The organism is Calothrix sp. FACHB-168 (genome assembly GCF_963889195.1).
Taxonomy (GTDB): domain Bacteria; phylum Cyanobacteriota; class Cyanobacteriia; order Cyanobacteriales; family Nostocaceae; genus Aulosira; species Aulosira anomala_A.
In genome coordinates, this window is sequence record NZ_CAWPNJ010000002.1 from 1 (window position 1) to 57,671 (window position 57,671).

A 57,671-nucleotide genomic window follows, 5' to 3' on the forward strand; every position below is an offset into this window, starting at 1 on the left:
ATATAAATGTTGTCATTACCATCAGCAGTATTTAGGTTAGTTTCACCGTTGTGGGTGCTTTCTACAGTGACGTTATCTGCACCATCACCTGTTTGCAGATTGAGTTTTTCAAAGCTACCGTAGTTAATTTTCCCACCCATTCCCAAGCCGCGAATTTCGTTGTCTGTGACAATGGCGATATTATCTTTGCTATCTCCAGAATCATCTAGATTCAAGATATCCCCGCCTATCCCACCACTGATGGTTAAAGTATTGGCGATATTATCCAATAATTGTTGAGAACTGCTGACGGTAATATTATCATCTCCTTGAGCAGACCTAACTGTGGTATTACCGTAAATACTTTCGATATAAATGTTGTCATTACCATCAGCAGTATTCAGGTTAGTTTCACCGTTGTGGGTGCTTTCTACAGTGACGTTATCTGCACCATCACCTGTTTGCAGATTGAGTTTTTCAAAGCTACCGTAGTTAATTTTGCCACCCATTCCCAAGCCGCGAATTTCGTTGTCTGTGACAATGGCGATATTATCTTTGCTATCTCCAGAATCATCTACATTTAAGATATCTTTACCTATCCCACCACTGATGGTTAGGGTAGCATCAATGTTATCTAGAAGTCCGCCAATAGTTGGATATTTACTACCAACATTAATGACATCATCGCCTGATTTTGAGCCGAGATAAGTTTTACTGTCTATTCTCCGCACATTAAAGATATCAGCATCTTTTTCGGTGTAAAGTTCTGTGCTTTGAGAATAAATCGCACCGAAAATATTAACTAAGCTACCGTTATTATCTTGATTGTTGTTATCTGCTTTAATTAATACCTTTTGACCTGACAGGATTGTAGCAGTAGTATTAATTTGGAAGTTATCACCAACTAAGAAAGAGATATTTTTGGCTGCACTAATGTTAGCGTTATCAATTAAGAGCAGGTTTTCATCCAAATTAGAACTTTCATTAACCGTTAGCTTAATATAATCCTTGTCGCTTACAAGTTGTTTGAGGTTGACACCACCAGCAACTTCTGTAAGTTCAATATAACCGCCTGTGACGACATCAAGAGTACCCTTAATATTGCCTGTATTACCATCAATATCGAGTAAACTTTGATAATCTAAGAAAGAAGTATTACCAACAAAATCAGTATTACCTTGAAGATTAGTGCTAGTTGTACCTGCATTAATTATGATGTTGTTTCCGGTAATAATCTTGGTAAATTCGTAAAGTGCAGCAACTGGTGTATTGGTGCTATCAGTAGTTTGATTAATTAGCAAATTAATATCACCTGTAGTCGCAGTCATCTTCGCCACATTAACAGTTACAGGATTGCTATCTAACTGTTTTGCCGTTAAATCGAGGAAAACGGAATTTTTTGCTTCTATTTGTAGATTAATCTTACTAGATGGTACATTATCAGTAATCGGATGATACTCTTGATTCAGTTGAGCAATAATTCTTTGGCTATCTGTACCAATACTACCGTTAAGAGCAGTAAGACTTAAATCACGGGTAATAATTTTATGTCCATCTCTACCAATAATACCACCTGTACTAATTAAATCAGTGCGATCGTGAGGACTATCTATTATACCTTGGAGAACCAAGTTAGAATTACCATTATTTTCAATGGTGACAACAGTGGGGTTAACGGGTAAAGGATCTGCTGGCGGAATATTGGTAGTAGCAATATTTTTATTTTTGACGTTGACTTGATCGTATTTAATCTCAGGTAATCCGACAATATTAATTACTGAGATATCATTGATAACTAAGTCTTTACTAGAATTATTGATAATTTGAACTGTATCGTAAGCAGGATTATTGACTGAATATTTACCGTTGTCAGTAAACTCACCGTTATCAAACATTTTATCTGTACGTTTAGGAATAATAAAGTTTATTCCCCCAACTTTGATGTTTTCCACATCATCAACAATCACTTCTGTAGCAGTGATATTAGCAGTTATATTGTTGCTTTGCTGAATAATATTACCGTTAGGATCAATAACGATTATAGGATTAACATCATGTCGGTTGATGATGACAGTAGAATTAAAATTAATCCAAGGTTTCGGTTTATATTTTTCGTCTTCTTCTTCATCACCAAAGTCCATTGTAATTGTAAATAAGCCTAAATCTAATTCCCAAGCTAAATCGCTATGGGCTTTAGTGGTTTTATTGAAGCTTTCAAAATCACTTTCAATGTTGAGAATAGTTGCTTCAATGGTGGAGTCAACCTCTGTTTGAATCTTAGCAACTAGAGGCATAATGTTAGTAGCATCAGAATCGGTATCACCACCTAAACCATCACAATCTGCTTCAGCGATCGCCCGACTCACTACATTTTTATACTCAGCATTGAGGTTGACTTCATCACCCTTGAGATAAGCGCCTGTAGCGATATTAACGACGGCATCAGATCCAGTAAGATTTACCTTAGCATGGGCATCAATATTACCAATTAAACCAGCACCTTCAGATTCAGCGCGAGATTCAACTTTAAAAGTATCAACAATAGCTGTAACGTTTAAATGACGACCTTCTAGACGAACATTAGCATTAACATTAGTAGTATTACTACCATCAAATTTGATACTACTATCTGCATCTGCATCCGCATAGATACCAGCACCATCGGCTGCTGCTTTAACATTAGTATCAGTATTGCTAGATGAACCTACTAACAGCGTATCGTTAGAAATAAGTTCAGCATTATCTTTAATGTTAGTTGTCGTATTGTGAGTAATATTAGCATGGGCTTCAGAATCAGCAAAGGTAATAGCCGATCCGGCACCACCGTAACTCTTAATAGTGAGATTTTGATCTGATTGGCTAGTTACCTGAATATTACCATCAGCTTTAATCTTGACAGAAGTACCAATATAGGTGTTATGAGTTTTGTCGATCGTGACATTAATTTCTGAAGCACCATCAGCGATCGCGCCACCGATACTTGCATCTGTACCACCTGTCAGTGATACACTAGCTAAACCTGTGACTGCAACATTACCCTTTGCTGTAATCGAAGTGCGATCGCCTACATAGGTATTCATCGTTGGGGTAATATTCAGGGTTGCTTTTGTACCTGTACCACCAAATAAAGCACTTGCGGAAGCTTGAGCATAAACGGAAAACTGATTATCCCCTTGACTGGGTACAGTAGCAACCGCACCAGTAGAGAAGGAATGTTTATCTCCGGTGGCAGTGCTATTATCTAAATCAAAATGGAGGTTATGTTGTCCACTAGAAGCACTGGTTAAGTCAATAGCGCTATCTTTACTAAAGAGGTGATTTGTACCAGTTCCCGTTAACCCAGTTGTAGCAAGGGTTAAAGCGACTCCTGCTTTAGTTGCACTTAGTTGGAAACTATTCGCAGTCGCACCAACTACATAATAGGGTTTTCCAGTTTCTAAACCGGTAACATTAAGTGCGGTAATACTGTGGAAACTACCTTTAGCCGCGCTGGTAAGATTGATAGCAGTACCATTCTTAGTAGCTGAGAGTTTAAAGTGATTGTCATCTACTTTAATGACAAAATATTTTTGTCCACTGGTTAAACCACCTATGGCTGTGCCTGTGGTACTGTAAACAATCTCTTCACCATTATCAAAACCGTGTTTAGCTGAATTAAAGGTATCACTACTCGTAAGATCAGCCTCTAGGTTGAAAATACTATCCTTACCTTGAGCATCCTTAGGAATAGTATTAACGATCGCCACCTGTGCCGATCGAGTTTGATAGGTGACTAGATCGCCATTACTAAAACCATGACTATTAATCGTAATTTGATTAGCAGCAATATTTGCCAGGGTTGCACCTTGAGTAACGGAAGGATCAGGCCAAGCAGGTACTAATTTAATCGTCTTGCTATCTAGGACTTTAACATAATAACTATTGCCTGATGTTAAACCACCAATAGCTGCACCACCTACTGCTTCGTAAACAACTTTTTGTCCATTGGTAAAAGCATGATTACCACTAAATGTGATTTTATTGGCTGAGATATCAATTTTAGATGCGTCAAACTCACTACCTAATTTGAGAGTTTGATTATCCACTTTAATCACTTGATAACTCGAACCACTGGTTAAACCATTGATATCAGTACCACCACCATTGAGATAAACTACTGTCTCACCTGTTTGGAAACCGTGATCCTTACCAAAATTAATTGTATCTGAGCCATTATTAACCGTATTAGCAGGATTAAAAGCATTATCCCCAGAACTTAAGGGTTTGCCTAGTAAACTTTTAACGGTGACATTATTAGCATTGAGGTTAACATCTGCACCAATGTATGTATCTATATTCGGTTTCGCATTAACTTTAGCCAGAGAAACACCTACAGCGAATGCACTAATGCTGACACCTTTAGCTTCTGCATCACCATCAACGGTAGCATCAGAAATCACTTGAACATCATTGTTAACTTGAATCTTGCTACTATCACCAATATAAGCTTTAACGGTTGGTGAAATATTTGCTTGTGGTACTGAACCATTACCAGAAACAATACCACCACTAGCTGCTTGCGCGATCGCCGATACAACTTCCTTAGCGGTAGCATTAACAGTTAAGTTATTCGTATTTTGAATCTTGACATTATTACCGAGATAAGCTTGAGTTGTACCAGTTTCTTCCGTATTAGCAATCACTACTCCCCCAGCAACAGCACCAGCAGAAGCACCCCAACCTTCTGTTTGCGAATTAGAAGATGAACCAGCCAGCACATTTAGATTATTAGCTTGGTTAATAGTTGTCCCTGCACCAATGTAAGCATTAGTATTATTGTGGGAAGTGAGATAAGCAACTGCTGCACCTAAACCAACTAAACCAGCAGTACCTGCGATCGCCTGGACTTTGTTTTGATCGATTAAACCATTTGCTTGAACACCAATATTACCACCTGCACTTAAAACCGCAATAGCGTCAACGTAAGCTGAGGTATTATGAGTGACATTAGCAATACCTACAGAACCACCTGCACCCAAGAAACCACCATAAGCTACAGCACCAGCAATCACACCCAGTTTAGTTGTTTCATCGCTATAAACATAAATATTGCCACCTGCATTAATTGTGCCACCGATGAAAGCAGTTGTTCCTTGAATACCAGTCGGGGTAGTAGACAGGACATTAGTAATATCTTTCTTGGTATTAATATTACTATTACCTGAACTATCTTTACCCATGCCGTCCATTTCCACTAAACGAGCATCTACTATAGATTTAGTATTATTTGCGGCTTTATTGGCATCACTTGACATTCCCGCGCTCACATTAACAATAGAAATTGCACCGGATATTCCTAGTCCAACACCACCAGCAGCAGCTACAACTATGGAGTTAACATTTTTCTTGGTTCTGGCTTCTACTTCTAGATCTTTGAGGGTGTTGACTGTGGCTTTATTAATATAGGCAAAAGTACCATTTTTTACAGTTGTGACATCAATGGTAGCACCAACTCCAGCACCGCCAAAAGCACCTGCACCTGCCTTAATATCAACATTACTATCATTAGCAGCCTTAACTAAAACGCTTTGTTGACTATTTGCACCCGTGTTATTTTTGTTAATGTTACCGTCATTAATATAAGCTTGGGTAGTATCACTAAAGGAATTAACGGCAATACTTCCGGCTAAACCGAGTACACCTGCGGATACAGTCCCAATTGTGGTATTTAGATTTTCTTTGCTGGTAGCAATTACAGCTAAACCGGACATTACCTGAGTATTACCACTACCATCAGCTAAAGGTACAGTCAAACTATTATTACCCAAGGACTTAACATTAGCAGCAATAAGATAAGCTTGGGTACTGTTGTTGAGGTTATTAACAACTACGGTTGCACCCACACCAGCGAAACCGCCACTGATCGCACCACCACCAGTTGTCATGCTATTAATGGAATTAGCCAAAACACCAACACTACCACTAGCTGTGACATTACCACCTTGAATATAGGCAGAAGTGGTATTAGTCATTTCATTGACAGCAACCGAACCAGCTAACCCAACATATAGTCCAAAAGAACCACCTACAGCAACTGTTTCAATTGTGCCTTGGTTATTTGCATTGATGAGAACATTACCAACAGTATTAATGGTTGCATCTTGGCTATAGGCTTTAACGGTATTACCAATATTGTTATAAGCTACGGCTGCTCCAACGCTACCACCTAAACTAGCACTGAGTTGTCCAGCTAGGGATTTAATTTTACTGTTATCTTGAGCAGAAATTTCTAGACTATTACCAGAAAGACTACCGTTGATGGCATAAGCCGTAATGGTATCAGTAATGTTATTAACTGAAACTGAACCAGTTAAAGCCACCTGTCCAGAAACAGAAGCACCAGCCGATAAACTTTCAATTGTGTTAGTTCCTGTGGCTGCAACTTTAATTGCTCCCCCTGTAGAAACATTACTGTTGGCAATATAAGCAGAGGTTAAACCACTAGAATTATTGATAGCTACAGCAGCGCCAATAGCTGCTGTTCCTGCGCCACTAATTTGACCGGCTAAAGACCGAATAGTGGCATTATTGGTAGCTAAAATATTGATATTTTGTTGAGTTTGAATGGTGGAATTATTACCGATATAAGCTAGAACTTTTGTACTAATATGATTAACTGTAACAGAACCACCAACAGCAAAAGTTCCTGCTCCTGCGCCTCCTGCGGTGATATTCTCAACTTTGGGGGAAATATCGGCTTGAATTGTCAAACCGTTATTCACGGAGGTTACTTGAGAACCAGTGATATAGGCGTTTACCGCATTACTGATATAATTAGTGGAAACCGAAGCACCTACGCCAGCAGTTCCCCCGACTGCGACTTGACCAGCAATAGATGAGATTTTTGAGTCATCATTGGCTTTAATACTAATTAATTGAGCAGCATTAACCTGGCTATTATTGGCAATATAGGCTTTAGTAGCGGTATCAATATTATTAATCGACACTGAACCACCAACAGCAAAAGTTCCTGCTCCGGCACCGCCTACGGACGCTGATGCAATATCACCTGTTGAGGTAGCACTTAAACTAATTTGATTATTAGTGGCAGTGACATTACTGTTATTAATGTAAGCAGAAATACCATTATCTAAATCGTTGACGGCTAAGGAAATGCCGACTGCGCCTGTACCTGCTCCAGCTACGTTACCAGCTAGAGATTGAATTTTTGAGTCATTATTGGCAGATAAACTTATACCTGTGCCTGTAACATTTGCACCATTGGCGATGTAAGCTTTAGTAGCACCACCAATAATGTTAATAGAAAAAGAGCCAGACACCGCCGCCGAGCCTGCTGTCACTGCACCACTAGCAGATAGAGATTTAATCGTAGCAGCAGCATCAGCAGTCAACCCAACGTTGCTTGTAGCTTTAACTGTACTGCGATCAATATATGCCTGAGCTTCATTACTAATATAATTGACCGCAACCGAAGCGGCGATCGCGGCTGAACCTGTAGATAAACCCACTGCACCAGCTAAAGATTCAATCGTCGAGTTATCTTTACCTGTAAGATTAACCTTGGCAGCCTGAATATTAGAGTTAGCTTCTATACTAGCTTTACTGATGTTTTTAATGGTGTTGACAGCAATAGAACCGCCGAGAGCAAAGGTTTTACCTCCGGCAGCACCTATGCTAATAGTGGAAATTTCGGAACTGGTTTGTGCTTTTAAAGACAGGTCATTTTGAGAGGTAATGGTAGAACCAGTAATATAAGCGCGATTGCCATTACTAATTTGATTAATACTAATACCTGCGCCAACTCCACCATTACCTAAAGATATGCCTACAGCACCTGCGAGAGCTTCTATATCATCACTAGCGATCGCCGTTACTTCTACTTTACCGTTGGCTGTCACGGTAGAATCAGCAATATAAGCTGCTAAAGAGCCATCAATGATATTAACGGATACCGAGCCAGCTAAACCTAAATCTTTACCACCTGCAAGTCCTAAAGATATAGTTTGAATGGTGCGATTAGAGTTAGTAGCAATTGTTAAGCTACTATTAGTCGCTAGGTTTGAACCTGTAATATAAGCGCTAGTACTGTCATTAATGCCGTTATAGGCAATAGCCGCACCAAAACCCATACCTTTAGATGCACCTACCGCACCAGATAAAGATTGAATTTTGGCATGATTATTAGCTTTGAGATTAATTACGCTGAGTGCTTGCTGACTATTAATATTACTGATAGATGCAGTAGTCTCACCATTAATGATATTGACAGAAACAGTGCCTGCGCCGCCTAAATTACCACTAGAAGCACCAATCGCCCCACTTAAAGCCTGAATTTCAGTGTTATTTTCAGCACTGATATCAAGTTTGCCAGTGTAATTGAGGCTAGAATTTTTTAGAGTCGCTTTGGTATCGTTGTTAATAATATTTACGCCAATTGCCGCACCGACTCCAGCCCTACCACCAAAAGCTACAGCACCTGCGATCGCAAAAATATCTGACTCATCCTTAGCTTTAATTAACAAATCGGTGAGTAAAACTAATACACCCCCATCAATGTAGCTTTCGGTGGTATTAGTAATATTGTTTACTGACACTGAACCCGCGATCGCAATTCCTTTTGAGCCTAAAGCACCTGAACCTCCCGCCGAAATTGAGAAAATATCACCAGTGCGAGTTGCTTCCAAACTCAGGGAATTAGCCGACAAGGAAAGTTGCTTACCTGTGGTCGTGTTTTTTCCGGCAATATAGGCTTTAGTATCGCCAGAAATCAGATTGACTGCTACAGAACCAGCAATTCCTGTAGAAGAAGCATTTGGTTTATTGACAAAGGAAGCCGAACCAGAAATTGTATATAAATCAGTATCATTATTGGCTGTAATCGAGATATTACCCAGAGTTTTTATTTGTCCACTATCATTAACGTAAGCTAAGACCTTATCGTTAACCAAATGAATTGATACATCTCCAGAAATACCAATCCCTGACTTACCTTGTTTTCCCTGATCATTAGCCACATTCTCACCGCCCCCAGTACCTTTTGGTGCAGCTTCTGGGGTTTCGGGGCGTTTTTCAATCCCGTCTGTGGGGCTACCTGTTTCCGTTGATTTTTTGATCAGGTTAATATCAATCGGGTCATCAACCTCTGCACTAGGATCTGAAGCAGACATTCCGGGGGTAGCATCGGGAGTCGGGCCCGGACTAGGCTTTTGTGGAGTGGGTTGTGTAATTACCGCAGCAGCTAAAGACAGGGTATAAATATTCCCTTCTGATAAAGCCTTGACATTAATATCACCATTAACATCAATATTGGTATTACTACCAGGAGCTAAATCGCTACTATTACCAATTAAAGCCTGTACTTCTCGACCAATATTATGCACACCAACAGACATACCAATGCCAGTGTTATTACCTCTAATTATGCCACCGACAAAATTCCAGTGATCTGTATCGTCTTGAGCAATAATATCTAGCCCACCACCAGTCACAATTGCCCCACTACCTAATTGAGCAATAGTACGGTTATATTGCAGATTTACTACTACTGTTCCCGCAATCCCAAATTCTTCGGCTGCACCACCGGAGATTGCCATTACTGTACTGAAAACATCCGTATTGGCTTTGAGGCTAAATTTTTGATTAGAGCCTGTGTGAATTTTTGCCCCATCTTTGACAATTGCTTCGGTGGTATTATCTGCTAATAAGAAAAAGACTGAACCGCCAACGCCTTTTCCGCCTATAGATTTGGTTAAACTGAGGGGATCGCCAGTGATATTGATTAAGGTAATATCTGTTTTGGCTTGAATATTTACAGCTTGATTTAGGTGACGATATGCCTGGTTTTGGTTAATTTCTACCCCAGAGCCAACTATCGTTTGATTAGTATTATTAAAACTTAAAACATTAATTGAACCAGAAAATCCTTTTTGTTCGGCTTGAGAAGCACTTTTTGTCCAGGAACTCCAGGGTTTAGCTTTATGGGGATATTGGACGCTGATTGTAGAATCAATACTGTCTAATACGTTTTCTTTGCGAGTAATGAAATTATCCCACCATTGTGATAATTCTGATGCACTGCTAGCAACACTAATATCTGTTAAATCTGCATTTTCCCAAGCGAAAGGATAAACTATTTCTGATTGAATGTTTAAATTTCTACTAGCATCCAGTTTAGCACCATCTGCTATTTCGGTTTTCACATCACTATCATAAAAACCTGCACTAACAGCAGCACTAATGGCAGTTTCTTTAGACGGGCCTTCTACTCCTGCAGAAGCTTTTTGTAAGTCAGTAATTGCTTCAATTTGAGTAATAGATTGATGGAAACTATTAACTTCTAAATCTTGTTGAGATGCTAATTTTGCCGTTGCACCAATTTTAGTAGTTACATCATGATTAGCAATAGTTACTGCTAAAGAACCTGCCAATCCCCATTTTGAACTTTCACCTGTGCTATTACTATCTGTTCCAGGAAAAGCTTTTTGACTGAGTTTTTGAGTTGTTGTTGGTTTTTGTACTTTATCGCCTGCTTTAACTTTGCCATCTAAATCTTTTTGATTTTGGGCAGCTTGAGCTTCACTGGTATTTTTTAATTTATCACCTATAGTGGTTCTTACTCCTGAAGAGATAGCAGAACTATCAAAGTTAATTATTTTATTAAGGGCTGTATTGTTAAAAATACCTGAATCAGCTTGGACAATATCTCTACTTTCTAAATAAGATTTTACCCCTATTCCTATAGTTCCCAAACCTTTTAAAGCATGGAGATGATGTCCTGTTCCTGTTTTATCATCTTTGTCAATAGCTATAGCCTGTTTAGCTAATGCTTTCGCTCTAGATTCTGCTAATCTAATTTGATTAGGACTATCAACAATTACATAGTAAACTTGTTTATGAATTAAGCCACCGATGGAATCATTGCCACCAATTTTACCATCGGCATCTCCATTTTTATAAACTACTGCATCTCCACTTTTAAAGTTGTGAGGTGCGATTAATTCAATTTTGCTAGTAACATTATTAATCAGATTATTATCATCTAAATTTACAATAATATCTTCTGTAGCACCGCCAGCGTTAATTGTGCCATTTACTTCGGTTCTAATATCAGATGCAGAAATTTCTAAGCCTAATGCTATACCTGCTGTTCCATCTTGATAAACATAAGCTTTTCCTGCTGATTTATTGTAATTTTCACCTATGGCTAAAACGTTGGCATTACCGCCAGCAGTAATTATTGCACCTTGAGCAACATTGGCGTAGGAGTTAGCTTCTGAGTAAGAAATACCAAATGCTAGTGCTTTATTATCTTTACTTGTAGGTTTAATTCCTAAGTTTTGGCTAGTGCGACTATCTACACTTGAATTAGTAAAAGCATCAGATAAAATGCTAACATTTTTATTAGCATTAATAATTACATTTCCACCGATAGTAGTTTCAGCTTTCGTAATACCAATACCTAACCCAAAACTAAATTTTTTCAAAAATGAATCATTAGAAAGGCCAAGATCCGATTCAGAATCTCCTCCTACTACGGCAATATCAATATCTGCATTAGCATAGGATTCTAAATTTATATTGCCGCTACCAATAATTTGGGAGTTATCACCAATATTGATAATGGATTCGGCTTTTTTGACTTTGAGCATTACAGGGATACCGACAATCAAATCTACTAAAGTTCTCAGCCCTGATGCTGTAAATTCCTGAACTAAATTTGCCTGTTCAGTTGTGCCACCTGTATCGGTAGTAAAATTAATATTTTTAGCTTTAAAAATTGTGGTTTTTCCCACAATAATCCGGGAATCATCAAAACTACCAAATAAACCTAAATCAGTTAAAAATGCCGACGGATCGCTGCTAGGAATCCAGAATTTAGTCGCTTCAATATTAATATCTCCGGCTTGATAACTACCACTAGAGACATCTGCTAATAATTGCGCATTATCTTTAATATAAATTTCTTTACCTTTTAGGGTAATATTCCCTGAATTACCGTTAGTTTGACGAGTCGAAAAGACTACACCTTCATTTAAATATATCTCTCTAATATCAATATCAATTTGACCACCAAAGGTAGAAGCATTACCCGTAAAGGTGACAGCATCATCATAGCGATCGCCTTTAATTTCTAAATCAAATTTATGGGGAGTAGTTAAACCACTCAAGTCAATGTTAATGCGATCGCCATCTAAGGGATCTTTATCTGTAGTAATTTTAAATTTGTTAATGGAGTTAATATCAACTGTGACGGTATTATTATCAACTTGTGTTATACCACTACCATTTATTTTAATTTGTTCTTCAGTATCTTTAATTACAAGTTGATTGCTACCGTTAACAGAAACATAAACATTTTCAACGTCATAAGTACCTTCCTGTAAAACTAACTCACCATTAGTCAAGGAAATATCACCTAAAACATGACGATAATTAATATCATGAAAACTCCTTGTTTCTATATTGCTAGTTTGATATTCTAACTGCCAATCACCCCCTAAATTATTGTTACCTGTTAAATTGGTAGAAGCAGCAATATCAGCACTTGTTAATTGACTTAACTGCTGGACAAAGTTTTGCCCTTGAATACCTTCAGCGACATGACAACCATATAATAAAAAATCACCTGTAGGAATTAAAGATTGTCCCCAAATACTAAAATCATTACTATAATTATTTAAGTTGCCTAAATTTAAAATAGTATTACCTAACTGTACTCCACCCGCAAAACCGTGACTAAATAAATGTACGGCATCAAGGTTTTGATAATTGCCTAAAACTTGACTTATTTGTTGAATTTCATTACGATTGCTATCTAATATAAATACCTGAGATTGCTCAGATAAACCCGTAATTAAACTTTGATAATTATCTAATTTGCTATCAACAAAAGCTATCTCTTTGACTCCAGGATTCAATAAACTATCTGGATAGCTAGTGGTTTCTAATCCAGTGATAATCTGCTTATTGCTGTCAGGATATAAAACCGAATTTTGAGCCAAGTTATAATCAAATAACGACGCTTTGATATCCCATTTTGGTGCTAATTCTATATTTAGGTAAGGAATGGATTGGCTAAGGGGCTGATTGAGGTCTAAACCATAAGAATTAAGATTATGATTCAAATCGCTAACGGGAACAAAAGGAGTTGATTCATTAGGAAAATTATCGTTAAACATCTTATTCTTATTTACCTTTATAGAATAGAAAATTGAGTATTATTAATGGTTGGTATTCGCATTCTTTTTGATTAATGGAAGTAGTCATACCAATTCAAAATTTAAAATTAAGATATCCATATTTTGCCAGGGTGTCAGAATTGGGATTGGTTTCATGATATTAGTAAATTTGTATAAGCAGATTAAGCAAGAAAATTGACCATAAACCGACCCTAACCTAGCAAAATTAAAAATTAATAATCAGTGAAAAGTAATCAGTAATTTTTACTTTTTACTTTTCACTAATCTGTTGGTATAACTCCTAAACGACTTGGACTTGGGTAATAGAGAGAATCATGTCGTTGTAGTCAAAATCGCCACCGCCAATTATGTCCTCAAAGCCAAACATCCCATTACCTAAACTGCGTACATGATCGACGCGATCGCTGTTTATACTCATATACGATGTCAAGACACGGCTAAAATCGTTACCAATGTCTGATAAAGTGCCATTAGCAACCATGAACGGCAAATAGTACGCACCGCCATTCAGGGTCACAGAAGCCTCAGTATTAGTGAAATTACCAGTTTGAAATTGAACACCTTGAACTAAGCGATCGCTAGTTGCTAATTGTAAATAACGCTTTTGCTGTTCAGCACTAAGTTGAGATGTTGGGTCAATTAACATACCAGTAAGTGTGTCTTTAATTGAGCCTTGAGTATCATCAACACGGTAGAAATAAACGGAGTTGTTATTTGTGGCTTCTCGCTGCAGGGAGAATTTTAAAGTAACTTGCTGATGATCAAATGCAGCAGAGGAATTGAGGTCGATTAATTCGCTAGCCCTATTCACTATAAACTGACTTGAATCGACTGCAAGTATTCCTAATTGGGCTTTTACTTGCTCTGGAGTGAGAATTTTAGCATTGATATCAAATAACCCAGCTAAGGAGAAGTTAGCAGTTTGTCCGCTTGCATCACCACTAGCTTGAAAAATTGTGGTTCCGCCATTCAGGCTGGAAAGAGAAAACTGCACGGGTTTAGAATTTAAACCATTGAACAGCAATTCATCCTTTGTACCGCCTTGAATGACAAAGAAAACTGCTTGTTCCCCTTGTTCAAAGGCGACAGTGCAATTTTGAGCGCTAAAGTTGGGATTGCGTTTATCTTTCAAAGAGCTAAACAGAGTCTCTCCCCGTTGAATAATCACTTGTTTAGCTTCATCAAGGGAATTGACAACTTTACCATTTACCTCAACAATTTGCCCATCATTCCCAAAACGGACACGCGCCATCCCAATTTCAGAAGCATTGTCCCCCCGGAAGCGGTTGAGGGTGAACTGAACGTGGCTGCGGTTTCCATAGAAGTTTAACCCATCTTGGCTCGAACGAACTTCTAAGCGACTTGTGCTTAAATTCCAGTTTACTGCTACTAAAGACTGAGAAATTGTCCCGTTAGCTGCATCGTCTAAATCCCCCCATTCTCCATCTTGTAAAGATATTACTGCCCAGTCTGCTTTACCGTTAAGGTTACGATCCTGAAGTATCACACCAGTAAGCAGTTCCTCATCGATTTTACCGAACAGTGGGTTCAACTTTCGTCGGAAGTCAACTAAAGTACCATCAGCTCGACGCAATAAAATTGTACTAACAGCAGTATCTGTTTCACTATCAGGTAACTTAACTTCTATACGGATTGGTTTTTGTTTCAGCTTGTCAGCAATTTGTTTTTGTAATGCGACATCTATGAATTCTGGTTCTGGTTTTACCTCAAAATTAAGCACATCGAGGATTGGTGCTATACCCTTTAATGCAGATTTTTTCAGATCCTTACTATCAAAAGCAGCAAGGGGATCGTTAATAGTTTCCTTGAGGTTTTCAGTTTCAACATGATGAATGACTAAACCCGGATTTTTGCTCTCACCGCTTAATTCTTTTTGATCTTCATCCTTAATCGCAATAATAATCGGTTGAGTTGTGTGATTAATACCGAATAAGGCAACAACATCAGCGTTATTACCTGCCCTGTCACTTAAACTTTGTATAAGAACATTAGTAGGAAATAATTGCTTGAGGTCTTTTGCTACTTTAATTTCAGTGGGATTATTAATACCATCAGCATCTGGATCGGGAATGACAGTGATGTTAATGGTATCCGTATCAATTTGAGTAACCTTGCCAAAGTTACTTAGGTCATCAGTAGTAAATGTCAGGGTTTCAGCACCGTGAAAATCTTTGTTACCAAGATAGAACATCCCTTGCAGAGCTTGGTTTACATTTGCTACTTTACCTGTGAAAGTCATCGTTGCATCTGCAACACCATCTCCAGTACCAAAGGTTAATCCATCCTGTTTACCTAAAGTTAAAGTACCGTTGTTAACTGCAAGGGTGACTTTGACTTCTCCTGTACCTTCATCAACATCAACATCACTCAAACTCAGGACATTAGCATTTTTGTTGTTGAAGAATAATTTTTCGTCTTCATCTACCTCTTGGGCTTGGGGTACGCTATTGATAGGCGCATCATTGACAGGTTTAACTTTAATAGCGATGCTATCTGTATCTTGTAGTGCTTTTCCTTTACCTGAATTACCTAAATCATTGGTGGTAATGGTAAGAGTATCATCACCGTTATAGTTGACATTAGCTAAATAATTTAATCCTTCTAACCCTTTGTTAATATCTGCGACTGTACCTTTGAAGCTAATTGTATTAGTACCATTACCTGTAAGCTCTAATAAATTAGCAGTTGAGCCTAGAGTCAGTTTACCTTTGGTAACAGTAAGAGTAACAAGTTGCCGATCGATAAAAGGTTGGATGTTTATGTCTGGAAGAACATCAACATCCTTAATACTAATTGCATTACCATTGATGCTATTAAAGATGAGATTTTCATCTTCGTTAACTTCTACTGTTGTGGGTAAGTTGTTGACAGGTATGTCATTAACTGCATTAACTGTAATTGGGACTTCAGCAGTTGCAAATTTTTCACCCAAAACAGAACCATTATTTAAGTCATTAATCTCTATCTTGAGAGTATCATCACCGTTGTAATTGTCATTACCTAAATAACGCAGACCATTCAAAGCGATGTTAATATCTGCTACCTTACCCTTAACAATTACAGTAGCAGTTTGATTTTTTTCAACTATTAAATTAGTGGTTGTACTTAGAGTTAGTTTACCCCGATTAACTGAAAGGGTTACTTGTACCTCATCAACAGGTTGAAAATTTAATTCATTATCAACATCAATATCAGAAATACTGATGAGATTATTGTTTGATACATTAAAGACTAATTCTGTATCTTCATCAATAGTTTGACGAGTAGGTACATTTGCATTAACAGGAGGATCGTTGATTGGGTTGACTTTAATAGCAACGGTATCAACCTTTTCTTTGATACCACCAGAACCAGAATGACCTAAATCATTAGTAGTAATGGTCAGGGTATCTAAGCCATTGTAATTGACAATACCTTGATAACTTAAATTATCTAAAGCATTGTTAATATCTGCAACTGCACCCGTGATAGTTACGGTGGCAGTTTCATTTTTTTCAACTGCTAAGTTATTGGGAATTGAACCTAATTTGAGAGTACCTTTACTAACCTGAAGAGTGACTTTTACTTGATTAATAAATGGTTGGTTGTTGATATTAGGCTCAAAGTCAACATCACTAATACTAATCCTATTATTGTTAGCAGCATTAAAGATTAATTTGGTATCTTCATCAACTGCTTGTTGAGCGTTAGGAAAAGTATTTACTGGTGTATCATTGACTGCATTAACAGTAATGGCGACTGTATCAACATCTTGCAATGGGGTGCTTTTACCAGTATTACCAAGGTCATTGGTAGTAATAGTTAGGATGTCATTACCGTTAAAATCTTGACTACCCTGATAAATTACACCTGCTGCTAAAACGGCATTAATTGCATCTAATGTACCTGTAAAGCTAATTGCTGCATTGCCATTATTATTACCATTAGCAAAGGTAATGCCAGCTGTACTCTGGAGCTTGAGTAAACCTTTAGTAACAGCCAGGGTAACTTGTAAATTACTGCTACCTTTTTCATTAACATCAACATCTTTAATACTCAGACCTGTGATGTTAATTTCTGTGTCTTCATTAACAACTTGAGAATTAGGAACAGTATTTACAGGTGCATCGTTGACTGGCGTAACACTTATTTGTATGGTATCGTTACCATCAATTAAATTACCACCAATACCTTGATTAATACCTGTGTCATCCGTTTGGATGTTCAGGGAAGCACTACCCAAATTATCATTAAAGTCAGGATTAGGTGTAAAGGTCAGACTATTTAAGGCGCTATTGATATCTGCAATACTACCTGTTAATTGCAGAGTGCCGTCTGTACCGTTATCATCAGAAAAGGTTAACCCCGTAGTATTGCCATTGAATTTGAGAGTGCCATTGTTAGCCGTTAGCTTCAGTTGTACAGAAACATTACCAGCATCAGGATCACTCAGGAAGATTTGATTGTTGCTAAAGGTGAAGGGAGTATCTTCGTCAATAGTTATCGGTTGGGGAATACTATTAACCGGTGAGTCATTTTCAGCCGTAACCTTAATTTCTGTAGTAACTGCGGTGCTGGTTTTGGGTGTGGGGTCGTTCGGGCTACCATTATCATTGACTGTAACAGTAATGGTGCGACTAGCCTTGGGTATATCAGAAGTAGTCTGATAGGTGAGGCTGGCAATGAGAGCTTTTACTGCTGCTAAAGTAGCATTAGTGTTAATAAAATTAACTACTAAATCCTTACCATTGCTACCATTCTTTGTGCCATCAATCGTACCAATATCTGTGCCGTTATACTTAACAGTATTACCACTAAGGCTGATATTAGCATTACTGCCAATAGCAAGTTTGTCTGTAACTTCTGAAGTACCATTATAAGCAACTGTCAGATTCCCACCATTAAACTGAGAAGAATCATCATCAGTAAGGGTAATGGTGCTGTTTTTATAGATAGTATCCGCAGCTTGGTTGAGAGTATTTTCTAATAAGGTAACTTGAGATGCTAACCCAGATAGTTGGGGAGTATCGTTAATATTACTAAAGCTAATACCAGAATTGATATTTACAGACTTAGAAGAAGTTGAATTGTAACCATCAGTAACTACAACATCAAAGGATGGAGGATTTTCACCACGGTTATGAATAAATGTAACTTTGCCGTTATTAATATCGTTCTGAGTAAATTCAGTTACAGAACTACCATTGAGCCGAAACTCTCCATACTGAAGATTAGCGATCTGAAATTTGATGTTAGCTGGCGTGCTAGTATTATCAACATCTTGAGCCAGAAAGTTATCTTGGGTGAGTGTGATGATTTTTTCCGTTTCAGGAAGTGTGGAGTCGTTTTCCTTCAACGTAATTTTGCTGTTAACTAACTTAGGTTCAGTTACAAATCGAATGGATGTCACACCAGCTAAAGTTCTGGGATTACCAGGACTTACTTCACCTTCAAATAAATACTTAAGGGCGACTTGATCGTTTTTGTTAATTCCAATGGTAGCTGATGCGCCATTGTTTAGTTCATCATTGCCGAAGTCTACATCTTTATAAACGAATTCGATGTTGTTGCTGTTTTTATAAAGTATAACTTGAAAAGTAGCATTTTCATCGTTATCGGAATGTTTAACGTTATTCCATTGGACTATGAAGCGGTTATTCTCTTGTTTATAAAAAACTTCTGTTGCCTCAAAATTATCCCAATATGGGAAAATACTATAAGTTTGTTTATTATTAGGAATATTTCCATTTTGACTATTGACAGTATTTGTGGAAACAAATGTTATGTACCCATTGTCTAAGACAGTAATTTTGTCAAAAATTTGGTCATAGAATGTGAATTGAAAGCCCAGAGAAATATCTTTTTCTTGCCAATCTGATTCGGCTTTGCCAATGTTAGTACTAGAACCAGTGATATCAGTGAAAGCAACTGTACCTTTATTACCTTCCTGGGAATCATAAAATGTGTAATTCCCATCAGTTCCAGTTGCCAAAACACCGCTATAAGTTTCTAACACCTGGGGTTGAAATGCTAAAGATAACGAGTCTTGGACTTTACCAGTAGAAGCATCTAAGTTCCAACTGCCACCTCTATGAGAATTACCTACAAGAGTTTTAGAAGCATAGACGGTAGCTTGAGTTAGTTGGTGCAACTTTTCTAGAAACTCACTTCCTGCATCTCCTGCGGCTACATTACAACCGTAGAGAACAAGTGCAGGGGTTATGCCATCAGATACGAAATTAAACCAGGTTTGCAGTTCCCCAGCATAATTTTTAAGGGTATTAATACTTAATTTATTATTGCCTAAATAAAGGGTTCCAGGGTCACCGTGAGAAACTATATGAATACTGTCTACATTGTTGTATCGAGATATAACTTCAGTAATTTGCTTTATTCCATCTTCTTGTTGATGTATAATAAAGGGTTTTACACCTGATTTAATACCACGAATCAAACTGTGGAAAGATGCAACTTTAGTATCAATAAATACTAAGGTATTATTGTTGAGATTAGCAGATTTTTGTTGAGATGAATAAATCATTGAAGTGTAGTTATTTAGAGATTTTTACTAGTTAATTAATGGCAAAATTATTGCTTTCCGAAAAATAGAAAACACTTGTAAATATATTTAACGAAATAATTAGCCCGCTTTTGTCAATTTGGGATCATTAAATCGCTCAAACAGTTACGGGGCTAAAATTTACACTTTTTGCCTATAAATTTTAGTTCTTGTGAGAAAATAAAGCCTCAAACCTTGATTTAATCAAAGTTTCAAAATTTGAGTTCGATGATTATCTTCTGACAGTGATAAAACAGGGTTAGGTAGAAACGCAACCCAAATAACTCTTTTGCGTTGCATATTTGCAGAATACATTTAGAGTTTTAGACAAAGCTGAAAGTAGATTTTTTGCGCCTTTGCATTTACCGCAAGCGGTTCTGCTTTAACGGTATGCGTGAAACAAAAATCATGTTATCAATCAGCAATACCAACTCTTTGTATTAACTAGGGATATTTATGCCAATTCTATACCAACACACAAGATTGATTGTATGGAGAAAAAATCAATTTTACTTCTGTATATTCACTGAATGATCAGTTACCTAACTGACTTTTAACGAAATTATGGAAAGGGTGATTGGTTCGCGAGAACATATAGCTAATCAATTCTGTGAACTGAAGATGGTTTGCGATAGACTGTCCTCAATGCATAAATTTTTGTATCTTTATGACCTATAAGTTTTGTATAGGAATCATATTTGATTTCTGAAAAAACTACGAGATAATACGAAGAAGTATATCTGTCTAATACCAATTCAATATGAAGATGCATATAATCTAGCCTGCGTAGGCAGGCTTTGTAACTATAGCCCCAGGCTTCCAGCCTGAGGGCGTTAATGTGCAGCCTCACATAGAATTGGTATAACAGCGATAGGATATTTTTTATTTGGAAGTTCCCAAGCTGATGTCCTCAACGCATATTTATTAGTTGGATAGTGAAAGCTTCTGAGAATAACAGTTAAACCAACGTTCCCAATAATCTTCTTTATTAGTTAACTTCGCTAAAACTCGGTTGTAGGTGGCAAACCAACCTTCCCAATAATCTGTAGGTTGTTTAACGCAACCATCACAAGTAGGGCAACCAGCTTGACATTGAGGTACTGTATGAATACTACCGACGCAGTTTGTGCAAAGTTCGGGGTCAATCCAGCGATTACCATCAACTATTTTGATTGCACCAGTGGGACATACAGACAGACATAAATCACAGGAAATACATTGGCCAGTAATTTTGTAAGCCATGACTAAGCTCCTTTTGGGCATGGGGCATTGGGCATGGGGCATTGGGTATAATTTTCCTAGTCTCTAGTTTCTAGCCCCTAGTCCCTAGCCCCTAGTCCCTATTTATCTAAGCCTTCGACATATTGCTCGTAATATTCCAAAGCAACTTTCTCAATTACGTCGTAAGCTTCAACAGTCTGTATGCCAGCTTTGTGCAGTTCTTCTTTGGGACAGTTCCCAATTTTGGAGACTAAAACCGCTTTGCAATCTGCGATCGCTTTAATAATATTGTCTAGAGTGGCTTCTTCTCCAAATCCACCTTGGCAATAGTGGTCTATTTTGCGGTGACTGATAAAGCGTACTTCATTACCATCCACTTCGTAAACCTGGAATTCTTTGGCATGACCGAAGTGTTGGTTAACTAATCCACTACCTTTGGTTGCAACAGCAACGAGGATTTTGGGGTTGTTAGCAAATTTCTTGCCAGCTTGCGCCTTTTCTTTGGCTGCTTTTATTTCTTGTTTAAATTTCTCAATACCTTCGTGAACTTCTTGACGTTGTTCTAGGTTATATTCCGGAGCCATTTCTAGGAATTTATCTTTGGTAAATTCTTGGCTGCGGTCTTCTCCTAATAATCCTACAGCATCGGCTCGGCATTGACGACAGTGGCGCATCATTTTCATGTTACCAGCACACTGATCTTGAACCTCTTTGAGTTCTTTAGTACTGGGGCCGCGCTGACCGGTTAAACCGAAGTGTGTGCCGTGTTCTGGTGCAGAAATCAACGGCATGATGTTATGCAGGAATGCGCCGTTTTCACGAATGAATTTATTTACTTCTACCAAGTGCTGGTCGTTAATTCCGGGAATCATTACCGAGTTGACTTTACACAAGATATCGGCTTCTTTGAGGGCTTGTAATCCTTCCATCTGCTTTTCTAGCAGAATTCTCGCTCCCTCAACACCTTTATAACGCTTGCGCTTGTAGTGAACCCAAGAATAAATTTGTGCGCCGATTTCCGGGTCAATTGTGTTAAGGGTAATAGTAACGTGATCTATATTGAGTTGTTTAATGCGATCGACATATTCGGTCAGCATCAAACCATTGGTTGATAAGCACAGTTTAATATCTGGCGCTTTATCTGCAATTAGCTCAAAGGTACGGAAAGTTTTTTCTGGATTCGCCAACGGATCGCCAGGGCCAGCAATTCCCAAGACTGTCATTTGGGGAATCTTACCTGCAATCACCAATACTTTGTGGGCTGCTTCTTCTGGGGTGAGTAATTCGCTAACCACACCAGGGCGGCTTTCGTTAGCACAGTCATATTTGCGGTTGCAATAGTTGCATTGAATGTTACAGGCGGGTGCGACTGCAACGTGCATTCTTGCGTAGTGGTGGTGTGCGTCTTCGCTATAACAGGGATGCTTGGCAATGCGTTCCTTGAGCTTTTCGTCCATTTCTACGGTGGCGTTGCTTTTGCTGTCGCATCCGCAACCACCTGATTTGGCTTGGGTAGTGGTGGGTTCCTGATTGGAGGAGGTGAGGAGTCCTGTAGACGGTAGTGTCATTGAATTTCGCAAGGGTCGGTGGACTGGCTGCCACTGTGAGAGATGCCGTTGCTACTCTTTATGCCTAGGAATTGAAGTCGCGGCTTCTACTCGTTACTCGCAGGAACTTACTCTGTTGCGGGGTGATGCTGATGATAACATCAAATATTAGAGTAGGGCAGGCTTACAATCCTTGATTTTCGGCTGGTGTGTGTCAACGTTTGGGTCGTGGGTAGAATTTGTGCGTACTGAAAGCCGCGACTTCTATTCACAGAGGCATGGTGCTATCTCATCCCTCCACTCACTTTTCGCTTTTGTTTAGAAGCGTTAAGTGATTGGCGATATATGATTTATAGCAGCCATTTTGGCGATCGCTTGGCTGGTATCTAGGATAGAATTTATTGGATTTATTAAGCTTGTACTCAATTTTTGTAAGTCATATTTTGTAAGCATTTCCAGAATTCAAAAAATTTTTTTCGGGTATGGGTTCTAGTGTTTTCTCATTGGGGTACAAGTATTTCTGGAGTGGGGTACAGGATTTCTTTGTACTCAACCAAAATCCATAACCCACAAGGCTTACAGCTTAATTTTAGATTATCTTTAGACATAATCATCTGTACTCAAACACTTCCCCAACCTCACCCAAAGTTCGTAGTGATAGGGATTTGAGGGGGAAAAACTGGAGTAGTCTACGTCGTTCTACTCCAGATACGTGCGAAATTCAATTCTGTATCCAACATATCATTTTTTTTTGGGTAAAAATGTAATTCATATTGTTTTAAGATTTCATTAGAAATGATGTGCAATAAAGTTGTGAAAGCTTGCCATATAAGGCTTATAGAATGGTTTACCTATCTATATTAATGCATATAATTCTCAAAAACTTTACTTTTCTCTCGGAATTTTTCTTTTTCTAAAGAAGTCGAAACAGGTATATTTACTTGCTATTTAGTCATTTGTTAGAGACGCGATTAATCGCGTCTGTACAACGGTCAACGGTCAACGGTCAACCGTCAACAGCTATTAAACTGTATTTAGAGAGAAAAACAGGGTAGCAAGGAGGAATGGGGATGAAAGCTGTTGTTATCCGCCGATATGGCTCTGCTGAGGTGTTGCAATATGAGGATGTGGAACAACCGACGATTAAAGCTGACCAATTACTTGTGAAAATTCACGCTAGTAGCATTAATCCTGTTGATTGGAAAATCCGCAAGGGAATGTTGCGATTCCTCACAGGTAATAAATTCCCGATGATTTTGGGGTTTGATTTGGCGGGGGAAGTTGTAGAAGTTGGTTCTGCGGTTACAGGTTTTCAGCCTGGAGACGCTATTTATGGAAGTACGGCTGTACCTGGAGGCGCTTATGCAGAATTTGCGGCTGTTCCAGCAAATATCGTGGCTCCTAAACCGACGAATTTAAATTACGAACAAGCAGCTGTAGTTCCTTTAGCTGCACTCACAGCTTTGCAAGCGTTGCGCGACCAGGGTAATATTCAGTCAGGACAACGTGTTTTGATTAATGGTGCTGCTGGTGGTGTAGGCATTTTTGCCGTGCAAATTGCTAAGGCTTTAGATACTGTGGTGACGGGAGTTTGCAGTACAAAAAACTTGGATTTTGTAAAATCTTTGGGAGCAGATAGAGTAATTGATTATACACAACATGACTTTACCAAAGACACAGAACCCTATGATATTATTTTCGATGTTGTGGGTAAGCGATCGCCTTCTCAATGCAAACGAGTTCTCAAACCCAATGGAGTATACATCACCACCCTACCCAGCGTTGAAAGTTTTGTGCAGAGTATTTTAACAAGTTTCCTACCGGGTCAAAAGGTCAAGTTTATTTTAGAAAAACCCAATACTCAAGAGTTGCTGTATTTAAAAGAGTTGATTGAAGCGGGGAAAATGCGTGTTGTGATTCACCGCACATATCCTTTACAAGAATTAGCAGCAGCGCATACAGAAAGTGAAACAGAACGTGCTGTTGGCAAAATTGCGATCGCTGTCATTAGTCATTAGTCATTTGTCATTTGTCATTGTTAAGAAATCCAACAAAACTAGGGAAATGTTGGGTTTCGCAAAGCTTCAAGCCAACCTACAGTTTTTGGGAGCATCCCAAATGTGCAAAAACGCCCTCACCCTATAAGGGTGAGGCTAGAAATACGAAGCCTGCCTTCGCAGGCTATCAAACTTTTAGCAAAAGAAGGCAGGCTTTGTTGGTATAGCAATACCCTAGAAGGGTATTGCGTCAAAATTGGGATGCTCCCCAGTTTTTTTGAAATATTTAGCGGAATTATTGCTAAAACTGGCAATTTTATTAGATACTCAGATTGAAAAGATGAATAGCAGCCACCGATGACAAGAAACTACGGATTACACAAGTGTTTGCAGTTCGGATTGGCAGGGTTAATTGGCTGGTTAAGTATTAGTCTCTTGACAGCAAAAGCCCAGGCGCAACAAAGTAATATTGTCCCCGATAACACCCTTGGTACTGAAGCATCGCAAGTAATTAGTAACTTTGGCGGACAAGCAAGGGAAGTGATTACAGGTGGTGCTATTCGCCAAATTAATCTGTTTCACAGTTTTGGTGAATTTAATATCAGTGCGGGACGAGAAGCATATTTCTTCAGTCCTAATGCAGATATTCAAAATATCTTAACAAGGGTGACAGGTAATAACCCTTCAGAAATTTTGGGAAGGCTGGGTACATTTGGTAATTCTCAGCCAAATTTATATTTAATTAATCCTAATGGCATTGTGTTTGGAGAAAATGCCAGTTTAGATGTACAAGGTTCATTTATCGGTACGACTGCAAACGGAATCCAGTTTGCTAATCAGGGAAATTTTAGCGCCACCAATCCCCAAGCTGTACCATTGTTGACGGTGAATCCTTCGGCGTTGTTATTTAATCAAATTAATCAAGGTGAAATAATCAACCGTAGTCGTCAAATTTTCACACTGGGCAGTTTTTACTTAATAGGTGGAAATATTACATTTGATGGTGGTATTGCTGGTTCGTTAGGAAATCGTTTGGAATTGGGTGCAGTTGCAGGAACAGGAAATGTTGAGTTGATTAATAGCGGTAATCAAATGCAGTTAGCCTTTGCAGATGGCTTACCAAAAGCAGATATTTTCCTGCAAAATAACGCCTTGGCTTTGACAACTGGAGGGGGTGCAATTACGGTTAATGCTCGTAATATTACCCTTTTTGGGAATAGTTCTCTTGGTTCATTACTTCAACCTGGCGAAGGTCAACCGGGTGTTGCTGCGGGAGATGTAGTAGTTAATGCAACTGGCGATATCACGCTGGATAATCTTAGTAGTATTGCAAGTCAGGGTTCGTCAATTTCATCTTCTAGTGATGGTCAAGGCGATGCTGGAAATATTCAGCTTGAAACGCGATCGCTTACACTTACTAACGGTGGCAACATCGGTACGCAATCGGCAGGACTTGGTAATAGCGGAAATTTATTAGTTAATGCTTCAGATTCCGTTACTTTGAGCGGCACAACAACATTTATTAATCCACTAACTGGAGACACAAGTATCACAGGAAGCAGGCTAACAACCAGCGCTTTTGGTACTGGACAGAGTGGGCAATTAACTATTAATACGCAACGATTGAGCATTAATGATGGCGGCGATATAACCACTAGTACTGAGCTTGGTCGCGGAGGAGATTTGACCATAAATGCCAAAGATTCAATAGAAGTTATTGGTCGCTCACTCAATGCTGGTAGTACTATCTCTAGTGATACTCTTGGGTCTGGAGATGCTGGAAGTCTTAACATTAATACAGGTCGCTTAAGTATTCGTGATGGAGCAAGAGTCTCAGCTTTGACATCTGGTATAGGTAAAGCAGGAAATTTGACCATAGATGCCAAAGACTTAGTAGAAGTTGTGGGTAGTTCACCTAGCTCACCTAATAGTCTCAGTACTATATCTAGTATTACTTTTGGGTCTGGAAATGCAGGGAGTATGAGGATTAACGCAGGTAGTGTCAGCATTCGTGATGGAGCGCGAGTTAGTACTTCTACTTTTGGTAAAGGTAAGGGAGGAAATTTAACTGTTAATGCTGACCGTAGGGTGGAAGTGATTGGTACATCTGTTGATGGTCGTTTTTTTACTGGTTTGGCTGCTACTGCTGAAACAGGCTCAACTGCTGATGCTGGAGATTTGACAATTACTACCCCAGATTTACTTGTAAGAGATGGGGCACAAGTTAGTACTGGTACATTTGGTGCAGGTAAGGGAGGTAATTTAATTATTAATACCTCTAACAAGGTGCAACTAGTTGGTACTTCTGCTGACGGTCGTTTTCTTAGTGCTTTGGGTACTTCTGCTAACCAAGGCTCAACTGCTGATGCTGGAGATTTGATAATTACTACCCAAGATTTACTGGTGCGAGATGGAGGAACGGTTATTGCTGGAACATCTGGTGCAGGTAAGGGAGGTAATTTGACAGTTAATGCTAGCGGTAATGTAGAAGTAATTGGTGTATCTGCGAATAATCTTTTTAACAGCAGCTTGAATACATCCGCCAACCAAGGCTTCACAGGAGACGCTGGAAACTTAACGATTAACGCCCAAAATTTACTGATGCGCGATGGTGGCCAGGTAGGCGCTGTTACATCTGGTCAGGGTAAAGGCGGAAATTTAACTGTTAATGCTACTGGCAAAGTAGAATTAATTGGCACATCTCCAGATGGTAGTGTTCCCACTGTTTTATCCACTTCTGCTCTGGCTGGTTCAACTGGGGATGCGGGCGATTTGACAATTAATGCCCAAGATTTATTTGTCAAAGATGGGGCACAAATTGACGCTAGCACAAATAGTAGAGGCAAAGGGGGTAATTTAACTGTCAATACCTTAAATCAGGTAGAGCTAATTGGTACATCTGCAGATGGTCAAATTCTCAGTGGGTTGGGTGCTTCTGCTCAAGTTGGGTTAACTGGAGATGCGGGAAGTTTAACAATTAAAACCCAAAATTTACTTGTGCGGGATGGAGCAAGGGCATTCACTGGAACCTTTGGTACTGGTAGAGGAGGAAATTTGACAGTCAATGCTGCTAATAGTGTACAACTTATTGGTACATCTGCTACTGATAGTAATTTGGTCAGTGGCTTATCAGCTGCTTCCGCCCAAGGTTTCACTGGAGATGCGGGAAACATAATTGTTGATACCCAAAATTTACTGATACGAGATGGGGCACAGATATTTACTAGTACATTTGGTACTGGAAAAGCTGGAAATTTAACTGTTAATGCTTCAGGTCAAATTGAATTGATTGGTAGGTCTGCTGATGGTCGTTTTCCTAGTGGCTTGTTAGCTTCTGCTGAACCCAACTCAACAGGTAATGCAGGAGATATGAGGATTAACACTCCTCAATTACTAGTAAATAATGGTGCAGAAGTATTGGTCAATGCAAGAGGAACGGGAAATGCAGGAATTATGACCATTAATGCTGATACTATCCGCTTAGATAATAAAGCTGCTCTCAATGCTAATACACGCAGTCCCAATAAAGACCCCAACCGCGAACAAGCAACAATTAACCTCAACACGCAAAATTTAACCCTGCGTCAAGGTAGCAGCATTACTACTAATGCCACAGGTGAAAATGTCATTGGTGGTAATATTAATATAGATACAAAATTCTTAGTTGCGGTGGAAAATAGCCGCATCAGTGCTAATTCAGACAATTCTCGCGGTGGTCGAGTGATAGTTAATGCTGAAGGTGTATTTGTTGGTTCTCAACCTAGCGATGTTTCTCAATTTATTACAGCGACTTCTGGTGTTGGTTTATCGGGAACTGTTGATGTTAATTCCCCTGATAATAGTTCGATTCAAAATAGCCTGACGGAATTATCCCCTAACTTAATTGACACTAACGCCCTGATTGCGTCAAGTTGTATTGCTCGCGGTACTCAGCGACAAGAAAATTCGTTTATCATTACAGGTTCTGGTGCTTTACCTGCTAATCGTCCTGGGGTTTTGATTTCTAACTATACTACTGGTGAGGTAAGAAGTATCGCTACTACAGCGCGTCCTTGGAAAAAAGGCGATCCGATTATTGAAGCGCAAGGTTTTTATCGTTTAAATAATGGTAAGTTGTTATTAAGTCGAGAATGTTCTTGACTGTTGACTGTTGACTGTTGACTGTTGACTGTTGACTGTTGACTGTTGACTGTTGACTGTTATACGGGCGGGTTCACAAATATTCACACTGATCAACGATAATTCTCAATAAACCCGCCCCTACTGACTGTTGACTATTGACTATTGACTATTGACTATTGACTCTTGACTATTGACTATTGACTGTGGTTACTGAGCTATTACCATGAAATCGGTTGATAGCGCAGGGAAAAATTAAAGCCATTATCTTGTAAAGAAGTACCGCGATCGCTCTTTTCAATCAATGGTATACCATAGTCGGCACGTAATACTAAACCCCTAACAGGTTGCCAATTTATACCTAATCCTACACTAGCAATGGTTTGAGGATCGGGGTTGCTAGCGCGATTGTTCCAAACTGTGCCAATATCAAAAAATGGAATTAACTGTAGCGTTTCTACATTAGCTGCTAGGGGAATTCGGACTTCTATCCCTCCTGCTACGCCATTGTCAGCGACAAGTTGATTTTGACGATAACCGCGTACTGTATCTGCACCTCCAAGGCTAAGTTTTTCTAGGGAAAGTAGGGAATCGGGGGTGAGTTGGGCGTTAATTTTTGTCAGCATTAAGATGCGGGGTGATAAACGTTGTACCCATTGAAATTGTCCGATCCAGGCGAAAAAACGCCCATCTGTACCGCTATTATTAACTGTGGAATTAAATGCATCAATGCCAAAACTAAATTGCGATCGCGCGGCTAAAACACTGTGAGGATTACGTTGTAGCCAGTCTTGAGAAAAGCGGATAACTGTAACTCTGGATCTCCCGTCTTCCGGGCCTTCGGTAAAGGAAAAGGGAATATCATTAAGTATATAGGTTTGACTGCGGCGTAAATCTAAAGCTAAACCGAGAGCAAATTCGCTGTTAGGAGTGCGAATCAGGGGTTGACGGATATTCACAGCTAGGGTTTGTGCTTCACTACGAATATCTAAATCGCGAAATTCGCTGTCAATAATGCGGCTACCACTGTTACTGTAGCGGATACCCAAAGTCCCATCTAAAGCGTTAAAGGGAATGGCGTAACTAATATTGAAAGTATCTAAACCTTCCGTCAGCGCATATTCAGCATTGAATTGATCGCCAAACCCCAATAAATTATCATGGGCAATAAAAATACTACCTTGTTCGGAACCGACGCTAGGTGATTGGTTATTGCTAAAGCTAACCCCGGCGTGAAATGCTGGTGCTTCGGTGATTTTCACCTGTAAAATATTGCTAGCTGGGGAACTTCCGGCGGTTAACTCAGCATTGATTCGTTCAATGACGGGATCGATTTGTAATAATTGTAATGCTTGTTCTAATTTTTTTTGGTTTAAGGGCGTACCTGCAAATCTCGCAATTCGCGATCGCACATATCCTGGTTGTAATCTTTGCAACCCTGTAATCGCAATATCTTCGAGTTCCCCTTCTACTACTTGGATTTGCACGATACCGCTAGCTATATCTTGATTGTTGGGAATAAATGCGCCACTGGTGATATAGCCGTTATCAATATAGAGTTTAGTAATTTGCGATCGCAGTTGCAATAATTGCGCAAAGGTAATTTGTTGATTTTCTAAGGCTTGTTTTAATTCATTAATCTTTGTTTGTAATACAGTAGCGCCGATAATTCTAATTTCTTTAACCAAAAATTTTTCGTCACTGGGAAAAGTTGTGTTAGGTAAATTTTCTTGGGGTGGTGATGGAAGTATGGGTATATTCGGTTGGGGTGTTGGTAAGGCAGGGTTTGGTGTGGGGGATGGTAGGGGAATAGTTTCATCTACTTTCTCTGGTGTATTAGGGGGAATTGTGACGCCAGATGGTGGTGTAGATTGAGCAAATACAGCAATTGGAGTTATGCTGATGCAGGTAAATAAGATGAAAAAAAGCTTTTGCAATCGCCAGTAGACACCCATTATTTTATTTAATTAATTGATTTATATTTATAAAAATTGGATATAAAATTGACAGAAACAAGTTAATATGATATCTATAATTCTTTTACAGAAGAGATATAAAATTTCTCTTTAATTTTTGCTAGACAGTAAAAATTGTATTATGTTATGAGAGTCGATTTGATAAAAATTTAATAATATTATGAAAGTTTACTTGATGATTGCATAAAGATGCAAATCATCAAGTTTTAAGTTGGCGATACGATTATTTATGATCGCCTCTGTGACCATAGAAAGTTACTGTATATGTATCGCAAAGATTAGTCCGCCCAACATCATAACTACCATCGCTATAAATAGCTTTGATATCATAGACGCACTGATTGCTGTTATTGTTAAATGTCACGCTTTCATAGGTTCCACTGACAATATCGGAGTCTAGAATATTCCGTCCCCAATATTCAGATAGTTGTGAAGATACATATAATCTAGTAATTTCTAATTCGTTATTGTTGTAAACAATGAAATCGCGTCTATCTCCGGCGAGGGCAGTTTGGTTAGGGACGGGGAAGAATGGTAAAGTAAAAGTGGCAGCGATTAAGGTATTGCGCAGAAATTGAGACAACATAGTTAACCTCTCACTTGAATTTAGCTATAATTAAAAAAACATGCAGCAGTCATTGTTGATAAATTGACTTGTTTTGTGGCTGTAATTTATTAACCTTGACTTTAATACTCAGATTACGCGACAAAAATTGAAATTGCATTCACCATTTATGTATAGTTAGTTGCAGATTTCTGATGCTCAGATTGCAGTTTTCTGCAAAATTTGGTAAATTGCAGTTTTTATCGTTGATTTCTGGTAAATTAAATAACAAACATTAAAAAATGATACTCTCTGTCAGGTGCTATATGCAGATATTGCATAAGTTTTCTCAGTTATTTCCAGGGATAATTGATTTTTGCATCCAGCCGCAACTAAAATTACATCGACAGCGATTAAATAAAGGATTATTTTTATTATCTTTAGTTATTTGTTTACTTTGGGGACAACTAGTTGCAGCACAAACTCTCAATGTAAATTTATTGGTTGAACAAGGAATTAAAGCATATCATGGGGGGAATTTTACCAAAGCAATTGAAAGTTGGAAACAAGCAATTAATGAAGATAAAAACAATCCCGCAGTTACGGCGGTAATTCAGGAAAATTTAGGGCGAGCTTACCAACAAATAGGAGAAAATGCGGCGGCGATCGCATCCTTCACAGCTGCAATTCAAGACTATGGTAGAGTAGAAAATATACAGCAAGTCGGGCGAATGAAATCGGAACTTGCTCAAGTTTACAATAATTTGGGACAGCCTCGCAAAGCGATCGCGCTGTTATGTGGCAATCTAATAGAGAAATTACCAAGCTACGAAAAACCCAAAAATCAGGAAATTAGCTGTATTCCTGAAAGTGCTAGCCAAATTGCTAGTAAATATAATGATAAAATTGCGCAGGTAGCAGCTTTGGGGATTCTTGGTGAAGCATATCGTCTGACGGGAAATTATGAGCAAGCAATTAAATATTTACAAGCCGGACAAAAAATTGCTCCTGAAGATTTTTTAATTTTAAATAGTTTGGGTAATGTTTATAATAGTCGCGCTCAATTGCGAGATTTACAAGCCGATTCTGCTAAGAAAGCCGGAATTATTAGCAAAGAAAAAGAATTAGCACAGCAATCTATTAGCGATTATCATCAAGCCAAAGAATATTTTCAAGCAAGTGTAAAAAATGCCCGCGATCGCCAACAAGTTATTGGGGAAATAAGGGGATTATTAAATTTAATTCAGTTGGGTTCCCAAAGCCATCAAAATAAAGTCTTGCAAGATGATGAATTTAATCAAAATGTCACAGCAGCTTTGCAAGTTTTAAAAACTGTACCGGATTCGAGTACTAAAGTTTATGGCGGAATTGAACTCGCTTATTTACAGCGCGATAGTCAAGGAACTACTCTTTTTACTGCTTGTCCTCAGCGCTTTTTAGCCGATGAAATTGTGGTAGATTTATTGAAAAAATCTGTATTAGCGAGCGAAAATTTACAAGATAATCGCCTAATTTCCTATGCTAACGGTGCTTTAGGACATTATTGGGAATGTAAAACACCAGATAAAACCAAACTAAAGACAGCCTTAAAATATACTCAAGCAGCAATCATCGCCGCAGATAATAAATTAAACGCTAAAGATAGCTTATATTTGTGGGAGTGGCAAGCTGGGAGAATTTTCGATAAACTAGATAATTCAGAAGCAGCGATCGCGGCTTATCAACGGGCATTTGATATTCTAGAAGATATCCGCGAGGATTTGTTAACAGCCGAACGGGATGTACAATTTGATTTTCGTGATGTGGTTCGTCCTTTATATCAGAAATTAGCACAATCGCGGCTAGAATTACTAGGCGTTGGGGCAATAGCAGACGAAAAGCGCGCCAATGAATTATCCGCAGTAGTGAAAACTGTTGATGCTTTAAAATTAGCTGAATTACAAAATTATTTTGGTAATGATTGCATTTTAAGCGGGTTAAATCCTCAACAAGTAGGAGAACTGTTACAGGAAAATAGTGCAGCTTTTAAAAATACAGCATTTTTAAGTTCGATAATTTTAGAAGATAAAACCGGCATATTATTACAATTACCCGATCGTCCAACCAAATTTAACTGGATTCAAGACCCCAATCAACCAGGTACGGATAAAATAGTTAGCAGTGCTACTCTACAACAAAAAATTGCTGAGTTTCGTCAAGGACTATTAAGAAAAGAAGATATTAATTACGATCCAACAATTGCCGCACAGCTTTATGATTGGATAATTCACCCCTTTGCGGCGGATTTGAAACTAAATAAAGTGACAACTTTGGTATTTATTCAGGATGGATTTTTGCGCAGCGTACCAATGGCTGCACTTTATGACAGAGAAAACAAACAATATTTAGTCCAAACCTATGCAGTAGCTACAACTCCCAGTTTACGACTAACAACGCCCAAGTTACGCGATCGCAGTCTCCAAAAAGCATTAATTTTGGGTGTCACCGAAACAGCAACAATAGAAGGTAAAACCTTTGCGAAACTAACTGCTGTAAACGATGAAATCAGCACCATACAAAATATCTTTCCGCAAAGCCAACCTTTAGTTAATGAAAATTTTGTCCCGGAAAAGTTTCAACAAACACTCAAAAAAAGCACATATCCAATTGTTCACATCGCCAGTCACGCGCAATTTGGTATCATTCCCGAAGATACCTTTATAGTCACAGGTAACAACAAAAAACTGACCATTAGTCAATTAGAAACTGCTCTGCGCAACCTCAACAGTAAACCCGATAGCGTCGAACTTTTGGCATTAACCGCCTGTCAAACCGCAGTTGGCGACGACCGAGCTACACTAGGATTAGCAGGAGTAGCCTTACAAGTAGGGGTAAAAAGTGCGATCGCTTCTTTATGGAATGTCAACGATCAATCCACATCAGAACTAGTGAAAGCATTTTACACCAACTACCGCAATGCTGGTATGACTATTGCCCAAGCATTACAAACAGCCCAAATCAGAATGATTGATGCAAAAAAACAGGGTTTAAATCCCCTATATGAGCATCCGGCTTATTGGGCTGCTACAATTGCGATCGGTAATTGGCTTTAAAGTTGCCTTGTTATATCTAAAACACCCAATGTAGGGGTTTAGTACTGCTAAACCCTCCTAAGCGCGAATCTATCACTTTCACAATAAATATATTATGGAGGGCATGGCAATGCCATGCCCCTACAGGCATTGTATTCGGGAGCATCCCAAATGTGCAAAAACGCCCTCACCCTATAAGGGTGGGGCTAGAAATACGAAGCCTGCCTACCCTTCGGGAACGTCTTCGACGAACGCAGGCTAAAAGTTTGATAGCCTGCGAAGGCAGGCTTTGTTGGTATAGCAATACCCTTCTAGGGTATTGCGTCAAAATTGGGATGCTCCCTTGTATTCTTTGTTTAAATAGGTATAACTATTTTATCTTGAGCGATCGCTCGCAATTTTTTGCAGATTTTCGATGCGTTGTTGAATATTTTCTTTGTTTGCTTCGTTACCTGTCAGCATTTCCGACTCTGCCAAATCTTTGACTAAACTTGCGCCTATTGTGCCTAAGTTACCATGATTATTCGCTTTGATTGCTTCTTCCATTGCTTCATACCATAGTTCGCGTTCAGCATAATAATTGACGCTTTCGGGAATGCTAGTAAATTGTTTTTTGGTAAATTCTGGCGGATTGACAACGGTAAATTCTGCATGGCTAATTATGGTGTCATTGTCGCAGTCAATAGCGATTTGCCATAAATAGGTTTTACCTATTGTGAGTTCAGGATAATCAAGGGGAAGTTTGAGTTTGTTAATTCCTACAGTAGCGGGTATTTCTTTAACTGTGCCAATGATTTTGGGGTTGTCTTTTGACTCAACTTCAAACAGCCGAAAACGCACATTTTGATTGCTAGACATATACCAAGCTAACATGGGGCGCGTAGCTGTAGTTTTGCCAATAAATGTTTGCGGCGCAAGTTGTGTTAGGGGAATTCCGCTATTAGAACTAGAACAACCACGGGAACCACCCGCACTAGTATATCCGCTAGCTGGTTTGCGATCGCGCGGTTTAAACTGAGCAAATGCTGGTAATGTAGTCATGATAAAAATCCAGCCTACAACCAAGCTGGTAAGTCTGTAGCTATTTCGCCAAAACGCAAAATATTGATGACTCATAGTAAATGCTCTTGATTTTATAGCTATCTTTAACTTGTAAAAATCTTACCAGCCTCAACTTGATATTCAAACATTATTAATAATAATCTTACAATTACTGAAAAATTAATCACTAATACCTTTAATATAGGATGTAATTACGAATTATTCTGGCTCAGTTTCCAACTCAATTCGCAGAGAGTACCGCGAGGGGAAATTGACTCGCGGTGAAATTCTCCCCCTAATTGTTTTGCCAGAATTTTAAAATTTTTTGTCCCTTTACTTTCTCTCTTCGATTGAATTCCACAACCGTTATCTTTCACCGATAATTTATATGTATTTTCGCTATAAATACCCGATGCTTGTACCCGCTTTACTCCTTGGGCATGTTTACCCACATTACATAAAGCCTCTTCTAGGAATAAACATATTCCTCGTTTATCTTCTCTACTTAAATACTTATCATCAATTGGGTCAAAATTGCGGACTTTTACTTTTAAAGTTTGAAAATATTCAAAATCATTGCGCTCTAGGGTGCTAGAATATACTTCATATAATAAATCATGTAATGGGCGGTTTAATTCCAAAATCACACCGCTACCTAAACGTAAAATTTCTTCTTTTGTTAAAGCTTCCAGTTTGAGAAATTCACCCAATTCGCGAATTTCTTTATCCAGCTTTTCAAATTGCGCAATTAATTGTTCGTAGGGAATATCCCGCGCTCGTATATGCTTTAAACCATAGGCGAGGGTTTGCAAAGGGCCGTTATGAATTACGGTAAAAGTATGCTGGATAGTATTTTGACGTTCGCTAATTTGCGATCGCAAGAATTGATCGTGTTGGTAAAACGCAAAAGCACTCAATCCTAGCCCATTTATCACTAATATCAGCAAATTCGGGACAATGGGAATCCATATCCCCCACACCGATAACATCAGATAGCCAAAGCTCAACAGACAAAATATTGCTAACCCGACACTGAGCAGATTTTTCCATGCGGATTGCGTAATTCTGCCGATAACTAGGGGCAGAAAACCCCAAATAAATATCCATGTATACTCCCCCGCATCATCCCAAGTATGTAACATTGGGCGACGATCAATTACAGTACTCAAAATTTGACTAATTACATGGGCGTGGTAGTCAATGCCATAAATTTGACCGCTCAATTTGACTTTTGGCAAAGCTGATGTATAAAATATATCACCTGCGCTAAGATTGCGGTTGCCTACTAAGATAATGCGATCGCGCAATAATTCGCCATCAACCTTCCCAGAAATCACATCACGCAGCGACACTACAGTAAAAGGCTGAGGATTATTGCGAAAATTCATTACAATATACAATCCCCCATCATCAACCCCAACATAGCTACCAAAATTCTGGTGAATTCGCGGTAATTCTACATCCCGAATCATGATAGTATTGGGGTCATGATTTCCCTCTTGATATTTAATTTTTTTGGCATCTAAATACTTAATAACTAACTGCAAAGCCAAAGAATATTTATCTTCATGAATATTTTTAGGATTGGCTGTATACAACAAATAGCGGCGATTTTTACCATCTTGATCGTGAGGTAAATCGACAAATCCCACCCGTTCTTGTGGCAGACTTGGAGGTGGTGCAGTTTCTCCCGGTGGTAAAATTTTTTCAATGCCAATAATTTGCGAATTTGTGCGTAATATCTGAGCTAATTGTTGAGCGCCAGGTTCTACAGGTACATTTTTAAAGATATCTAAGCCAATAGCGAGGGGTTGATAAGTTTCCAGCTTGCTGAGTAACTCTGCAATTTTGACATCAGGAACCGGATATTGTTTTACCCATGCAATATCTTTTTCATCAATCCCCACAATAACTATACGTTCATCAGGCTGTTCTTGGGGACGCAAACGCAACATTGTATCGAGAAGCATCCATTCCCAAGATTGCATTCCCCCAACTAGGCGGATGAATATCATCACTATTAATACAATAATCCCTGGAGGTGCAGCTAACGACCACAAACCAAATTCTTGGCGAATGCGATTCCAGATTCTCCTTTTCATTTTACTTGCCCTTGAATCGTCTTTTGATTAATCAATTAGACCTGCTTCACGGGCACGAATTTCGGTAAGAATGCGCATATTCTTGCCGCTTTGCTTGCAATCTTCAGGATATACCCCCAAAACATCCTGAATCTTTGTCCAGTAAGTTCTCACGGCTCTTTCTGACTTATGCATTTTCTCAGAGATAGCTTTATCAATCAAACTCTCTTCAAAAGCCAAGCGCAACACCTCCAACCATTCGGGTTTGAGTTCAATTGCGGTTTTAATTTCTTTAGTGTGCGTCGCCCCTTGGAGTGCTAAATTAACTCGCATCAGCATTTCTGCTTCTGGTAATCCCTTATCTGCGATCGCAAATCCACCTTGATGATTATCTATTTCATGTTTGATGCGGATTAAGGCTTTAACATAACTAGTTTGCACCATGAAATTTTGCTCTGGATATTCTTTGAGCAAAGTTTGCAACAGCTTAATTCCCGTATCAATTTCTGCTGTTTCCCCTGGCTGATAAGGAATCGATAAATCCATCATAATCAACGCAAAGGGCTGATGAGATTTCAATTGTGAAAGCGTCTCAATTCCCGTCTGCGCTTTCATAATCTTAGCTTCGGGATACTCTCTTTTTAATACATCCAGTGTACCCGTCAAAATTAATTGATGGTCATCAACAACAAGAATACCCAGCTGTGTATTCACTGGTAACTGTCCATAAATTTCAGATTCTCTCACATTTACAAATAGCATATTTTGGGCATAGGTTTCTATAATTGACGTAAAATCCGTGAGTTACAGCCTATTTCAGCAAATTATCTGTACCTCAGCAACGCCGCATTTTGCTGTATCTGCATATTTTAATCAAAGAGCGATATTTAACCTATGCACAAAAGTGCAAACCTGTACCGCAAACGATATCAAGGATAGCGAATTGCAAGTTGGTGATACCAATTCAAAATTCAAAATTCAAAATTCAAAATTAAGAATCCGGACAGGATAAGGGTTTAGGCTTGTGTATCTGTCGCATTGTCTTTTTAAATTGGTATGAGGTACAGATAATCGTTGATTGTAGGGGCATTGGCACTGCCATGCCCCGAAGCGCGTACCTCATTTACCTGAAATATGCTGTATATAAGTAAAGGCACAACCATCATCTTGGTTGCGCCCACAACATCTTCAGTAATTCACGCTTTTGTCATCTGCAATCTTTAGCCAGCATTAAGCCGTCACGAAAATATCTGCATTAGTTAAAGACAACCCAGTATTGAGGGTAGCAAATTGAATTTTAGCGATCGCTCCTGTACCATCTCGATCGAAGAACAAACCACCATTATTGCGATCGTAGATAAATCTGTGACTGCTTGTCGTCGCTGCAGAACCGATCGCAAATTGACTAGCCGCGATCGCCGCACCAGCAACTAACCCGCCACCAAACCCAGCCGCCGACACAATTATCGTATCATCAACTACGCTAAAATCAGTAATTCTATCAAGACCTGGGCTAGAAGAATTGAAAGTAAAGCGATCGCCACCCGTGCCACCTGTCAGAGTATCGTTACCCGCAGCACCCACGAGAATATCATTACCAGCACCACCAGTGAGTGTATTATTAGCACTGTTACCTGTAATATTGTTATTCAGATTGTTACCCGTGCCGTTAATTGCTGCGCTACCCGTCAAAACCAGGTTTTCTAGCTCTGCTGGCCCTAAATTAAAACTATAAGCAGATTCAACTGTATCTACACCTTCACCAACATATTCATAAATGGTGATGTAATCATCGCTACTAAAAATATAGCGATCGTTGCCAGTACCACCATAAAGCGTGTTAGTGCCACTACCACCATTGAGGGTATCATTCCCCGCGCCACCATAAATAGTATCGTTGCCTACCCCACCATTGAGGTTATTATTGCTACTGTTACCAGTAATAAGATTATTCAGACTGTTCCCTGTGCCATTGATAGCTGCTGTACCGATGAGAGTTAAATCTTCTACATTAGCAGCCAAGGTATAAGTAACAGATGACTGTACTAAATCTCTACCCTCATTAGGGTTTTCTATCACCACATCTCCAGAGCTATTCACTAGATAAGAATCGTTACCTCTACCACCCTTGAGAGTATCATTACCCGCGCCCCCATCAAGAATATCATCACCCCTACCAGAAGATATAACATTAGCAGCATTATTACCGATAATCCAGTCATTACCATCTCCAGTAAAGGCATTTTCGATAATAGTCCCGGAACTAATAATTAAATTAGTCCCATTAAGAGAACTTGTAGAACCTGGACTGAGATTTAAATAAGTATTAGCAGTAATCGCAGCCGCATTAATTGTATCAATGCCAGAACTATCAGTCAGTGTAGTTGCGCCATAGATGCCATACTCATTATTGTAGATATATGTATCATTGACTGTATCTGCATCCCCATATAAATGTAATTTCCAACTATTAAGAATGCCACTATCTGTAGGCCCTAAATCCTTAATTCTCAGTGTCCAGTTACCAGCACTACTTTCTCCCCAATGTTGCGTACTGGAGAGCTTAAATACAATATTATCTCCTTCATCCTCTTGATTTCCTGGTCGATAAACCAAAACACTCTCAGTTCCACTAGGAGAAATCAGAGAAACAACCAAATCTCCGCGATAAGGATGAGTGACATTGAGTTCTACTTCTACAAAATCAATTTCTAAACCGCCACTGACAGTAAATGTACTGCTAATTCCCGTATTATTATTATCAGGAATTACCCAGCCTAAATTACTCGAACTATAAGAAAGATTCTGCTCATTATTAAATCGACTTTGTTTTTGCCAAGTTTCTGCCAAACGCACAGCAGCATGAGCATCTACCAAGCCAAATCCATAATTGTGGCTAACATGTAAACCCCCACCATTCCAATTTTTAGCGCCGTTGTATTGCCAAATGTATGGGTAACCCCCGTAATTATTAGGATCGTTTTGACGAGCAGAATAGGCAAGAATTTCTTGTATATCTCGATAACCTAAATTGCGATTGGCTTCTAGCATCAGTGCAACTACCCCAGAAACTTGAGGCGCAGCAGCAGAAGTTCCATTAAAGCCGTAGTTATAGTCTCCAAAAGCATCGCCTTCATATCCTTGGCGATCTGTAGTCACAATACTGCCAGGAACCCCACTGCCAAAGGCAGAAACTAAAATAGAAGCACCCGGAGTGCTATATGAAGATGCCAAGCCATCAGAATCAAGTGCAGCTACAGTAATGACGTAGCGGGAGTTAGACAAGTTAGAGTCATTAGTATTTAAACCATTTTGTCTACTATTTCCCCCAGCAAAAACGATCGCAGTTCCTAAGCCATTACGCCCAAACTGCGCCGCATCTTGAATAGCTTGAGCTACTTGGGAATATCCAGGATTGAGAAAATTAAATCCAAAGGTTGAGTCGTTACCCCAACTATTATTAGCGACATCAACATAGCGTAAGCGCTGCAACGCGCGAATCATACTATTATCATTGCTGTAATTAAACCGGAAAGAAGCTAAATTCGAGCCATAGGCTACACCCACACCACCAATACCATTACCAGCCACCGCACCAATAATACCTGCAACAGAAGTAGCATGATAGCTTTCACCAGGTAGGGGGTAAGGATTACCACCATTGCTAACACCATCATAGTCAATAGAAGTATTGTAATTTGCCGCTAAATCAGGATGATTGTATTCTACACCACCCCCCTCAAACACACCGACAACAACACCGCGTCCTGTATAGTCATCCCACACATCAACTACATTGAGATCCATACCAGGAGTACCGCCGGATTGACCATAGTTATATAGATACCATTGATATGGAAATAAAGGATCGCTAGGAAAAGTAGTCATAAATTTGTCTCTGTCATTGGGGAAATATTTCTATGTCGAGAAATAGCCTGAAGCTCTGCAAATACTTATTTGTTTGACAAGGAAAATCTTCGACAATTAACAGAATAAAAAAAATAGATAAATTAGTCCTTCAGCTTTTCTGCAAACATAGATACAACTTTTAGTACCGATACCCGCAATATCCTGTATCTAAATGTGCAGAAAACTGTATTGTCATTAGTAATGCAATACCCTGTCAGGTATCGCATCAACAATTGATAAGTAAGTCGGTGGAAAAAAACCAAACTATATTACGAAACGTAAATAGGCTAGAAACCCTTACCAATGACAAATGACAAATGACAAATGACAGCCCTCGCCAGTTATGTTTAATTGCACCGCCCTACTTACCAATTTGAAACAAGAATGCGACAGATGGTAGGGGTATAGCACTGCCATGCCCTCTAAAATACTGGAACTAGAAGTTGGTTACAGCAGTTTTCATGCATTTGAACCACAGAGGTATAGCTTTTGTCGGTTTTGATGCACTTGCATGTTGTGGTATGATTTAACCATCAGCAAATCGGTTCTGATGGGGAACAGCCATCAGAGGTAACGGGGAAAGCCCGGTGTGAATCCGGCACTGTCCCGCAGCTGTAATGAAGTTCATACTTCAAAGTCAGAATGCCCGCCGAAACGATCGCCAACTCCCATCTGCGAGGTACAGATGAATAACGCTATTAATATATTCTTCATTACACAGTATCGCTGTCTCATAGTTGCAGACCTACGCTACGCAATGCAAATTTCTATGAGATTGTAGACTTTTCCCTACAGATATCAATACTCACACAAGGTTATAGATACAAGTCTCAAAACCCATTTGTATCATAACTTTCGTGTTCGCATATTTAGGGAATCAGTTCAAGTCATTAACAGTCAACTGTCAACAGTCAACTGTCAACTGTCAACAATAGCAATGGAATATTTTTTACCTGACAGTCCCTAACATTATTCCCAGCAATCACCAGCGTTGCGCCGATACCTTCCCCCAGCCTGGAGAATCTGCATTCTTCACTTCAATCAAGAAGACTTAAAAATTAATGAACAACAAACAACATACTTTATTTGTCTGCACCACCTGCGCTAGTGTGTGGCAAGATGGCAAACGAATTGGTGAAAGTGGCGGACAGCAGCTATTACAACAACTGCAACAACTTGCACAAAACTGGGAATTGCAAAATCAATTCTCCATTCAAGGCGTTGAATGTATGAGTGCTTGTAGTCATGCTTGTGCGATCGCCTTCCAAGCAGAAGCGAAACTCACCTATCTTTTTGGCAACTTAGTAGTTGATGATAGTGCCTCTGCCATCCTCCAATGTGCCACTCTATACTACACTAAACCAGATGGTTTACTACCTTGGTCAGAACGTCCAGAAGCTTTAAAAAGAGGCATCTTAGCCAAAATACCACCCCTCAGTAAATGGGCAAAATTCCATCGTAATTGTTGTTAATCCAACACCAGTATTAGGGGCGCGTTCACCCCGCCTCTACCTTAATCCTCAAAACTCTCAGCACTAAAGTGCTTACTACAAACTGAGAGCTTGCAAATTGCACTACAAGCGTGATAATAATAATCATTATCATTTTCCTCCTGGCTGAGGGTTTGTATAAAAAACCTCAAATCTTTAGTGACAACAAAATTTTTTAGTTATACAGGTGGCTGAAATTACCAATGCGTAATCAACTTATTGCCAGATGGGGAACTCAACTTATCGTCTCTAGCGTGACTATCGCCGTGGGGATGCTGTGGGAAAATTCCCGCATCATCGCTACAGAAATTGCACAAGCAGAAGAAAAAGAACCAGATATTGAACTCACAGTTATTGACAAACTCCTCAATGAACCTGTGTTTTCCCCTTTTCGTCGGGAAGGGACAGTCAAAGATTCCACTCGTCCGGTGTATGTTATTACCGGCGAAGAAATGGAAGCGCAAGGTGCAAGAACTGTCAGAGAAGCACTGCGATTTCTTCCTGGTATTTTAGGTGACGGTACAGTTGGGACAGAAGTAAACGCTTTAAGTGGTCAATTTATTCGCGGTTCTAATACTGGTCAAGTATTAATATTATTGGATGGCAGACCAATTAATAATTTAGGTGGTGGTGGTTTCGATTTGTCAGAATTTACCACTAATAATATTGAAAGAGTTGAAGTATTACCCGGAGGTGGTTCAACACTTTATGGTTCAGACGCAATAGGTGGGGTAATTAATATTGTTACCCGTCGTCCTACAGAGCAAATTACTACCGAAACCAAAGTTAATCTTGGTTCCTATGGACTCAACCAACAAAGCATACAAAATAGTGGTAAGTCTGGTGATATTTCTTGGGTAGTTGGTTACAACCGGACTCAAGCACAAAATAATTATCGCTTTCGTATTCCTGAAGCTAACTTTGAGGGAACAAGAACGAATAATGACGCAATCTTTAATAACTTTAATGTCAAATTAGAGGCAAATTTAGGTAAACGCAATACTTTAACTCTCTCCACCCTATATTTAGGGAAAGAACAGGGAGTACCGGGAGGTGTACCGATTCCTTTCCCGCAATTTGGACAGGGATTTTTTAACTCTCTCACCGAGAATAATCGGAAATACACAGACCAAGTTCTCACTGATTTAACCTGGAACTCCAAATTAGGTAGCGGCGATGATTCACTTTTAACAGCGAGAGTTTACGCTGATTTTCTCAACACTCGTTTTGATAATCGCAGTGGCGCAATTACATCCCAAAACCGCTTTGATACGAAACAGAATTCCTATGGTATTCAAGTTACACATAATTGGAATGTTGCGAAGAATCAGACCTTAGTTTATGGCTTTGATTATCGGAATACAAATGTACGCAACACCACATTTAATTATGGAACAAATATTACCAGAGAAAATTATGATGATGCTATAGGTCAAGGGGCAATTTTTGGGAGATATGAAATTAACTTTTCTCCTAGTTTTAGTATGAATTTGGGAGTGCGGCAAGATTTTAGTAGTTTGGTCAATGGTTCGTTTACATCACCGTCTATAGGAGCAAAATTTGCAGTTTCAGATACAACTACACTCAGAGCTAACTATATCAGAAACTTCCGTGCGCCGACCATAGCTAATTTATTCAATAATAATCCGACTAATATTGGTAATCCTGATCTTAAACCAGAAAAAGGCGATAGTTTTGATGTAGGAATTGACCAAAAATTAGGTAATATTGGCTTGTTGAGGTTGACATTTTTTAGTAACCGTGTTTCTGATACAATTGCCTTTACAAGACTCACGCCCCCTGTAAATGGAAATACAGGGACTTGGGAAAATATCGGGTTAGTACAAACTACGGGAATTGAAGCTTCGTTAAATTTACAATTGGCTAGAAATGTCTATGCTTTTGTTAATTATACGGCGAATGATCCGCGTATTTTAGCAAGTGCTAATCCGGTGGAGGTTGATAAGGAATTAAGGTTTGCAGGTGCGGATAAATTAAATTTAGGTGTGTCTTATGAAAATCCTCAAGGTTGGTATTTGGGGGTGTTGATGAACTCTTTAAATGGGTATCCAACTAATAATATTAATACGGAGTTTCTTTCGGGGTATACTACTTTTGATTTAAAGATGCGTGTACCTATTAGTGATAGTTTAATTTTAACTGGGAGTTTGGATAATCTGTTGGATCAGCGTTATCAGTTGTTTCCTGGTTATCCTGATGGGGGGAGGGTTTTTCAGGTTGGTTTGAGTTCTCGGTTTTAAAAAGAATTAGCTCACGCAAAGGCGCAAAGGCGCAAAGGAGAATTAAGAATGGCTGAGTTTAATTGTTGGGTGACACCAGTTAATGAGGTTGTGCGGGAAGATTTAGCTACGGGGGGGTTTGTTGAGTATGAATATTTTGATTGTGGAAGTGATGTTTTAGCATCGTTAGTCTATACTTTGTTTGAACAAAATTGGCAGCAGGTGGGGATTGCTCATATTGTTCAAGGTAGTGTTTTGGAGTTGGAATTTAATGCACCACCAAAGCTTTGTATTCTCTATGATGGATATTTGACAGTGGCTGCGGAGGGTTGGCATTTACATTTATGTATTGATACTAATTTTGGCGGCCCTTTGTGTAAAACTCCTGTGGAAGTGAGGAAGCAACGTTTAGTTTCTCGTGCGGCTTTTTATCGGCGGTTTAATACAGAAGGAAATCCCAGGAGTTGGGGGATTCAGTTTTGGAATGGTGCGAATGAACAATTGATGACGATTTTATTACCTAATCCTTTGGTAGATGGAGAAAATTTATTACCGGAGGGTAAACCAAATCTAGATAAGTTAGCTCTTTATCAAGATTTGCGAGATATTTATGTATTAGGTAAAAAACCCATACCCTTTACTAAAAATCCTCTCAAACATTCCTATATTTCCGTTTGTACCTCTACACGCTGTCTTCCTTCCCGCAAATGGCAACCTACATTTGATGCTTTAAAATCAGCAGTAGAAAATGCAGGTTTAGACATCGAAGTCAGAACATCTGGCTGTTTAGAAGTCTGTCAACTCGGCCCAGTTGTTTTTTATTCCAATGATAGAACTTGGTACACTCGCGTTAACCCGAATGTTGCCGAAAATATAGTCAACGAACACTTCATTAAAGGTAACAAAATCACCGAAAACCTCTACCCACCCCAAACCCTCTAAATCTCTGCGTCTCTGTCTTGAAAAGTTCAGATCGGAGGAAACCTCCGCTCCGACTTTTCGCTGCGTCTCTGCGTGAGATAAAAATGATAAAACTCCCCCACCAAAAACCAATCATCTTCCTCTGTCAATTATTCCTCATAGCCACCCTCATCATCGCCTGTAATCACACCACAATTCACACATCAACTAACACTTGCACCCCCAACTATAACCCCAATCAAGATTACTTTCCCAATAAAATTAAAATCACCCACGCCAGAGGTTTGGCGGTAGAGTATCACAAACATTACAAAGTAGTCACCATCAAAAACCCTTGGCAAAATGCCAAAACTCAGTTTCAATATGTTTTAGTCCAATGCGGAACTCCCACACCCCAAGGATTTAAGCAAGCACAGGTAATTACAGTTCCTATTAACTTCATAGTCTCTCTATCAACTACACATTTACCCCACTTAGCGAAATTAGGTGTAGTTGATAAATTAATTGGAGTGAGTAATATTAACCAAATCAATACATCTGAAGTAGTTGAGAAAATTAAAGCCGGCAAGATTACCCAAGTCGGCAATAATTCCAATGTAGATATCGAAAAATTATTAGCATTAAATCCAGACTTAGTAACAACCTTTGGTACAGGTAATTCCCAAACTGATAGTTATAGCAAACTCACAGAAGCGGGTTTGAAGGTGGGGATAAATGCTGAGTATATGGAAGATACGCCACTGGGGAGAAGTGAATGGTTAAAATTTACGGCTTTGTTTTTTAATCAAGAAGCCAAAGCCGAAAAGATATTTAATGAAATTGCGAGTAGATATACACAAATAGCCGCAAAAGCTCAATCTGTGAAAAACCGTCCGAGTGTATTTGTTGGTTTTAACTTTAAAGGTACTTGGTTTATGCCGTCTGGTAATAGTTATGTTGCTAAATATCTGGCTGATGCTGGAGGAAATTATCTTTGGAGTGATGATAAATCTAATGGTAGTTTACCACTTTCTTTTGAAGTGGTTTTAGAACGTGCTGCTAATGCTGATTATTGGTTGAATTTTAGCCAAGCTTGGCGAAGTGTCAAGGATTTAATCGCAGAAGATAACCGCTATGCTGATTTTCAAGCTGTGAAAACGGGCAATCTTTATAATAACAATGGGCGTTTAAATGCGAATGGTGGTAATGATTACTGGGAAGGGGGAATTAGTAACCCTGATATTGTGCTTGCAGATTTAATTAAAATCCTGCATCCAGAAATATTACCGAATCATCAATTGTTTTATTATCGTAAATTTAGCAAATAATGTTACTTAAATATCTGCCGTCTAACTTATTAATACTCTTTAAATCTACTTCTATTAGAACTTTATTATTTTTACTGTTAATTATCGGTTTGATTGTGGCATTTTTACTAGATTTAGCTTTAGGTTCTGTCTCTATTCCGATTCAGGAAGTTATCAATATTTTACTAGGACAAGAACCCGAAAAAGCGACTTGGGCGAATATTATTCTCAAATTTAGACTTCCGAAAGCTTTGACTGCAACTTTAGCGGGTGCGGCTTTGGGTGTGAGTGGTTTGCAAATGCAAACTCTGTTTAAAAATCCCTTGGCGGGGCCTTTTGTGTTAGGAATTAGTTCTGGTGCAAGTTTGGGTGTGGCTTTGGTGGTATTAACTGCAAGTGTGGCGACACCAACTTTATTAAATGATTTGGGAATTATTACTGATTTTGGGTTGGTGATAGCTGCTAGTCTTGGTGCGGCTTCGGTTTTGGGTTTAATGTTAGTGGTGGCGCGTCGAGTACAAGAGACGATGACGCTGCTAATTTTGGGTTTATTGTTTGGTTACGCTACGAGTGCAATTGTGAGTATTTTATTGCAATTTAGCTCTAAAGAACGGATTCAAAGTTATATTATGTGGACTTTTGGTAGCTTCGCTGGAGTGACTTGGAAACAGTTAATTGTGTTGATTCCGGTGATAGTTTTAAGTTTATTGGTGGCGGTGTTGCAATCGAAATCTTTGAATGCGCTGTTATTGGGGGAAGCTTACGCGCGGAGTTTAGGTTTGACGGTGAAGAAAGCTAGGTTTTCTATTATTAGTAGTGCTTCTATTTTAGCTGGTGGAATTACGGCTTTTTGCGGGCCGATCGCATTTTTGGGTGTGGCTATTCCTCATTTGTGTCGCAGTCTATTTATGAGTTCCGATCATCGAATTTTAATCCCTGGGGTGATGATTATGGGGGGAATATTGGCTTTGGTGGCTGATTTATTTTCCCAAATGGCGGTGAGTCAGATGGTTTTACCGTTGAATGCAATTACGGCTTTGATTGGAACTCCTGTTGTCACTTGGGTAATTCTGCGGCGTAATTCCCAAAAATCCTTTCCATCATGAATAATGCGATTTTAACTACTCATCATCTAAATATCGGTTATCAAACATCCCGCAAAAATCTGCGGTGTGTGGCGAGGGATATTTCTGTTTGTCTGGAAGCTGGGGAATTGGTGTGTTTATTGGGGCCGAATGGTGCGGGTAAGTCTACCTTACTGCGATCGCTTGCGGGAATGCAACCACCTCTAGGGGGTGAGGTGCGGCTTTTGGGTGATGATATCTATAAGTTAGCACCGCAGGATTTAGCCAAGCGGTTGAGTTTGGTGCTGACGGAAAGGGTAGATGTGGGTATGTTATCGGCTTATACTCTGGTGAGTTTGGGACGACATCCTTATACTGACTGGTGGGGAAAATTAACGCCTGAAGATGAAGCAATTATACATTGGGCGATCAAATCTGTAGGTGCGTTACATTTAGCTGGGCGTCAAGTTAGCGAACTAAGTGATGGTGAACGTCAAAAAATTATGATTGCGCGTGCTTTGGCGCAGTCGCCGATGGTAATGTTATTGGATGAACCGACGGCATTTTTAGATTTACCACGCCGGGTGGAAATTATGCAATTGCTACGTCAGTTAGCACGAGAAAATCAGCAAGCAATTTTACTTTCTACCCATGATTTAGATTTAGCTTTGCGGCTGGCTGATCAAATTTGGTTATTAACATCTGAGGGAATTTTACAGGTTGGCGCACCAGAGGATTTGGTGTTAAATGGCGTATTTGCTGATACTTTTCGCAGTGAAGGTGTGGAGTTTGATATATTTTCTGGAGAGTTTCATTTACATACACCCCACAAAGGAAATATTAATTTCATCGGTGAGGGTATCGCTTCGCTGTGGACAATACGTGCTTTAAAACGTGCAGGATTTGAAGTTGTTCAAAATAACCATGACTTACCAATTTCCCTAGAAGTAATATCAAATTCACAACAATTGTCCTGGAAAATTACCAACAGCCAGAGCGTAACCATTTATAATTCATTATACGAATTGATTAAAATTTTAAATTTATATTGAGGACAGCAAATTAGCGATCGCCTGCATATAGCAATCCTATTTGATCTGGGTACAAAACAGACAAGGGAGTGACTACGAATTAATACGCAGCACATCAAACTTAAGTAAATACAACAATGTGCGGGTTAATTGCTCAACTGGAACATCGCGATGGGAATTGAGGATGGTGTCAATTGAGACTGTGCCATTTTGGGCGATCGCATTTAAGATTGCATCTATAGTTGAATTGGTGTTTCTTCTGTCTGCACCAAAATTAGTAATCCAATTTTGCCGAATTTGTTGTAAATTTTCTGGTGTCCCCATCGCCCCCAATCCTAATATTAAATCTGGGTTGGCTGTGTTACTGGTGTAATGAGCAAATAATCTAAAGGGATCGTCGCATAAAGGTATGGGTGGGCTACTTGGTTGTAATGGTACAGACATTGGTGCAGTGGCGCGAATTTCTGCTAATTCTTGCCATAAATTTTCATAAGCGGCGATAACCACTGACCAATCGTAGGTTTCTCTAGCGCGTTTTCTCCCATTCTCACCCAGACACTTTCTCATTTCTGGCTGAGTAATTAATTGTATAACTGCGTTAGCGGCTGCATCTATATCAACTGCCACTACCATTGATGAATGAGCTATGTAGGTGCTGTAATTTAAATTATTATTGTGATAATCTGCGGCTAAATCTAAACTTAACCCTGGTTGAGGAATGAATGTAGGAATTCTCAAACCATCAACTTCATGGCGTACAGATTCTTGATAACCATCCCAATCGGAGACAATTACAGGTAAACCCGCAGCCATCGCTTCAATTGGTGTGAGTCCAAATGTTTCTTGAATATTATCTACTAAAGAGATAAAAATATCAGCCGCAGCCCAAATTCCCGCCCGGATTTCTGGTTTGCGCCCATCGACAAAAAGACAATTAACTGAAGGACAAAAAGTTTGCGCACTTTGGATAATACCAACTTTCTCTTTCTCATCTTCAAACCAACCAGCCAAGACAAAATTAATTTTAGTATTGGTGGCTTGGGCGGCTTTTTCTAATGCTAAATACATCGGTACAGGATGGGCTTTGGCGTAAAAGCACAATCGCCCAACAAATAGCACTACAATTTCATCTTGAGGAATACCAAGGGCTTGACGTAAACTGCGCCTGATATTCTCTGTATTTTCACCTTGGTCAAACGTATCGCAATCAACACCTAAAGGAATCACTGGTAGTTGGAAATTAATCTGCGGTTTAGCACCAAAGCGTTGGGCTAAATATTCAGCCCATGTATCAAAAAGACGATCGACAGCATTTTTCACTGCCATAGATGTGCAAATAATCGCATCCCAAGGTTGAACCGGGGCGATGAGTGCATCACCAATCCCATCCATGACGCCCATACTTGCAATTGTATGGGTGACACCGCAGATACTATAACCCCGTTGATTATCAAATCTTCGCGCCCAAGCCAGAGAAGAGAGGATAGGATCTGGGTGATAGATAGTTCCAGCTTGTGCGAGTACTTGATGATTGTTGCTGGGTAGCCAGGTAACTTGACGCCGACGGTTCATCCAGGGTTTAATGCGATCGCAAAATTCCATGAATTCCCCTTGGCTAGAGGTATAACAATAAAGTGAATCGGCTGTTCCATGTTGCACTAAAGCCTTGAGGAAACCTTCCCCCGCAGCTTGACGCCCTAACAGTCTGGTTCCAGAGGTATCGTAACCATCTTTTTTATAAAAAATTGCGGCAGTGTTATTCATATATGTTTATTTTAGGAATAAGGCGGAGGCAGAAGGGGGTTAAAAAATGGGTCTTATAAGTGTGGGATAGTACAAGTAAGTTACTCATCAATTTTTGCTTATTAGCATTGCATTTTATCATTTGCATTTTCAAAAGTTCATCAAATTGACTGTAATAACTTTTTGACTATCAAGTTTTATAACTTCGGGTTTGGGTACTACTTGATTTAAGTTGTTTCCACATTGGCGATTTATAAACGCATAAATTAAATTGGAAGCGCTGTTATTTATCATCATGCCAAATGCTAGTATTTTTTATTCATGGCGTTGCTGAATCAAAAGTAAAATTTGCCCAGCCTTTAAAACATCTGATTAAAGATGAATTATTACAGCGCAGTCAAGAGCTACCATATTTCCATTCTGGTTTTTATGCCGATGTTCTCAATAAAAAGGATAAAATCTGGAATTGTATAGATAGAGATTTACAAAACCAGAAGCAACAAAACCCTAATGTTAATCTTCAAGATATATTTCGTGGGCAAGAAATCAGGCGAGAATTTCTCTCCGATTTTGTCGGAGATGCTTTCACATACCTAAACGCGGAACGTGGCGCGAAAATCCGCGAGTCTATTTTTGGACATTTAGAAGATTTTATTCTGGCTCACCCCGAAGAACCAGAGATTCACATTATTGCTCATTCTATGGGTACGGTAATTTTATGGGATCTTTTGTTTTCTGATAAATTTTCTTCTAACGATGCTGCATTTAAAATTCGCTCACTAATACTTGAAAAAGTTAACCTCAAAAGTATTACTACGATGGGGTCACCTATTCTTTTATTCAATATGATTTTTGATGTTACTCCTGAACAGGTTAATAATTTTGCACGTTTATTTTATAAACAACCTATCAGATGGACAAATATCATTCATTCTTCTGACCTAATTGCCTATCCTATAAGCTCTAGCTTAAATTTCAATGATTCATGTAATTTATTATTTAAAGATAGATTTATATCAACAGTGGCTAATGATTGGGAAAATAATATGCGTGCTTTATATAATACTGCTGGCAATCTAAACCCACAAATAAATCAAGCTTTATCACTAGGAATGATAGCATCAGGTGCAGCAGATGCACATCTTAATTATTGGCAATGTGCTCAAACAGCAAAAATCATTGTCGATACTATGTTAGGAAATGAGGAAAAAATATTAAATCTCGTTATTGAAAGATTAAAGAAAATTCCGGGAATGACAATTAATTTTATGGATACTAAAGATTCCCCACAGACTAATGATTATAAAATAGATCAGTCTTGGCATCATTACCTTGGCGAACTTGATAAGCTTCGAGAAAGCTTTCAATTTTCAGATAGTAGTGGAAAATTAAATCTACGCGATAATATAGCTCAAATTCCTCATGTTTATGTATATGATCGCAATGGTAATTGCAAATTTAGTGGTTATGTTGGCTTATTTCATGCTGAGGGACTGAGACAAGAAGTACAAAACATTAAAGCAGAATATCGGTTAAAAATTTAGTTTTCATCATACACAAGCCTGAGATACACCAATATATCCGTCCTCAATAATTCCTAAAAATCTTCTCTTGGCGCTCTTGGCGTCTTCTCTGCGAGACGCTACGCGAAGGCGGTTAGATAATTCTCATAACTCAAATATCAAGCCTACCATATCCCTGTTTTGGTAGGCATTGTCCATACTAAAATTATTGAACTATTCCAATAATCAAACCAGATTCCTAGATAAATCCATATATGGTGATGAGTTTGCTGTATCAAGTCGATAACTCATCTTTTAGCCTTCTCTCCTAACAATCATTTATCATTACTATATATAAATAATCCCAGCAAAGCGGATTTAATGAATTAGGAATTGACATTATAACTATGACTCAACAACCGATACAAGTAATTGGAGGTGGACTAGCTGGAACAGAAGCAGCATGGCAAATAGCCCAAGCCGGAGTACCAGTGATTTTGCACGAAATGCGGCCGAAACGCTTTAGCCCTGCCCATCATACAGAACATCTGGCAGAATTAGTCTGTAGTAATTCCTTTGGTGCAATGGCGAGCGATCGCGCTACTGGATTATTACATGAAGAACTGCGGCAACTCAATTCCATTGTCATAGCTAAAGCCGATGAACACGCAGTTCCCGCCGGTGGTGCTTTAGCTGTAGATCGTGGACAATTTAGCCAAGAGTTAACCGAAACTCTATCCCACCATCCTTTAGTTGAATTTCGTCGCGGTGAAGTCCCAGCTATCCCTGAAGGAATTGTAGTTTTAGCTACAGGCCCCTTAACGAGTCCCGACTTAGCAACAGATATCCGCAGCTTGACGGGGATGGAATACCTCAGCTTTTTTGATGCCGCTAGCCCGATTATTGTGGGAGAATCGATTAACCGCGATATTGCTTTTATGGCTTCTCGCTACGATAAAGGCGAAGCAGCTTATCTCAACTGTCCCATGAATAAAGAGCAATACCTGCATTTTTGGTCAGAACTCAAGCAGGCGGAACAAACAGAATTAAAAGATTTTGAACGAGAAACGGCGAAATTCTTTGAAGCTTGTCTCCCCATTGAAGAACAAGCGCTGCGGGGTGAGGATACGATGCGTTTCGGCCCCTTAAAGCCAGTAGGATTATCTGATAGCCGCACCGGGGAACGTCCCTATGCTGTGGTACAGTTGCGCCAAGAAGACAAAGCCGGTCAACTGTGGAATATGGTAGGATTCCAAACTAATCTGCGTTGGGGCGAACAAAAGCGCGTCTTCCGCTTAATTCCCGGCTTAGAAAATGCTGAATTTGTGCGGTTGGGAGTGATGCACCGCAATACATTTATTAATGCACCCCAATTAATGCACCCAACTCTGCAATTTAAACAGCGTCCGACTTTATTAGCCGCCGGACAATTGATTGGGACTGAAGGCTACACGGCGGCGGCGGCTGGTGGTTGCTTGGCAGGAATTAACGCCGCTAGATTAGCTTTAGGGAAAGAAACTTTAACTCTGCCACCAACAACGATGATGGGGGCATTATTTGAGTTTATCAGTTCGGCATCCCCGAAACACTTCCAACCAATGCCGCCAAATTTCGGTATTTTCCCGGAATTAGGCGTAAAAATCAAGAATAAACAGGAACGTTACGGCAGATACCGCGATCGCTCTTTAACCGATCTAGCAAATTGGAAAACTCATCAATTGTCAAATTAACCTTGGCTGAGGCCATATTGGCGACGACGCAGATACAATAAAGCCGCCCCCGCAATTATACTACCGCCGATGGTCATCGGTTCTGGTACTGATGGCGGTGATTTCGGCGTTAGTAAAAAGGCGCGATAGTCAAAGGAACCAAATCTGCTATATCCGACAATTTGACCTTGGTTATTAATCGCTGTTGCCACATCTAGCTGCCATTCTGAGTTAGGTTCGATCAGGGTATTCAAATCTACCATACCAGTACTCTCACTCCATAAAAAGGCGGTATTGTAGGGTACAGATGCTAACCCCACAACTTGACCTGCATCATTGATGTCATAAGCATAGCTAGCGGTGTCATCAGGGAATTCTGGAAATCGGCTAGGGAGTGTACCAAGATCAATCGCGCCTGTACTTTCACTCCACAAAAAAGCGCGATCGCTATAATCGTCATTAATGTTACCTGAATAACCTACTACCTGACCGAAATTATTAATCGCCGCCGCAGAACTGAAATCTTTATTTGGCAGCGTGCCCAGGTTTTGCATACCTTGAGTTTGATTCCACAAAAAGGCGCGATTATCAGAATTTCCCACAACTTGACCTGCATCATTGATGTCAGTCGCACTACTGGACGATCCACCACCAAGAGTACCAAGATCAGTCATACCAGTATTGCGGTTCCATAAAAAAGCGCGATTACCCGAATTACCCACTACCCAATCTTGATTATTGATGGCGATCGCCTCACTACTAGACTGATTGGGGAGAGTACCCAAATCTACCATCCCTGTGTTGCGATTCCATAAAAAAGCGCGATTACCTGAATCACCTACCACTTTACCTGCATTATTGATGCCATTGGCAACACTATCATCCTTTCCGGGGAGAGTACCAAGATCGTTGATACCCGTTCTGCGGTTCCATAAAAAAGCACCAATCAGATAATCGCCGGAATAACCTACCACCTCACCGCGATCGTTAATGTCATAGGCAAAACTAAAAGGTTGACCTAGATTACCTAAGTCAGTGATATCGTACATGACTGCTGCCATTGCTGAGGCGTTTATACCCAATGTCGCTGCCGTACTGCCTAATAATAAAGTGAGATTTTTGACCTGACTTTTAACTTTTGTTTTTAAGTTGGTAATAGCAGTCATGTAATTCTCTCCTGTAATTGCTGGGAAATTGGGCTATTTTGAATAAATGCTCTTGATAAAACAACCTCTAAAGATATATTCACTTGTATTGAATATTTCACTCTGCTGCCAGTTAATCTACATACCTGGGAGAGATTTTTTATTAGGAATCATCAATAACATGATGGAAGATATTGCGATCGCTCTTTAACTCAATACTGTTCAGTTAGCGTCAAAAACTTTAAACCGCGTAGGTTGGGTTGAACGAAGTGAAACCCAACAAATCGCCGAGAATGTTGGGTTTCGTTCCTCAACCCAACCTACATTTACTTCTGAGAGAGATTTTTATCAGGAATCATCTGATTTAGTAACCTGGATTAATAATTTGTGATTCGTAACCAAACTTATTACAAAACTCCGAATTTTCGCGTTCTTCTTTGCGCCTCTGCGTGATGTATAAGTTAATAATTTTTATAAACCGCCAAGACGCATTAGACGCGGAGCGGCTTCCCGAAGGGTAGGATGCAGAGAGAAGAAATAGAAGAAAAAAATCCCTGGTATTTCTACCAGGGTTTGAAAGAGCTATTACCATTTCACTTCAGTTCTATCAAGGATACTCCTCTCTTGCTCTTCTGCGGCAGGCAGGAATGTGGAATGGTTCTCATATGTTACCGCAAAAGTGACATGGTATAAATCAATGCTAATTTACCATTAGCCAACATTTGCCAGCAGTAACTCCCGTTGCTCTGATTTTTGGATGTGTACCTGTCCGTCGTCGTTGACATCAGCAATGGCTGTGTCACCAGTGACGATTTGACCAGATAGCAAAGCTTCCGCGAGGGAATCTTCCAACAGGCGCATAATGGCGCGACGTAATGGTCTGGCACCGTAGCTGGGGTTGTAACCTTCTTGAACTACCAGTTCCTTGAAGCGGTCTGTGACTTCTAAGGTAATTCCTTTTTCTGTCAACCTACCAGCAACTTCACGCAGGAGAATTTCAGAAATTTGCTTGACTTCATCCTTGGAAAGTTGGGTGAAGACGATAATGTCATCGAGACGGTTGAGGAACTCTGGACGGAAGTAAGCTTTGAGTTCTTCATTCACCAAGTTACGGATGCGGTTGTAACTAGCATCGGCTTGGTTGTCGAAGTCGAAGCCTAAACCACCGCCGCCTTTTTCGATTACCTTGGAACCGATGTTAGATGTCAAGATAATTAAGGTGTTCTTGAAGTCTACTTTCCGACCTTTAGCATCAGTTAGATGACCGTCATCTAACAGTTGCAGCAGCATATTGAATACATCGGGATGCGCTTTTTCGATTTCGTCGAAAAGCAACACTGTGTAGGGTTTGCGGCGCACGGCTTCTGTTAGTTGTCCGCCTTCGTCGTAGCCTACGTAACCAGGAGGTGAACCAATCAGCTTGGATACTGTATGGCTTTCCATGTATTCGGACATATCCAGGCGAATCATGGAGTCTTCGGAACCGAAGAAGTAGGCGGCTAAGGCTTTGGCTAGTTCTGTTTTACCTACTCCCGTGGGGCCGGAGAAGATAAAGCTAGCAATTGGGCGATTGGGATTCTTTAAGCCGACTCTAGCGCGACGAATGGCACGAGAAACGGCGGTAACTGCTTGTTCTTGACCGATAAGGCGCTGATGCAGGGTATCTTCCAGATGCAACAGTAACTCAGATTCGGATTCTGTGAGTTTGTTGACGGGTACGCCAGTCCAGGAAGCGACAATTTGAGCGATGTCTTCTTCATCAACGACTGGTGTTTTGGGAACTGTACCACTTTCATCGCCGTTGAGTTTAGCTTGCAGTTCTAATTCTTGATCCCGCAGCTTTCCAGCTTTGTCAAAATCTTGCAGTCTAACTGCTTCTTCTTTGGCTTTGGTAACACCAAGAAGTTCGCGCTTGAGTTCTTTGTTAGCGGAAATCTGGGAGTTGCGCAGACGCACACGAGAACCAGCTTCATCAATCAAGTCTATGGCTTTATCTGGCAAAAAGCGATCGCTAATATAGCGGTCGGACAATTGTGCAGCTGCTAATACCGCAGCGTCGGAAATTGTCACTTTATGATGTTGCTCGTATGCTCCCCGCAAGCCGTAAAGAATTTCAATGGTTTCGGCTACGGTAGGTTCGCCGACCAGAATCGGCTGAAAACGCCGTTCTAAGGCTGCATCGCGCTCAATATGCTTACGGTACTCGTCTAAGGTGGTGGCACCGAGACATTGCAGTTCACCTCTAGCTAAGGCTGGTTTGAGGATATTGGCTGCATCTAATCCGCCTTCTGTACCCC

General features: G+C 39.5%; 24 protein-coding genes and 1 riboswitch (1 of these 25 running past the window's edge). Of the genes, 11 read left to right on the forward strand and 13 right to left on the reverse strand.

The genetic code is table 11. The features are described 5' to 3' along the window. The 4 genes from AACW45_RS03085 to nifB all read right to left on the reverse strand — a co-directional run. Positions 1 to 13,157: DUF4347 domain-containing protein (locus AACW45_RS03085; protein WP_190631056.1), on the reverse strand; the 13,157-nt coding region annotated here is incomplete at its 3' end. A gap of 301 nt (positions 13,158 to 13,458) precedes the next feature. Then, positions 13,459 to 19,719, reverse strand: a complete 6,261-nt coding sequence (locus tag AACW45_RS03090; protein WP_190631058.1) for a DUF4347 domain-containing protein — start codon at positions 19,717 to 19,719, stop codon at positions 13,459 to 13,461. A 942-nt stretch (positions 19,720 to 20,661) separates the two neighbouring features. Next, a complete protein-coding gene (locus AACW45_RS03095; protein WP_190631278.1) occupies positions 20,662 to 20,979 on the reverse strand; it encodes a 4Fe-4S binding protein in 318 nt (105 codons plus the stop codon). Between the two features lie 98 nt (positions 20,980 to 21,077). Continuing rightward, positions 21,078 to 22,526, reverse strand: coding sequence for a nitrogenase cofactor biosynthesis protein NifB (gene nifB / locus AACW45_RS03100; protein ID WP_190631060.1), 1,449 nt, complete (start codon positions 22,524 to 22,526; stop codon positions 21,078 to 21,080). Positions 22,527 to 23,575: 1,049 nt separating this feature from the next. Between nifB and AACW45_RS03105 the strand changes: the two genes are divergently transcribed. Together AACW45_RS03105 and AACW45_RS03110 are read left to right on the forward strand one after the other, a co-directional pair. Continuing rightward, positions 23,576 to 24,523 (forward strand): NAD(P)-dependent alcohol dehydrogenase, encoded by a 948-nt coding sequence (locus AACW45_RS03105; RefSeq protein ID WP_190631062.1) that lies wholly within the window; start codon positions 23,576 to 23,578, stop codon positions 24,521 to 24,523. A gap of 336 nt (positions 24,524 to 24,859) precedes the next feature. Then, positions 24,860 to 28,642: a two-partner secretion domain-containing protein gene (locus AACW45_RS03110; RefSeq protein ID WP_190631064.1), complete on the forward strand. Its 3,783-nt coding sequence runs from the start codon at positions 24,860 to 24,862 to the stop codon at positions 28,640 to 28,642. Positions 28,643 to 28,842: 200 nt separating this feature from the next. On the opposite strand, the gene AACW45_RS03115 is transcribed toward AACW45_RS03110, so the two are convergent. Both AACW45_RS03115 and AACW45_RS03120 read right to left on the reverse strand, forming a co-directional pair. After that, complete coding sequence (locus tag AACW45_RS03115) at positions 28,843 to 30,576, reverse strand: ShlB/FhaC/HecB family hemolysin secretion/activation protein (protein ID WP_190631066.1); 1,734 nt, start codon at positions 30,574 to 30,576, stop codon at positions 28,843 to 28,845. 244 nt (positions 30,577 to 30,820) lie between these two features. Then, complete coding sequence (locus tag AACW45_RS03120) at positions 30,821 to 31,183, reverse strand: hypothetical protein (RefSeq protein ID WP_190631068.1); 363 nt, start codon at positions 31,181 to 31,183, stop codon at positions 30,821 to 30,823. Positions 31,184 to 31,467: 284 nt separating this feature from the next. Here AACW45_RS03120 and AACW45_RS03125 point away from each other — a divergent pair, with 284 nt between their 5' ends. Beyond that, the gene (locus AACW45_RS03125) at positions 31,468 to 34,233 is read left to right on the forward strand and encodes a CHAT domain-containing protein (protein ID WP_190631070.1); all 2,766 of its coding nucleotides are present in this window, start codon (positions 31,468 to 31,470) and stop codon (positions 34,231 to 34,233) included. 354 nt (positions 34,234 to 34,587) lie between these two features. On the opposite strand, the gene AACW45_RS03130 is transcribed toward AACW45_RS03125, so the two are convergent. The 4 genes from AACW45_RS03130 to AACW45_RS03145 form a co-directional block, all read right to left on the reverse strand. Continuing rightward, positions 34,588 to 35,328, reverse strand: coding sequence for a DUF928 domain-containing protein (locus tag AACW45_RS03130; RefSeq protein WP_190631071.1), 741 nt, complete (start codon positions 35,326 to 35,328; stop codon positions 34,588 to 34,590). A gap of 137 nt (positions 35,329 to 35,465) precedes the next feature. Continuing rightward, on the reverse strand, positions 35,466 to 37,355 hold the full coding sequence (locus tag AACW45_RS03135; protein ID WP_190631073.1) for a sensor histidine kinase: 1,890 nt from the start codon (positions 37,353 to 37,355) through the stop codon (positions 35,466 to 35,468). 27 nt (positions 37,356 to 37,382) lie between these two features. Continuing rightward, entirely contained in the window at positions 37,383 to 38,096 is a 714-nt protein-coding gene (locus tag AACW45_RS03140; protein ID WP_096641852.1) for a response regulator transcription factor, read from the reverse strand. Between the two features lie 468 nt (positions 38,097 to 38,564). Next, positions 38,565 to 41,222, reverse strand: coding sequence for a S8 family serine peptidase (locus tag AACW45_RS03145; RefSeq protein ID WP_190631075.1), 2,658 nt, complete (start codon positions 41,220 to 41,222; stop codon positions 38,565 to 38,567). 546 nt (positions 41,223 to 41,768) lie between these two features. Further along, positions 41,769 to 41,911: riboswitch (cobalamin riboswitch) on the forward strand. Between the two features lie 393 nt (positions 41,912 to 42,304). On the opposite strand from AACW45_RS03145, the gene AACW45_RS03150 reads away from it, so the two are divergent. The 6 genes from AACW45_RS03150 to AACW45_RS03175 all read left to right on the forward strand — a co-directional run bounded on the left by AACW45_RS03150 (position 42,305) and on the right by AACW45_RS03175 (position 49,296). Next, positions 42,305 to 42,715 (forward strand): DUF1636 family protein, encoded by a 411-nt coding sequence (locus AACW45_RS03150; protein WP_190631076.1) that lies wholly within the window; start codon positions 42,305 to 42,307, stop codon positions 42,713 to 42,715. 221 nt (positions 42,716 to 42,936) lie between these two features. Further along, positions 42,937 to 44,994: a TonB-dependent receptor plug domain-containing protein gene (locus AACW45_RS03155; RefSeq protein ID WP_190631078.1), complete on the forward strand. Its 2,058-nt coding sequence runs from the start codon at positions 42,937 to 42,939 to the stop codon at positions 44,992 to 44,994. Between the two features lie 48 nt (positions 44,995 to 45,042). Then, a complete protein-coding gene (locus AACW45_RS03160; protein WP_190631080.1) occupies positions 45,043 to 45,915 on the forward strand; it encodes a (2Fe-2S) ferredoxin domain-containing protein in 873 nt (290 codons plus the stop codon). An 83-nt stretch (positions 45,916 to 45,998) separates the two neighbouring features. Then, positions 45,999 to 47,201, forward strand: coding sequence for an ABC transporter substrate-binding protein (locus AACW45_RS03165; protein ID WP_190631081.1), 1,203 nt, complete (start codon positions 45,999 to 46,001; stop codon positions 47,199 to 47,201). Then, positions 47,201 to 48,286, forward strand: coding sequence for an iron ABC transporter permease (locus AACW45_RS03170; protein ID WP_190631083.1), 1,086 nt, complete (start codon positions 47,201 to 47,203; stop codon positions 48,284 to 48,286). The genes AACW45_RS03165 and AACW45_RS03170 overlap by 1 nt, the downstream gene beginning before the upstream one ends. Further along, positions 48,283 to 49,296, forward strand: a complete 1,014-nt coding sequence (locus AACW45_RS03175; protein WP_190631085.1) for an ABC transporter ATP-binding protein — start codon at positions 48,283 to 48,285, stop codon at positions 49,294 to 49,296. The genes AACW45_RS03170 and AACW45_RS03175 overlap by 4 nt, the downstream gene beginning before the upstream one ends. 72 nt (positions 49,297 to 49,368) lie before the next feature. Here the strand turns inward: AACW45_RS03175 and AACW45_RS03180 are convergent, their stop codons facing one another. After that, positions 49,369 to 51,039 (reverse strand): glycosyltransferase family 4 protein, encoded by a 1,671-nt coding sequence (locus AACW45_RS03180; protein WP_190631087.1) that lies wholly within the window; start codon positions 51,037 to 51,039, stop codon positions 49,369 to 49,371. 281 nt (positions 51,040 to 51,320) lie between these two features. Between AACW45_RS03180 and AACW45_RS03185 the strand changes: the two genes are divergently transcribed. Further along, positions 51,321 to 52,562, forward strand: a complete 1,242-nt coding sequence (locus tag AACW45_RS03185; RefSeq protein ID WP_190631088.1) for a hypothetical protein — start codon at positions 51,321 to 51,323, stop codon at positions 52,560 to 52,562. A gap of 365 nt (positions 52,563 to 52,927) precedes the next feature. Next, positions 52,928 to 54,250 carry an FADH(2)-oxidizing methylenetetrahydrofolate--tRNA-(uracil(54)-C(5))-methyltransferase TrmFO gene (gene trmFO, locus AACW45_RS03190; protein ID WP_190631089.1) on the forward strand — a complete coding sequence of 441 codons (1,323 nt, stop codon included), beginning with the start codon at positions 52,928 to 52,930 and terminating at the stop codon, positions 54,248 to 54,250. Here the strand turns inward: trmFO and AACW45_RS03195 are convergent. Both AACW45_RS03195 and AACW45_RS03200 read right to left on the reverse strand, forming a co-directional pair. Beyond that, complete coding sequence (locus AACW45_RS03195; protein ID WP_190631090.1) at positions 54,247 to 55,395, reverse strand: DUF3466 family protein; 1,149 nt, start codon at positions 55,393 to 55,395, stop codon at positions 54,247 to 54,249. The genes trmFO and AACW45_RS03195 overlap by 4 nt on opposite strands. 690 nt (positions 55,396 to 56,085) lie before the next feature. Continuing rightward, a protein-coding gene (locus tag AACW45_RS03200) for an ATP-dependent Clp protease ATP-binding subunit (protein ID WP_190631280.1) crosses the window boundary here: on the reverse strand, positions 56,086 to 57,671 show its 3' portion. Its footprint extends 862 nt past the window's final position; only the last 1,586 of its 2,448 coding nucleotides appear in the window; its start codon lies beyond the right edge, outside the window; it ends in the stop codon at positions 56,086 to 56,088.

Coding starts and splice junctions, on each gene's coding strand:
- AACW45_RS03195 (WP_190631090.1), bottom strand. CDS start 55,395: ATGACTGCTATTACCAACTTAAAAACAAAAGTTAAAAGTCAGGTCAAA.
- AACW45_RS03095 (WP_190631278.1), bottom strand. CDS start 20,979: ATGGCTTACAAAATTACTGGCCAATGTATTTCCTGTGATTTATGTCTG.
- AACW45_RS03090 (WP_190631058.1), bottom strand. CDS start 19,719: ATGATTTATTCATCTCAACAAAAATCTGCTAATCTCAACAATAATACC.
- AACW45_RS03130 (WP_190631071.1), bottom strand. CDS start 35,328: ATGAGTCATCAATATTTTGCGTTTTGGCGAAATAGCTACAGACTTACC.
- AACW45_RS03110 (WP_190631064.1), top strand. CDS start 24,860: ATGACAAGAAACTACGGATTACACAAGTGTTTGCAGTTCGGATTGGCA.
- AACW45_RS03165 (WP_190631081.1), top strand. CDS start 45,999: ATGATAAAACTCCCCCACCAAAAACCAATCATCTTCCTCTGTCAATTA.
- AACW45_RS03120 (WP_190631068.1), bottom strand. CDS start 31,183: ATGTTGTCTCAATTTCTGCGCAATACCTTAATCGCTGCCACTTTTACT.
- AACW45_RS03115 (WP_190631066.1), bottom strand. CDS start 30,576: ATGGGTGTCTACTGGCGATTGCAAAAGCTTTTTTTCATCTTATTTACC.
- trmFO (WP_190631089.1), top strand. CDS start 52,928: ATGACTCAACAACCGATACAAGTAATTGGAGGTGGACTAGCTGGAACA.
- AACW45_RS03170 (WP_190631083.1), top strand. CDS start 47,201: ATGTTACTTAAATATCTGCCGTCTAACTTATTAATACTCTTTAAATCT.
- AACW45_RS03145 (WP_190631075.1), bottom strand. CDS start 41,222: ATGACTACTTTTCCTAGCGATCCTTTATTTCCATATCAATGGTATCTA.
- AACW45_RS03175 (WP_190631085.1), top strand. CDS start 48,283: ATGAATAATGCGATTTTAACTACTCATCATCTAAATATCGGTTATCAA.
- AACW45_RS03105 (WP_190631062.1), top strand. CDS start 23,576: ATGAAAGCTGTTGTTATCCGCCGATATGGCTCTGCTGAGGTGTTGCAA.
- AACW45_RS03140 (WP_096641852.1), bottom strand. CDS start 38,096: ATGCTATTTGTAAATGTGAGAGAATCTGAAATTTATGGACAGTTACCA.
- AACW45_RS03125 (WP_190631070.1), top strand. CDS start 31,468: ATGCAGATATTGCATAAGTTTTCTCAGTTATTTCCAGGGATAATTGAT.
- nifB (WP_190631060.1), bottom strand. CDS start 22,526: ATGACACTACCGTCTACAGGACTCCTCACCTCCTCCAATCAGGAACCC.
- AACW45_RS03150 (WP_190631076.1), top strand. CDS start 42,305: ATGAACAACAAACAACATACTTTATTTGTCTGCACCACCTGCGCTAGT.
- AACW45_RS03155 (WP_190631078.1), top strand. CDS start 42,937: ATGCGTAATCAACTTATTGCCAGATGGGGAACTCAACTTATCGTCTCT.
- AACW45_RS03135 (WP_190631073.1), bottom strand. CDS start 37,355: ATGAAAAGGAGAATCTGGAATCGCATTCGCCAAGAATTTGGTTTGTGG.
- AACW45_RS03180 (WP_190631087.1), bottom strand. CDS start 51,039: ATGAATAACACTGCCGCAATTTTTTATAAAAAAGATGGTTACGATACC.
- AACW45_RS03160 (WP_190631080.1), top strand. CDS start 45,043: ATGGCTGAGTTTAATTGTTGGGTGACACCAGTTAATGAGGTTGTGCGG.
- AACW45_RS03185 (WP_190631088.1), top strand. CDS start 51,321: ATGCTAGTATTTTTTATTCATGGCGTTGCTGAATCAAAAGTAAAATTT.